The sequence below is a fragment of the Bacillus sp. FSL K6-0268 genome (genome assembly GCF_038005425.1).
GTDB lineage: Bacteria > Bacillota > Bacilli > Bacillales > Bacillaceae_G > Bacillus_A > Bacillus_A thuringiensis_S.
In genome coordinates, this window is sequence record NZ_JBBOTF010000001.1 from 3,360,001 (window position 1) to 3,416,723 (window position 56,723).

A 56,723-nucleotide genomic window follows, 5' to 3' on the forward strand; every position below is an offset into this window, starting at 1 on the left:
TCCTGTTTGCTCCCCACGCTTTCGCGCCTCAGTGTCAGTTACAGACCAGAAAGTCGCCTTCGCCACTGGTGTTCCTCCATATCTCTACGCATTTCACCGCTACACATGGAATTCCACTTTCCTCTTCTGCACTCAAGTCTCCCAGTTTCCAATGACCCTCCACGGTTGAGCCGTGGGCTTTCACATCAGACTTAAGAAACCACCTGCGCGCGCTTTACGCCCAATAATTCCGGATAACGCTTGCCACCTACGTATTACCGCGGCTGCTGGCACGTAGTTAGCCGTGGCTTTCTGGTTAGGTACCGTCAAGGTGCCAGCTTATTCAACTAGCACTTGTTCTTCCCTAACAACAGAGTTTTACGACCCGAAAGCCTTCATCACTCACGCGGCGTTGCTCCGTCAGACTTTCGTCCATTGCGGAAGATTCCCTACTGCTGCCTCCCGTAGGAGTCTGGGCCGTGTCTCAGTCCCAGTGTGGCCGATCACCCTCTCAGGTCGGCTACGCATCGTTGCCTTGGTGAGCCGTTACCTCACCAACTAGCTAATGCGACGCGGGTCCATCCATAAGTGACAGCCGAAGCCGCCTTTCAATTTCGAACCATGCAGTTCAAAATGTTATCCGGTATTAGCCCCGGTTTCCCGGAGTTATCCCAGTCTTATGGGCAGGTTACCCACGTGTTACTCACCCGTCCGCCGCTAACTTCTTGAGAGCAAGCTCTCAATCCATTCGCTCGACTTGCATGTATTAGGCACGCCGCCAGCGTTCATCCTGAGCCAGGATCAAACTCTCCAATAAAGTTAGTTTGTCTAGCATCTAAAAATAAAAATTGACGTTTCACGTTGTTTGTTTCGTTCAGTTTTCAAAGAACTACTTGGTCGCTCATTTGCGACTTCCTTATGTTAACATCTTCGTTTTTCGATGTCAACTAAGTTTTTCAATTTCTTTTTTGTCGTTTTCTGCGTTTCCGCATCAGCGACGTTTATTAATTTACCATATACAAACTATTAACGTCAATACTTTTTAATAAAAAGTTCTTCTTCTTACATAACGAATACATTCCTCTGCGTTAGCAACTCTCCGAAACAAACAAAAAATGATTTTATATCTTTCTTCCATCGCCTTTTTTACAACTTCATGAATACGCTCATCTTCAAAATCAAATAAAAGTTCCTCTAACTCTCTCTTTAATATGTATTCCATCTCTTTTCTCTCTTCTTTTGTCAACATCAGCCCAAGCAAATGATCACCTCAATAATTCCTTACGTAACAATAAACGTTCCGCTCATTTTCACTTATTACAATCCTATCATTCATTATATCCACTACTTACGATATTAATCCTTTGTTCTCTTTTTTATATTTCCAGCATATATGTAACTGAAAAGGATTGGACAAAGGGGCGTAATATTATGTTTTTCTTTTTTATTACGAGTAAAAGAACTTTTAAACACATTAGCTTAATAGTGATACTTTCCTTATTTACAGCATGGCTACTCTTTTTAAAAACATATTCACATGAATCTGCTTTTTCAACTGCTACAGGCCCTAAAGTAATTTACAAAGGAGATACCGCTAAAAAGCAAGTTGCATTTACGTTTGATATTAGTTGGGGAGACAAAAAAGCAATTCCAATCCTTGATACTCTTAAAGAAAGAGAAATTAAGAATGCAACCTTCTTCCTTTCTGCTGCATGGGCCGAAAGACACCCCGATATTGTAGAGCGCATCATGAAAGATGGACACGAAATCGGTAGTATGGGTTACAATTACACATCTTATACTTCTCTAGAGACGAATGAAATAAGACGAGACCTTTTACGAGCACAAGATGTTTTTACAAAACTTGGTGTAAAACAAGTCAAACTGTTACGTCCACCTAGTGGCGAATTTAACAAGGCAACCCTTAAAATTGCAGAATCACTTGGATACACCGTCGTGCATTGGAGTAATAATTCAAACGATTGGAAAAACCCAGGTGTAAACCACATCGTTTCCACCGTCTCTAATAATTTGAAAGGTGGAGATATTGTCTTATTACACGCATCCGATTCTGCCCTTCAAACAAATAGAGCTTTACCGCTGCTCCTGCAAAAATTAAAAAGTGATGGATATGAGCAAATATCCGTATCACAACTTATTTCCAACACAAGTACGAAAAGTGAAGATGTGAAATAGCTTCGTCCCTACTACTCTTCACGTATAAAAAGCTCTACTACCTTTCAAGAAGGTGGTAGAGCTTTTTTAATCACACCATTTCCAGTAATATAACTGCCGGTGTATAAAACCTCTCTCTATTAAGCAGGTTTACTCGTTTTTCCGATTAAACGATGTAATACAAGTAATTGATATGCATTACATAACAATAGCGGTATAACCATTAAATATAACCAATCTGTATCATTAATCCGAAGCGCCGGTACCCATTCAAGAATTGTTACAACAACCATAAAGAACAGAGCTGGCACAAATGCTTTTTTATTTGTTTCTTTACTTTTTACATAAGCAACAATTGCTCCAAACACAAATAAAATTCCAGCAACAAGTATGTTATTCCCCAATGAGACTTCCCCATTTGCAATAAGTACAGACCTTAAATACACAAAATCAAATAATACGAATGCAATAAAGAAGAGCTGGACTGCATTCCATAAAGACGATGAGCGAAACATCCCTAGTCCAAAACGATGGATTGTTAAATATGCAAAGAATCCCATTTGACTTATAACGCTAAAAATAAATCCTACCCCCATCAACCAGAAAGATACCGCTAAAATCTCCTTAACGTCGAAATTTTGAAAAAATTCATTGTACCTGTCCCACTCCAAAACAAAACCAATAATAACTGTGCTAATCCCACCAAGAAACAACGTCGTTAAAAATAGTCGTACCCACTTGCGGCTATTCACAACACATCCCCCATTATCCTTATATTTCTAATTAAATTGTATCAATGACAATTTCAAAAAGCTAGCCATGTTCATGTATAAATTCCTTAAAGATATTTATATTAAAAAGAGAGAACTGTGCTGAAAGGAGTTCCAACTTATGAAACGGATACTATTCATTTTCGTTTCTTCTTTTCTACTTATCGCACTTGTAGCATGCGCACAAGGAAAAGAAACGAAATCCGAACTAGATTACGATCAAACAAAGAAAATGATTGTTGATATTTTAAAAACAGATCAAGGTAAGAAAGCTATTCAAGATGTATTAACTGATGAAAAAATGAAACAAGCACTCATACTAGATGAAACAGTAGTAAAGAAAACGATTGAAGATGCAATGGTATCCGATAAAGGGCAACAATTCTGGGAAAAGCTCTTTAAAGATCCTGAGTTCTCATCGAAGTTCGCTAAAAGTATGGGGAAAGAACAAACCCAATTAATGAAAACCTTATTAAAAGACCCTGAATACCAAGCAGGCGTTATAGAAATCATGAAAAATCCTGAAGTAGAAAAAATGATGTTACAAACAATGAAGAGTAAAGAATACCGTCAATATCTACAACAAGTACTAACAGAAACTGCTGAAAGTCCACTCTTCCAATCCAAGATGATTGATATCATTAGTAAAGGTGTACAAAAGGCTGAAAAAGGTGGATCTGATAAGAAAGAAGCAGGCGGTGACGGTGGTTCTCAAGGCGAGAAGAAGGAAGAACAGTGAAAATAATAACTATAATAACGAGTGGACAATGTATAAATTGTCCACTCGTTATTACTTTATCTTGCTATTAACAGACAAAATGGCCCTCTAGTTAAGCGAAAAGTTTACTAGTAACAAAACCCTTATTGTTGCCAGTAACAGATGAACTCCACTGATTAAAGTTTCACTTTATTTTTGTGTAACAGCTGTTTTATCAATTACCACTTCGGCTATTTTACTATAAATAATGCCGGTTGTATGTGTATCTTCATATACTGAAGGAGCAAAGTCTTCTTTATTCCAATCAGGTTGTTGCAGCGGAATACGACCAAGAACATTTGTTTGTAGTTCGGTAGCCAACTTATCTCCCCCGCCTCTTCCAAATACATATTCTTTCTCACCAGTTACCTTACTTTCAAAATATGCCATGTTCTCAACAACACCGAGAATACTATGTTCAGTGCGTAATGCCATCGCTCCAGCACGCGCTGCTACAAACGCAGCTGTTGGATGAGGCGTCGTTACAATAATCTCTTTGCAAGATGGCAACATTGAGTGCACATCTAACGCAACATCACCTGTTCCTGGTGGTAAATCTAGTACTAAATAATCTAAATCGCCCCATTCCACTTCTGTGAAGAAGTGGTTTAACATTTTCCCAAGCATAGGTCCTCTCCAAATAACTGGTGCATTATCCTCTACAAAGAAGCCCATTGAGATTACCTTTACACCTAAACGTTCCACCGGAATTATCTTGTCACCTCTTACGATGGGACGTTTTTCTATCCCCATCATGTCTGGCACACTAAAACCGTAAATATCCGCATCAATAATACCAACTTTTTTTCCTAAACGAGCTAAAGCAACTGCAAGGTTAACGGAAACGGTTGATTTTCCCACGCCACCTTTTCCACTCGCTACTGCTAAGAATGTCGTTTTTGAATTTGGTGACAATAAAGATTCACTTTGCTCTGCTTCTTGTTCTGGTGCAAACTGAGCTAATTCCTCTTCTGTAAATTCTGCAAAACGAAGTCCAACTGTTGCTGCTCCAAGTTCTTTTACTAACTTTACAATTCCAGACTGCAACTGCATTTGTTCCGCTGTACCAGTTTTTACGATTGCAATTTTGACACTCACATGTTCCTTCTCAGGCTTGACTGTTACCTCTTTAATTGCACTTGTTTCTTTTAATGTTTTATGTAAAAACGGATCTACAATCCCTTCTAACGCTTCAACCACTTGTTCTTTCGTTACCATAATTAACCCAGCCCCCTGTATGAAAAATAACGTAATGTTAATTGAATTCATCTTTGTTTATTCTTCAAATTAATGCGTTTACATTTCCAGTATAACATATTTTCCGAAAACTTCGTTAACGAGAGAAACTCAAAAAAATCCTCCTTATTCTGGAGGATTTCCTTTTTCCGTGAAATAACGCAATATACCACGGTATATTGCAGCTGCTACCTTCTGTTGATATTTCTCCGAATTTAACATATACCTTTCGTTCACATTCGATAAAAAGCCGGCTTCAATTAAAGCACCTGGTGTTTTCGCATACTTCAATAAGTATACGTGAGAGATTGTTTTAGCAGAACGATTCGTATTTTCTAAACTCGTTCTCAATTCAGCCTGTATAAATTTAGCAGCACGTTCATTTTCAATTGAAGAGCGATAGTAGAATGTTTGTGCGCCTTTCGATCCACTACTAGTTAAAGCATTTAAATGAATGCTTGCAAAAAAGTCTATATCTGGTTTATTGATGATTTCTACACGTTTTTTTAAATCCTCCGCTTTACGTCTACTATATGACTTTGTATCTTTGTTAGCTAAATCATAATCTCCCTCACGCGTTAAAATAACTAGTGCACCTTGTTCTTGTAAATAGTCTTGTACCTTTTTTGTAATTTCAAGCGTAATATCCTTTTCTATAATATCCTTTCCACCAACAGCCCCTCCATCTGGTCCACCATGCCCAGCATCTAATACGATTACTTTCCCTGATAAGGGTAAATTCCAAGCTCGCCACGATTTTGTGATTTGAAATTCTTGTTTGACTAAAAAAAACAAAACAACCGCAGCGAGTGCAAAAGAGATAATTCGAATTCTCTTCATACCTTTCCTCCTCCAGCTAGTCCCTCTAATTACTTATATGGGACAAGAGGAAAGTTTATGCTTGTCTTAATGAAGCTTTAATCGATATCTTCTTTCACCTTTTTCATACCCTTCTTGCCACCACAATCCTATAAACTGCTGACAAGATTCAAAAAGTAATTCCTCATCTTTCAACTTTATTTCTCGCATAGTCATACTCGTTAAAAATTGAAATAGCGTTTCAGTTAATTGTTGTTCTTCTTCTAAAGCTCTATATTTCACATCAAAAAACGATTCACCATAATAACCAAATTTACTATATCTCGCTCCTAATAAATAAGATTCTATCCCTAATTCAATACAGTAATCTTCATACTGACGATGAAGCTCTTGCATTTGAAAGGCATCACGAATATTTGAGCGCAATGTTTTTAATGATAATTCTCGCAGCATCTTCCGCTCGTATTTTAACTGCTTTTCTTTTTGTTTTTCTTGTAAGCTGACAATGACATTCATAGTACTTATAAACCTCCCTAATACGTATAGTCTAAACTTCTAAAGAAGAAGCATACGCGAGGCCGTAGCACTAAAATATTCCAAGCTAAAAAAATTGTAAAAGAGGAATGAAACACAAAAAAACCCCAACCAAAATGGTTGGGGTTTGTAGTTCGCAAAAATTAACGTTTTGAGAACTGAGGTGCACGACGTGCGCCTTTAAGACCGTATTTTTTACGCTCTTTCATACGTGCGTCACGAGTTAATAGACCTGCACGTTTTAGTGTTAGACGGTATTCTGGATCAGCTTTTAATAAAGCGCGAGAAATACCGTGACGAATAGCACCAGCTTGACCAGTGTATCCACCACCATTTACGTTTACAAGTACATCGTAGTTACCTAAAGTTTCTGTTGCAACTAGAGGTTGTTTCACTACTTCACGTAATGCAGCAAATGGGATATAGTTTTCAAAATCACGACCGTTAATGATAACGCGTCCTTCGCCTGGAACTAGGCGTACGCGCGCTACTGAACTCTTACGACGTCCAGTGCCATAGTATTGAACCTGTGCCAAAGTAAGCCCTCCTTTAATTAATTATCCGCGAAGTTCGTAAACTTCTGGTTTTTGTGCTTGGTGTGGATGCTCTGCTCCAGCATACACGTTAAGTTTCTTAGAAACTTGACGGCCTAAGCGTCCTTTTGGAAGCATGCCTTTAATTGCAAGCTCTAACATTTGTACAGGGTAGTTTGTACGCATTTCAAGAGCTGTTCTTTGCTTAAGTCCACCTGGGTGGTTAGTGTGACGGTAGTAAATTTTATCGTTTAATTTATTACCTGTTAAATGAATTTTCTCAGCGTTAATAATAATTACATGATCACCCGTGTCAACGTGTGGTGTAAATGTAGGTTTGTTTTTACCACGTAAAATGGATGCTACTTCAGTAGATAGGCGACCTAAAGTTTGACCTTCAGCATCAACCACATACCATTTACGCTCAACTTCGTTAGCTTTTGCCATAAAAGTCGTACGCATGTGTTTCCCTCCTCGTTATCTTTTCCATAGAAAAAATCTATTGTTTATCTTAAACACGATTTCCTTCCGGGGCTAATCGTGGTTTTAGAAACAATACCATATGTTATGATATACTTTTGAGTTTCTAATGTCAAGCAAATGTTACACCAGGATTAGTTGTTATAGTTTACCTCCCATAGGTAAAGCCCATGACCTGGAGCCATCTTTCCAGCAAACTGACGATTTTGTTTCGCTAAAATCTCTGGAATGCTATCAGGATCAAGCTTTCCTTGCCCTACGTTAAGTAACGTACCAACAATAATTCTGACCATATTATATAAAAATCCATTACCTACAAAACGAAAAATTAATTCATCATCTTGCTCAATTAACTCGATTTCATAAATTGTTCGCACTTTATCTTTTTTGTCAGTTTTTGCCGAGCAAAAAGAAGTGAAATCATGCGTTCCAATAAAATAAGGAATTGCTTTTCTTATAGAATTGATTTCGAGCGGATATGGATATTGATATACGTAATTTCTACGGAATACATCCGCAGTCTTTGATAATAATACACGATAACGATATTCTTTTTTCTCAACACCGTAACGTGCATGAAATTCTTCTGTTTTTTTCTCTACTCGCCTAATAACAATATCATCTGGCAACATTGTATTTAAAGCGTTATTCCATTGCCACTCCTCAAGAGACAAAGGAGTATCAAAGTGTATTACTTGCCCTTTTGCATGAACCGTAGAATCTGTTCTACCAGACGCCTGAACACGAACAAGTTCTCCCTTATGCAATTTCTGTAATGCTTTTTCTATCTCCTGTTGAACAGTACGATGCTTCGGCTGAATTTGATAACCACAAAAATGCATACCATCATATGCAACCGTACATTTTATTCTATCCATTTCTCTATTCTCCATTACGATCGCACCCATGCCAAAATACAAGCTAAACAAAATAAGCTTACAATCGTTACTGTATCGCTTGTTTTCCAGCGTAGTTGCCTAAATTTAGTACGTCCTTCACCACTTTGATATCCACGAGCTTCCATCGCAATAGCTAAGTCCTCTGCACGCTTAAAAGCACTGATAAACAGAGGAACGAGCAGTGAGATAATAGCTTTCATTCTATCTTTTATCGGTCCACCAGCGAAATCAATACCACGTGATGCTTGTGCTTTCATTATTTTACTCGTTTCATCCATTAATGTCGGGATAAAACGAAGAGAAATTGACATCATTAATGCGATTTCATGAACAGGAACCTTTATACGCTTCAATGGCTTTAATAACGTCTCCAAACCATCTGTAATTTCAATAGGTGTCGTCGTTAACGTTAATAATGTCGTCATTAAAATAATAACGAAGAACCGTACAGAAATGTATATCCCTTGCTCTAATCCTTTTTCATGTATCGAAAACCAACCAAGCTGGAGTAGTACATCCCCCTCTTTATTTGTAAAAATATGCAGGAAAAATGTAAAAAGAAAAATCCATAAAATTGGTTTTAAGCCCGAAAGTACATAACGAATCGGCACTTTTGCAAAAAATAAAGCAATGAGTGCATATAAAAATAAAAATCCATATGAAATCGCATTATTTGCTAAGAAAACAACAAATACATATAAAAAGACAATCAGCAGCTTCGTACGTGGATCAAGTTGATGAATAAGTGAATTCCCCGGGATATATCTCCCAATAATCAACTGCTGCATGATTCATGACCACCTTTTCGTAACACCTGCACAACTTCATGAGTAAGATCCTCTAAAGATAAGGTAGCCTTTGGAATTGAAATACCAAACTTCTCTTCAATTGCACGTTTATACTTTAATGACATAGGAAGATCCACACCAATTTTCTCTAGTTCATCAGCATGTGAAAATACTTCCTCTGCACTTCCTTGCAAAAAGACCGTTCCTTTATGCATAACTACAATTTGTTCCGCATACTGAGCAGCATCTTCCATATTATGCGTTACAAGGATAACTGTAAGCCCTTTCTCCTTATGCAACTTATAAAACATCTGCATAAGTTCGTTCTGCCCTTTTGGATCTAGACCTGCTGTAGGTTCATCTAATACAAGCACTTCAGGTTCCATTGCCAGTACACCCGCTATAGCAACACGTCTCATTTGTCCACCACTTAATTCGAACGGAGAACGTGTTAACAGTTCCGGTTCTAGCCCTACAAGTTCTATTGCCTCTCTAGCCTTTTGCTTCGCTTCGTCTCCAGATACCCCGAAATTAGTAGGTCCGAAGCAAATATCTTTCTCCACAGTTTCTTCAAACAACTGATGTTCCGGGAATTGAAAGACAACCCCTACTTTTTTACGTAGTGGCTTTAGCTTTTTTTCTTTCTTTCCTGCCGAAATCAAATGTTCACCAATTTGAACTGTACCATTTGTCGGCTGCAATAAACCATTTAAATGTTGAATCATCGTCGACTTACCTGAACCAGTATGACCGATAATGGCATAATAGCCCCCACTTGGAAACGACACGTCTACATCATAAAGTGCGCGTCTTTCAAATGGAGTTTTATATTGATAACGATGTTCTACTTTTTGGAATGTAATCTCCAAAGTTCGTTCACCAAGCTTTCCATTGTAAGATGCGTATTTTGCAAAAGAATTTCATTTCTTTTTAATAATTCTGCTATTTTCACCGAAAACGGTACATCTAAGCCAATTTCTTGGAGCATATGAGAGGACTTGAAAATTTTCTCTGGAGTCCCTTCCTCTAATATTTCTCCCTTATTTAAAATAATGACACGATCTGACTGCGCCGCTTCTTCTAAATCGTGCGTAATTGATAACACGGTAATACCTTTTTGATTAACAAGTTGTCTAACCGTTTCTACTACTTCACGTCTTCCTTGAGGATCTAACATTGACGTTGCTTCATCTAATATTAAAATAGATGGCTGAAGTGCTAAAACGCCCGCTATTGCCACTCGCTGTTTTTGCCCACCAGATAAGGAATGAGGCTCATCATTAAGAAAATCTTCCATACGGACAAGTCGTAAGGCCTGTTCTAATCTTTCAATCATTTGTTCTCTTGGCATTCCGATATTCTCTAAACCAAATACAACATCATCTTGCACTGTTGTTCCAACAAATTGATTATCTGGATTTTGAAATACCATTCCAATTTGTTTTCGAACATCCCATACCGTTTCCTCTGATAAAACCATTGAATCATTTACTGTAATAGTCCCTGCTTCCGGCAAAAACAAACCATTCAATAATTTTGCAAGTGTAGACTTTCCTGAACCGTTTTGTCCAATAATAGATACCCATTCTCCCTCATATAAGGAAAATGAAACATCTTTTAATGCATACGTGGCTGCCCCAGGATATTGAAATGATATATTTCCTATCCGAAGTTTCTCTTTTTTCAATAGAAGGCACCCTTTCCTTCGCCAAGCTCGCCTATTTTTATATTTAAAAAAAAGGGCCATGACCAGTTTCTTGAAAAGAACTGTCCTGCCCTTTTAATTATCATTATACTAACTCGATAATTACCATTGGTGCTGCGTCTCCGCGACGTGGACCAATTTTTGCAATACGAGTGTATCCGCCTTGGCGCTCAGCATAGCGTGGAGCTACATCAGCGAATAATTTTTGAAGTGCATCTTGACCAGTCTCAGCGTTAGCTACTTCATTGCGAATGAAAGCTGCTGCTTGACGACGAGCATGAAGATCTCCGCGTTTACCTAAAGTGATCATTTTTTCCACTACAGAACGAAGTTCTTTTGCACGAGTTTCTGTCGTTTGGATGCGCTCGTTGATAATTAAATCAGTAGCTAAGTCACGTAACATAGCTTTACGTTGCGCACTTGTACGGCCTAATTTTCTGTATGCCATTCGTAGTTCCCTCCTTTGTTCATGGGTTTAAATCCTCAGTCGTCTTTACGTAAACCTAAACCTAATTCCTCAAGTTTATGTTTAACTTCTTCTAAGGATTTACGTCCTAAGTTACGAACTTTCATCATATCTTCTTCTGTTTTGTTCGCAAGCTCTTGTACAGTATTAATTCCTGCACGTTTTAGGCAATTATAAGAACGAACAGAAAGGTCTAGTTCTTCGATAGTCATCTCAAGAACTTTCTCTTTTTGATCTTCTTCCTTCTCGACCATAATCTCAGCATTTTGTGCTTCATCAGTTAAACCAACAAAGATATTTAAATGCTCAGTTAAGATTTTGGCACCTAAAGAGATAGCTTCTTTTGGCCCGATGCTTCCATCCGTCCATACATCAAGCGTAAGCTTATCATAATTAGCCACTTGTCCGACACGTGTCTTTTCCACTTGGTAAGTCACACGTGATACTGGAGTATAAATAGAATCAATAGGAATTACTCCTATTGGTTGATCTTCGCTTTTATTTGCATCAGCTGGCGTATACCCACGGCCACGCTTTGCAGTTAAACGCACGCGGAAATGCGCATCTTTTGCTAACGTTGCAATGTGTAAATCTGGATTTAAGATTTCTACATCACTATCGTGAGTAATATCAGCAGCTGTGACAATACCTTCGCCCTGCACATCAATTTCCAACGTCTTCTCTTCTTCAGAGTAGATTTTAAGAGCTAACTTTTTCAAGTTTAAGATGATCGTCGTAACGTCTTCTACTACGCCCTCAACTGTTGAAAATTCATGTAATACGCCATCGATTTGGATAGCAGTAACAGCGGCACCAGGGAGTGAGGATAAAAGAATACGACGTAAGGAGTTACCCAAAGTAGTACCATATCCACGCTCAAGCGGTTCAATTACGAATTTACCATATTTAGCATCTTCGTTAAGTTCAACCGTTTCGATTTTCGGCTTTTCGATTTCAATCATTAACTAAACCCTCCTTCAAAACGTCGAAACCCCGGTTAAACAAAGGTATAACCCCTGTCTAACCGAAAGTCCCCCTTAGGCAGTTCCCGATTGTGCACAACAAGCGATGTTTCTGTACGAAATTTCTCGATAATGCATCATATCCATTATAGACAAAAGGGAAAATTCTATACAGAAAAATTACACACGACGACGTTTTGGCGGACGACATCCATTATGAGGAACTGGAGTAACATCTCTAATTGCTGTTACTTCTAGACCTGCAGCTTGAAGAGCACGAATTGCAGCTTCACGACCAGCACCAGGACCTTTAACAGTAACCTCTAAAGTTTTTAAACCGTGCTCCATTGCAACTTTAGCAGCAGCTTCAGCAGCCATTTGCGCAGCGAATGGAGTAGATTTACGAGATCCACGGAAACCAAGTGCACCAGCACTAGACCAAGAAAGTGCGTTACCGTGAGTATCTGTAAGTGTTACGATTGTGTTGTTGAAAGTAGAACGAATATGAGCTATACCAGCTTCGATATTCTTTTTCACACGTTTTTTACGAGTGTTTGTTTTACGTGCCATTGTTAGTTCAACCTCCTTTACTTATTATTTCTTTTTATTTGCTACTGTACGACGTGGACCTTTACGTGTACGAGCATTGTTTTTAGAATTTTGACCACGAACTGGTAAACCACGACGGTGACGAAGACCACGGTAAGAACCGATCTCCATTAGACGTTTAATGTTAAGAGATACTTCACGACGAAGGTCTCCCTCAACTTTAATACGATCGATAACATCACGGATACGTCCTAATTCGTCTTCCGTTAAATCACGAACTCGTGTTTCTGAAGAAATACCAGCTTCAGTAAGAATTTTTTCAGCAGTTGTGCGACCAATGCCGAATACGTAAGTTAAAGAAATAACAACGCGTTTGTCTCGAGGAATATCTACACCTGCGATACGTGCCATTCTGAATGCACCTCCTTCTGATTAACCTTGTTTTTGTTTATGTTTAGGGTTTTCACAAATAACCATTACTTTTCCACGTCTACGAATAACTTTACATTTTTCGCAGATTGGTTTAACTGACGGTCTTACTTTCATGTCTCGAACCTCCTTAAAGATTACGGAGTGCTATATTATTTAAAACGGTACGTAATACGACCACGATTTAAATCGTACGGAGATAATTCTACCGTAACTTTGTCTCCTGGTAAAATACGAATGAAGTTCATACGGATTTTACCAGAAACGTGAGCCAATACGACATGCCCATTCTCTAATTCTACTTTGAACATAGCATTTGGCAACGTTTCAAGAACGGTACCTTCGACTTCAATTACATCATCTTTAGCCATTCAATAGTTCTCCCTTCTTCAAATCAGTAACATTTTACACTGCTCTGAAATCCCGGAGAGCCAGCTACTTATAAAGTGGTAAGGATTTCGTATCCTGCTTCTGTAAGAGCAATCGTGTGCTCAAAATGGGCACACCATTTACCATCTACCGTTACCACTGTCCAGTCATCAGATAGTGTTTTTACATATCGTCTTCCTTGATTCACCATCGGCTCAACACAGATGACCATTCCCGGCTTTAATCTAGGGCCTCTATTTGGTGGACCATAGTGCGGGATTTGAGGGTCCTCATGTAAGTCTTGCCCGATTCCGTGACCAACATACTCCCTAACGATCGAGAATCCATTCTCTTCAGCATGGGTTTGAACCGCATGTGAGATATTTGATAATCTCTCGCCTGGTTTTACTTGTTCTAGACCAAGATACAACGATTTTTCTGTGACATCAAGTAGCTTTTGAACAGATTCAGAAATGTTTCCAACTGGATACGTCCATGCAGAATCTCCATGGTACCCATTGTATTTCGCACCAATATCGATACTGATGATATCGCCCTCTTTGAGCTTGCGCTTTCCTGGAATTCCGTGTACAAGCTCTTCATTTACAGAAGCACATATGCTCCCCGGAAATCCGTTGTATCCTTTAAAAGATGGCGTAGCACCATATTTTTGAATCGTCTTTTCCGCTATTTGATCGAGCTCTTTCGTTGTAATTCCTGGAGTAATGTGCTGTTTCAACTCTTGATGAGTTAAAGCAACGATTCTGCCAGCTTCTCGCATGATTTCTATCTCGCGAGGAGTTTTGCAGATGATCATTACGCTAAGCCTCCGATGAGAACATCGATATCAGCAAATACTTTATTGATATCTTGCTCACCATTAATGCTTTTTAAGTAACCAAGCTCGTCGTAGAAATCAAGCAAAGGTTTTGTTTGCTTAATATTTACATCTAAACGATTTGCTACAGTTTCTTCATTGTCATCAGAACGTTGGTATAATTCGCCACCACATTTATCGCACACATCAGCTTTTGCTGGTGGATTGAATTCTAAGTGGTAAGTCGCACCGCACTCTTTACAAATGCGACGGCCTGTAAGGCGTTTTAATAACAACCCTGAATCCACATTAATGTTTAAAACATAGTCGATTTTTTTGCCAAGATCTTTCATAATCTCTTCAAGAGCTGATGCTTGTGCAACAGTTCGTGGGAAACCGTCTAGTAAGAAACCTCTTACGCAGTCTTCTTGACTTAAACGTTCACGAACAATTCCGATTGTAACTTCATCTGGAACAAGTGCACCTTTATCAATAAAAGATTTTGCTTGTAGACCCATTTCAGTTTCAGCCTTCATAGCTGCACGGAACATATCTCCTGTTGAAATGTGAGGGATGTTATACTTGGCTACAATCTGTTCGGCTTGTGTACCTTTACCAGCACCAGGAAGCCCCATTAAAATTAAGTTCATCCTTGTTCCCCCTCAGTACATGAGCATGTAGGGAAGATAGTTCTTCCCACTTACTCACTGCTTGATAAACCCTTTGTAATGGCGTTTTACCAGTTGGCTTTCTAGCTGCTTCATTGTTTCTAAAGCAACGCCGACAACGATTAACATACTCGTTCCACCAATCTGTGCAGATGGAGGAAGATTTCCCAATTTCGTAAAAATAACTGGTAAGATTGCAATCGCTGCTAGGAAAATTGATCCTACAAAGGTCAAACGATACAAGATTTTTGTTAGATATTGTTCTGTATTCTTACCCGGACGAATACCTGGAACATATCCACCTTGCTTGTTTAGATTCTCTGACATTTGCTCTGGATTAACCTGAACAAATGCATAGAAATATGTGAAGGCTACAATGAGCGCAACATATATGATCATTCCCACTGGGTGAGAATAGTTAAAGTTTGCAATAATCCACTGCGATACATCATGTTTCGGGAAGAACTGTGCAATAGTTGGAGGCGTAATTAAGAATGAAACAGCAAAAATGACTGGAATAACACCCGCACTATTTACCTTAAGCGGTAAATGTGTGTTTTGTGCTCCAGCATGATTCCCATTCCCTCCTGTTACACGCTTCGCGTATTGAATTGGGATCTTTCTAACAGCTTGTTGAATGAAAATAACACCAACAATAACTGCTAGCACAGCTAGTAAAATCAATGCAACTTTAACGATACTCATGAACAATTGATCTCCGATATTTTGAAACTGTTGTTGATACACTTGAGATATAACACTTGGGATCGCTGCAGCAATACCGCCAAAGATAAGGATGGAAATACCATTACCTACACCTTTAGCTGTAATCTGTTCGCCTAACCACATTAAAAATGCAGTACCAGCAGTCAGTACCGTAGCAATGTATAAATAAGTGCTCCAACCAGGATTCAAAATTAATTGCCCACCTACCATACCGTTAAAACCGATTGACATACCAAACCCCTGAATAAACGCAAGAACAATTGTAAAGTAACGCGTGAATTGCGTTAGTTTACGACGGCCCATTTCACCTTGCTTCGACCATTCCGAAAATTTAGGAACAACATCCATCTGCAATAATTGCACGATGATGGATGCTGTAATATACGGCATGATTCCCATCGCGAAGATGGAGAAGTTTTTCAAGGCGCCACCGCCAAATGTATTTAGGATGCCTAAAGCATTTAATTGGTCTTGTGCTTTCAGTACGTCTCCATTTGTAAATGGCACTGGGATAAACGTGCCAATCCTGAATACGATTAACATCGCTAAAGTGAATAATATTTTACGTCTTATCTCAGCAACGCGCATAAAGTTGGAGATTGTACGAAACATTAGATCACCTCAACTGATCCGCCAGCTGCTTCAATTGCTTCTTTAGCACTTGAAGAGAACTTGTGCGCTTTAACAGTTAGTTTTTTCTCTACTGCTCCGCTTGCAAGAATTTTAACACCGTCGTTTAACTTGCTGATAACGCCAGTTTCCAGCAATAATTCAGGTGTTACTTCTGTACCATCTTCAAAACGATTTAACGTTGATAAGTTTACAATAGTAAACTCTTTACGGTTAATGTTTGTGAAGCCGCGTTTTGGTAAACGACGGAATAATGGAGTTTGACCACCTTCGAAGCCAAGACGAACACCGCCACCAGAACGTGCGTTTTGTCCTTTATGACCTTTACCAGCAGTTTTACCGTTACCAGAACCGATACCACGACCGACACGGTTACGTACTTTACGAGAACCTTCTGCAGGTTTTAATTCATGAAGTTTCATTCCCAGGCACCTCCTTATATTAATGAGTTATCCTTAAGCTTCTTTTACAGTTAAAAGGTGAGAAACTTTGTTGATCATACCAAGAATAGCAGGAGTTTCTTCCTTAACTACAGTTGAATTCAACTTTTTAAGACCTAAAGCTTCTACCGTCGCACGTTGATCTTGTGGACGACCAATTACACTACGAGTGAGGGTAATTTCTAACTTTTTCGCCATTTGTTTTCCCTCCTTAACCTAGTAGCTCTTCTACAGATTTACCGCGTAATTTTGCAACATCTTCAGCGCGCTTAAGTTCGCTTAATCCGTTCACAGTAGCGCGAATCATGTTGATTGGTGTGTTAGAACCAAGAGATTTCGAAAGAATATCTTGTACACCAGCTAATTCAAGAACCGCACGAACAGGTCCACCAGCAATAACACCAGTACCCTCAGCAGCAGGTTTTAAGAATACTTCACCAGCTCCAAAGTGACCGTTGATTGTGTGTGGAATTGTTGTACCAACTAATGGTACAGCGATTAAATTTTTCTTAGCGTCTTCGATAGCTTTGCGAATTGCGTCTGGTACCTCTTGTGCTTTACCAGTACCGAATCCAACATGACCGTTTTTATCGCCAACTACAACTAGTGCAGCAAAGCGGAAACGACGACCACCCTTAACAACTTTCGCGACACGATTTATCGTAACTACACGTTCTTCAAGTTCTAATTTACTTGGGTCAATGCGATGCATCAATTTTCCCTCCTTTGACCATTAAAATTGTAATCCAGCCTCACGAGCAGCTTCAGCTAGAGCTTTAACACGGCCATGGTATAAGTAACCACCGCGATCGAATACTACTTCTTTAACGCCTTTCTCTACAGCACGCTTAGCAACTGATTCTCCAACTTTCGTAGCAGCTTCAGTATTGCTAGTACCGTTAAGAGCAAGGTCTTTATCAAGAGTAGATGCACTTACTAACGTTACACCATTCACATCATCAATAACTTGAGCGTAAATATGTTGGTTAGAACGGAACACGTTTAAACGTGGACGCTCTGCAGTACCAGTAAGTTTAGCACGTACACGTGCATGTCTTTTCTTACGAGTCGCATTTTTATCAGCTTTAGTGATCATTTTCTTGTCACTCCTTTCTCTCACCTAACGGGTTTACTTAGCAGTTTTACCTTCTTTACGACGAACAACTTCGCCTTCGTAACGAATACCTTTACCTTTGTAAGGCTCAGGAGCACGTACAGCACGGATGTTAGCAGCAAATTCGCCAACACGTTGCTTGTCGATACCTTTAATTACGATTTTAGTTGGTGCAGGTACTTCAACTTCAAGACCTGCTTCCGGAGTCATTTCTACTGGATGAGAATAACCTACGCTTAAAACAAGTTTATCTCCTTGTTTTTGAGCACGGTAACCAACACCGACTAATTCAAGTCCGCGTGCGAAACCTGCAGTTACACCTTCAACCATGTTTCCGATTAAAGCACGAGTTGTACCGTGTAATGCACGGTGTTCCTTCTGTTCAGATGGACGCTCAACTGTTAGTGTATTTTCTTCAATTTTGATAGACATATCAGCATTGAATTTACGAGTTAATTCACCTTTAGGGCCTTTTACTGTTACAGTATTGTCTTCTGCAATTGTAATAGTAACACCTGCAGGGATTTCAAGAATCTTTTTACCAATACGAGACATGTGGTCACACCTCCGTTCGTTTTAAATATATATTACCAAACGTATGCTACTACTTCTCCACCAGTTTGTAATTGACGAGCGTCTTTGTCTGTCATTACTCCCTTAGATGTAGAAACAAGAGCGATACCTAATCCGTTAAGTACACGTGGTACTTCGTCAGCTTTAGCGTAAACGCGTAAGCCAGGTTTACTGATACGTTTTAATCCAGTGATTACACGTTCATTGTTTGCACCATATTTCAGGAAAATACGAAGGATACCTTGTTTGTTATCCTCGATGTATTCTACATCACGAATGAAACCTTCACGTTTTAAAAGTTCAGCGATCTCTTTTTTGATTTTAGAAGCAGGAACCTCTAATTTCTCATGACGTACCATGTTCGCATTACGGATGCGAGTAAGCATGTCTGCAATTGGATCTGTCATCACCATGTGTTTTACCTCCTTCCCATTTGTGGGTTTTACCAACTAGCTTTTTTAACACCAGGAATTTGACCTTTATATGCAAGTTCACGGAAACAAATACGGCAAAGTTTAAATTTGCGGTATACAGAATGCGGACGACCGCAGCGTTCGCAACGTGTATACTCTTGTACTTTAAACTTAGGAGTACGCTTTTGTTTCGCTATCATAGATTTTTTAGCCACGTTTTCGCCTCCTCTACTTAGCGTTGGCTTCCATTATTTTTGGAATGGCATACCGAATTGTGTTAAAAGTTCACGAGCTTCTTCATCAGTTTTCGCTGTAGTAACGATTACGATGTCCATACCGCGTACTTTGCTTACTTTATCATAATCAATCTCAGGGAAGATAAGTTGCTCTTTAACACCTAATGTGTAGTTCCCACGACCATCGAATGATTTCTTAGAAACACCACGGAAATCACGTACACGTGGTAAAGAAACCGATACTAATTTGTCGAAGAACTCATACATTTGCTCGCCGCGTAAAGTTACTTTCGCACCGATTGGCATACCTTCACGAAGACGGAAACCAGCGATTGATTTTTTAGCACGAGTTACAACAGGTTTTTGACCTGCGATTTGTGTTAATTCTTCTACTGCATTGTCTAAAGCTTTTGAGTTAGATACCGCGTCACCAACACCAGTGTTGATTACGATCTTTTCGATTTTCGGTACTTCCATCACAGATTTATAGTTAAACTTGCTCACTAGAGCAGGAGTAATTTCCTTTTGGAACTTCTCTTTAAGGCGATTCAATGAAGTGACCTCCTTTCTTAAGAAAATTATTTATCTAATAATTCACCAGATTTTTTTGCAATACGAACTTTTTTACCATCTTCTACTTTGAAGCCTACGCGAGTAGGTTCACCTGTTTTCGGATCTAAAATCATAACGTTAGAAACGTGAATAGGTGCTTCTTTAGTAATAATTCCACCTTGTGGATTTAATTGAGATGGCTTAGAGTGTTTTTTAACGATGTTAACACCCTCAACGATAACACGGTTTTGCTTTGGGAAAGCCACAAGGATAACGCCTTGTTTTCCTTTGTCTTTACCAGTGATTACCTGTACTTTATCACCTTTTTTTACATGCATCTTAATTCTGCACCTCCTTAGCAAGGCAATACCTTAAATTATAGAACTTCTGGAGCTAAAGAAACGATCTTCATGAAGTTGCTATCACGTAATTCACGAGCTACTGGTCCGAAGATACGAGTACCACGTGGGCTCTTATCGTCTTTAATGATAACCGCTGCGTTTTCATCAAATTTGATGTAAGAACCGTCCGTACGACGAGCTCCGCTCTTCGTACGTACTACTACTGCTTTAACAACGTCACCTTTTTTAACAACGCCACCTGGTGTTGCTTGTTTTACCGTAGCAACGATAATGTCACCAATGTTAGCATATTTACGACCAGAGCCGCCTAATACTTTAATTGTTAAAAGTTCACGTGCACCAGAGTTGTCAGCAACTTTCAAACGAGATTCTTGTTGGATCATGTTATGAAACCTCCCTTCGGACTAAAAATTCCGATTCGTCTATTTAGATAATAACCGCTTCTTCAACGATTTCAACTAAACGGAAACGCTTAGTAGCAGAAAGCGGGCGAGTTTCCATGATTTTAACGATATCGCCAAGTTTCGCTTGGTTTTGCTCATCATGGGCTTTGTACTTCTTAGAATACTTAACACGTTTTCCGTACAAGGAATGAGTTTTGTAAGTTTCAACTAAAACTGTAATCGTTTTGTCCATTTTGTCAGACACTACACGACCAGTATAAACTTTGCGTTGGTTACGTTCGCTCACTATGCAAACCTCCCCTCAATTTATCGATTAATTCCGATCTCTCTTTCACGAACTACAGTTTTCATACGAGCAATTGCTTTACGCACTTCACGAATGCGAGTTGGATTCTCTAATTGTCCTGTAGCAAGTTGGAAGCGAAGATTAAACAACTCTTCCTTTAAAGCTTTAACTTTTGTTTCGATTTCGGCAGTGGTTAATTCACGAATATCATTAGTTTTCATTAGATTCACCACCATTTTCTTCACGTTTTACGAATTTACATTTCACAGGTAACTTGTGAGCTGCAAGACGTAATGCTTCGCGTGCTACCTCTTCAGATACACCCGCGATTTCGAACATAATTTTCCCAGGTTTTACTACTGCTACCCAGCCTTCTGGTGCCCCTTTACCGGAACCCATACGTACTTCTAGAGGTTTTGCAGTGTAAGGTTTAGAAGGGAAAATTTTAATCCATACTTTACCGCCACGTTTCATGTAACGAGTCATTGCACGACGAGCAGCTTCGATTTGACGGTTTGTAATCCATGAAGCAGCTTGTGCTTGTAAACCGAATTCACCGAAAGCAATTTCAGTTCCACCTTTAGCACGACCACGCATTTTACCACGATGCTCTCTACGATATTTTACGCGTTTTGGCATTAACATATTATTTTCCTCCTTCCTCAGAAGCTTTCTTTTTTGTAGGAAGGACTTCTCCACGGTAGATCCATACTTTTACGCCTAATTTACCGTATGTTGTATCAGCTTCAACTGCTGCATAGTCAATATCAGCGCGAAGTGTATGAAGTGGAACAGTTCCTTCACTGTAAGATTCTGCACGAGCGATATCAGCTCCGCCAAGACGACCAGAAACCTGTGTTTTAATACCTTTAGCACCTGCACGCATAGCACGTTGAATAACTTGCTTTTGTGCACGACGGAATGATACACGGTTTTCTAATTGACGAGCGATGTTTTCGCCTACTAATTTAGCGTTAAGATCAGCTCTCTTAACTTCTAAAATGTTGATGTGTACACGCTTGCCTGTTAATTGGTTAAGAGCTTTACGAAGTGCTTCAACTTCAGTACCACCTTTACCAATTACCATACCAGGTTTTGCAGTGTGAATTGTAACATTTACACGATTTGCTGCACGTTCGATTTCTACTTTAGCAACAGCAGAATCTTTTAAGCGTACATTAATGTACTCACGGATTTTGATGTCTTCATGTAATAATGTAGCGTAATCTTTCTCAGCGAACCAACGAGATTCCCAGTCACGGATAACACCGACACGAAGACCAATTGGATTAACCTTTTGACCCATCGATTATCCCTCCTTCTTTTCTGATACCACAACTGTGATGTGGCTTGTGCGTTTGTTAATTTGGCTTGCACGACCCATTGCACGTGGACGGAAACGTTTCAACGTTGGACCTTCGTCAACGAAGACTTTTTCAACAACTAGGTTGTTAATATCCATCTCATAATTGTGCTCTGCATTTGCGATTGCAGATTTTAAAACTTTTTCTACAACTGGAGAAGCAGTTTTTGGTGTGTGGTTAAGGATAGCAATCGCTTCACCCACTTGCTTACCTCGGATTAAGTCTACTACTAAACGAACTTTACGAGGAGCAATACGAACTGTTCTCGCTACTGCTTTAGCTTGCATTGAAGTGCCTCCTCTCATTATCTTCTAGTTTTCTTATCGTCAGCAAGGTGACCTTTATACGTACGAGTTGGTGCGAATTCACCTAACTTATGGCCAACCATATCCTCAGTGATGTACACAGGTACGTGTTTACGACCATCATATACAGCGATTGTGTGTCCGATGAACTGAGGGAAGATTGTTGAACGGCGAGACCAAGTTTTAACAACTTGTTTTTGCTCAGATGCAACTAATTTTTCCATTTTGCTCATTAAGTGATCATCGACAAATGGTCCTTTTTTTAAGCTACGAGCCATTTTGGTGCCTCCCTTCGTGATTGGCGTACGGTTCTAGAAATGAACCGTACTACAATCCCATTATTTTTTACGACGACGAACGATAAATTTGTCAGACGCTTTGTTTTTCTTACGAGTCTTGAATCCAAGAGTTGGTTTACCCCATGGAGACATTGGAGACTTACGTCCGATTGGAGAACGACCTTCACCACCACCGTGTGGGTGATCAACCGGGTTCATTACAGAACCACGAACTGTTGGGCGTTTACCTAACCAGCGAGAGCGACCTGCTTTACCGATTTTGATAAGTTCATGTTGTTCGTTACCTACTTGACCGATTGAAGCGCGACAAGCAGATAATACAAGACGTACTTCACCAGAAGTTAAACGTACAAGTACGTATTTACCTTCTTTACCAAGTACCTGAGCAGATGTACCAGCAGAACGAACTAATTGTCCGCCACGACCAGGCTTAAGCTCGATGTTATGAACAACAGTACCTACTGGAATGTTGATTAATGGTAATGCGTTACCGATTTTGATGTCAGCTTCTGGGCCAGACATAACTTCCATACCTACTTCTAATGATTTAGGAGCAAGAATGTAACGTTTTTCACCGTCAACGTAGTTAATTAATGCGATATTCGCAGAGCGGTTTGGATCGTATTCGATCGTAGCAACGCGTCCTGGAATTCCATCTTTGTTACGCTTAAAGTCGATGATACGGTATTGACGCTTATGTCCGCCACCTTGATGACGTACAGTAATTTTACCTTGGTTATTACGACCAGCCTTCTTGCTTAAAGGAGCAAGTAAAGACTTTTCGGGTCTGTCAGTCGTGATTTCAGCGAAATCATTCGTAGTCATATTACGACGACCGTTAGTAGTTGGATTATACTTTTTAATTCCCATCTCAATTTCCCTCCTTCTTTAGTAAGAATTAAACGCCTTGGAAGATTTCGATTTCTTTGCTGTCAGCAGTTAGCTTAACGATTGCTTTACGACGACGGCTAGTAAAACCAGCGTGACGACCAACGCGTTTTGCTTTCGGCTTGTAGTTCATGATGTTCACTTTTTCTACTTTAACACCAAAGATCGCTTCAAGAGCATCTTTAACTTCTGTTTTATTAGATTTAACGTCCACATCGAACGTGTATTTTTTTTCAGCCATCATTTCCATAGAACGTTCAGTGATAACTGGGCGCTTAATGATATCACGAGGATCTCTCATTATGCAAGCACCTCCTCTACTTTTTCCACTGCCGCTTTTGTCATGATTAGCTTATCATGATGAAGCACGTCTAAAACGTTTACGCCATCAGCAGTGATTACTGTTACTCCAGGGATATTGCGAGCAGATAACTCTACAGATTCGTTTGCATCAGCAGTTACGATAAGAGCTTTCTTCTCAACAGTTAATCCTTTAAGTACTGCTAGCATGTCTTTTGTTTTTGGTGCATTTAATACTAGGTCTTCAAGAACTACAATGTTGTTCTCAACTACTTTAGTAGCTAATGCAGATTTAATTGCTAAACGACGAACCTTCTTAGGAAGTTTGTACGCATAGCTTCTTGGTGTAGGTCCGAATACCGTACCACCACCACGCCATTGAGGAGAACGGATAGACCCTTGACGAGCACGTCCAGTTCCTTTTTGACGCCATGGTTTACGACCACCACCGCGAACTTCAGAACGAGTTTTTACTTTGTGTGTACCTTGACGTAAAGATGCACGTTGCATCATTACAGCTTCGAAAAGTACAGCTTCATTTGGTTCGATACCGAAAATAGCTTCAGCTAATTCGATTTCACCAACCTGTGAACCAGTTTGGTTATATACAGTAACTTTTGGCATTGGAATTCCTCCTTCCTATTGTGAATTATTTGCTAACCTTCACAGCGCCTTGAACAACTACAAGAGATTTCTTAGCACCTGGAACGTTACCTTTTACTAGTAATAAGTTGCGCTCAGTGTCAACTTGAACGATTTCTAAGTTTTGGATAGTAACTTGGTCTCCACCCATACGTCCAGCAAGTTTTTTGCCTTTGAATACACGGTTCGGAGCAACTGGGCCCATTGAACCTGGACGACGGTGATAGCGAGAACCATGAGACATAGGTCCGCGAGATTGTCCGTGGCGTTTGATAACACCTTGGAAACCTTTACCTTTAGAAATTCCTGTTACGTCAACGATTTCACCTGCAGCGAAAACTTCAACTTTTACCTCTTGACCAACCTCTAATCCGTCCACGTCTGCATCGCGGATTTCGCGAATGAAGCGCTTAGGAGTTGTAGATGCTTTAGCAGTGTGGCCTTGTTCAGGTTTGTTAGTTAACTTTTCACGTTTATCTTCAAATCCTAACTGGATTGCATTGTAGCCATCAGTTTCAGTTGTTTTCTTTTGAAGAACAACGTTTGGATTAGCAGCGATAACTGTTACTGGGATTAACTCACCGTTCTCAGCAAATACTTGAGTCATACCGATCTTTCTTCCTAAGATTCCTTTGGTCATGAGTTACACCTCCTACATTTTTAAGTTATATAATTTATAGTTTAATTTCGATATCTACACCAGACGGTAAGTCTAAACGCATTAATGAATCTACTGTTTGTGGAGTAGGACTCACGATATCGATTAAACGTTTGTGTGTGCGCATTTCGAATTGCTCACGAGAATCTTTGTACTTATGAACAGCACGAAGAATTGTGTAAATAGTCTTCTCAGTTGGTAATGGGATCGGACCAGAAACTGTTGCCCCAGAACGCTTAGCTGTTTCTACAATTTTCTCAGCTGATTGATCAAGAATACGGTGATCATAAGCTTTTAAACGGATACGAATTTTTTCTTTTGCCATTATTTTCCCTCCTTCGTTCGCCTATTTCTAAAATAGACCTTCTCCATGGAAATTTCCCCACACCATGCCATGGCAAAGCGGCCGGGTGTGTCAGCAACCTTCCACTTCATCGCAGTCAAAGACCAACATTGTCTATTATACAATGTTATTAGTCTAGATGCAAGCATCTTTTTGTTTGCATCTGCTTTTCTCTACTTTTGCTATTATACATGGCACTTTAAAGAATTTCAAGTTTTCATCTACTAGAATTCATTTTACAGTTTTTGGGTTTCGTTTTAATGTTTTTATATACTATAGAAGAAACTCGTCAAAACATAAAGATATCATCCAATTCATTATATAAACACAAACAAAACCCCCCAAGGGGAAATCCCTTGGGGGGTTTTTATATCAGTTAAGATTACTCAACGATAGTAGCAACTACACCGTAACCTACTGTACGTCCACCTTCACGAATAGAGAATTTAGTTCCCTCTTCGATAGCGATTGGAGCGATAAGTTCGATAGTCATTTCGATGTTGTCACCAGGCATTACCATTTCAGTACCTTCTGGTAATTGGATGATACCAGTTACGTCAGTTGTACGGAAGTAGAACTGAGGACGGTAGTTAGCGAAGAATGGAGTGTGACGTCCACCTTCTTCTTTAGATAATACGAAAACTTCAGCTTTGAATTTAGCGTGTGCTTTTACAGAGCCAGTTTTAGCAAGAACTTGTCCACGTTGGATGTCTTCACGAGCAACCCCACGAAGAAGAGCACCGATGTTGTCTCCAGCTTGAGCTTGGTCAAGAAGTTTACGGAACATTTCTACACCAGTTACAGTTGTAGAAGCATTCTCTTCAGCAAGACCGATGATTTCTACTACGTCACCAACTTTAACGATTCCGCGCTCTACACGACCAGTTGCAACTGTACCACGACCTGTGATAGAGAATACATCCTCGATAGGCATTAAGAATGGTTTGTCAGTTTCACGTTCTGGAGTTGGGATGTAAGCATCAACTTCAGTCATTAATTCAATGATTTTTGCTTCCCAATCAGCTTCTCCTTGAAGAGCTTTAAGAGCAGAACCTTTGATTACAGGAATGTCGTCGCCTGGGAATCCGTATTCAGATAATAGGTCACGAACTTCCATTTCTACTAATTCTAATAATTCTTCGTCGTCAACCATGTCGCATTTGTTTAAGAATACAACGATGTAAGGAACACCTACTTGACGAGAAAGAAGGATGTGCTCACGTGTTTGAGGCATTGGGCCATCAGCAGCAGATACTACTAAGATACCGCCGTCCATTTGAGCAGCACCAGTGATCATGTTTTTAACATAGTCAGCGTGACCTGGGCAGTCAACGTGTGCATAGTGACGAGTTTCAGTTTCGTACTCAACGTGTGCAGTTGAGATTGTGATTCCGCGCTCTCTTTCTTCTGGAGCAGCGTCGATTTGATCGTATCCGCGTGCTTCAGCACCACCAGCTTTTGCAAGAACTGTAGTGATCGCAGCAGTTAATGTAGTTTTACCATGGTCAACGTGGCCGATTGTACCGATGTTAACATGGGGTTTAGAACGTTCGAATTTAGCTTTAGCCATTCTAAATTCCTCCTTAGTTTATATAGGTTATTTTATATTTAGACTAGAAAGCGAAACTTACGTCCCACTTTCTAAGCTTACATAAGTAGTTATACTCGAACAATTGATAAAAATCAATTATTCGCCTTTATTTTTTTTAATAATTTCTTCTGAAACAGACTTCGGTACTTCTTCATAATGATCAAATGTCATTGAGAATGTTCCGCGTCCTTGAGTGTTAGAACGTAATGCTGTCGCATAACCGAACATTTCAGAAAGCGGAACCATAGCGCGAACAACTTGTGCGTTACCGCGAGCTTCCATACCTTCTACACGTCCACGACGAGATGTTACGTCACCCATGATGTCTCCCATGTATTCTTCAGGGATTACAACTTCAACTTTCATCATTGGCTCAAGAATTACTGGGTTACATTTAGAAACCGCAGCTTTAAGTGCCATAGATGCAGCGATTTTGAACGCCATCTCAGATGAATCGACATCATGGTAAGAACCGTCAACTAATGCTGCTTTAATGTCAACTAGTGGGTAACCAGCTAGTACACCATTTTTAAGTGAGTCTTCAAGACCCGCTCCAACAGCTGGGATGTATTCACGTGGAACTACACCGCCGACGATTTTGTTTTCGAATTCAAATCCTTTACCTTCTTCGTTAGGTGCAAACTCAATCCAAACGTGACCGAATTGTCCACGTCCACCAGATTGACGAGCAAACTTACCTTCAACTTTCGCAGCAGCGCGGAAAGTTTCACGGTATGCTACCTGAGGAGCACCAACGTTTGCTTCGACTTTGAATTCACGGCGCATACGGTCAACGATGATATCAAGGTGAAGTTCACCCATACCAGCGATGATAGTTTGGCCAGTTTCTTGGTCAGTGTGAGCACGGAATGTTGGATCTTCTTCAGAAAGCTTAGATAATGCTGTACCCATTTTATCTTGGTCAGCTTTAGATTTTGGTTCGATAGCTACAGAGATAACTGGCTCTGGGAATTCCATAGACTCAAGGATAACAAGACTCTTCTCGTCACAAAGAGTATCACCAGTAGTAGTATCTTTTAAACCTACAGCAGCAGCGATATCACCAGCGTAAACTGTTGAAATCTCTTCACGGCTGTTAGCGTGCATTTGTAGGATACGTCCTACACGCTCACGCTTACCTTTAGTTGAGTTTTTCACGTATGATCCAGAGTTTAACACACCAGAGTACACACGGAAGAACGTTAACTTACCAACATAAGGGTCAGTCATGATTTTGAATGCTAGAGCTGCGAATGGTTCTTCATCGCTAGACTTACGTTCTACTTCTTCATCTGTATCCGGAAGAGTACCTTTAATAGCAGGTACATCTAATGGAGATGGTAGGTAGTCGATAACTGCGTCTAACAGGATTTGAACACCTTTGTTTTTGAATGCAGAACCACAGATTACTGGGAAGAATTCTACAGAAGTTGTAGCCTTACGGATACCAGCTTTAAGCTCTTCTACAGTGATTTCTTCACCTTCTAGGTACTTCATCATCATTTCTTCATCAAGCTCAGCTACCGCTTCAATAAGCTTTCCACGGTATTCTTCAGCTAGTTCTTTGTGCTCTTCAGGAATTTCGACACGCTCGATGTCTGTTCCTAAATCGTTACCGTACATGTAAGCACACTCTTCAACAAGATCAATGATACCATTGAACTCATCTTCAGCACCGATTGGTAACTGAATTGGATGTGCGTTTGCTTGTAAACGATCGTGGATTGTTCCTACAGAGTATAAGAAATCTGCACCGATCTTATCCATTTTGTTAACGAATACGATACGAGGTACACCGTAAGTAGTAGCCTGACGCCAAACAGTTTCTGTTTGTGGTTCTACACCAGATTGTGCATCAAGTACTGCTACCGCACCATCAAGTACGCGTAAAGAACGTTCTACTTCTACTGTGAAGTCTACGTGTCCTGGAGTATCAATGATGTTTACACGGTGACCTTTCCATTGAGCTGTAGTTGCAGCAGAAGTAATTGTGATACCACGCTCTTGCTCTTGCTCCATCCAGTCCATCTGAGATGCACCTTCATGAGTTTCACCGATTTTATGAATACGTCCTGTGTAATACAGAATACGCTCAGTTGCTGTTGTTTTACCAGCATCGATGTGAGCCATGATACCAATATTACGAGTGTTTTCTAAAGAGAACTCTCTTGTCATTTGGTGTCTTGCTCCTTCCATATATGGATTGGATTTTTTATTTTAAGTAGCAAAAAAGCCACTTTATATTGTTACATATGCCAGTGTCCAGTACCCTCATTATGTAAAACGAGCGCCCAACGAAAGGGAGAGGCATTCTCCCTCTCCACACTTCCATAAGCGACAAATAAAGCGGTTTATGCTTACATTTATTTTACGTTGAATCCTACCAACGGTAATGAGCAAATGCTTTGTTAGCTTCTGCCATTTTATGAGTGTCTTCACGTTTCTTAACAGATGCACCAGCGTTGTTAGCTGCATCTAAGATTTCGTAAGCTAGACGCTCTTCCATAGTTTTTTCACCACGAAGACGAGCATAGTTTACTAACCAGCGAAGACCTAAAGTTGTACGGCGTTCTGGACGAACCTCAACTGGAACTTGGTAGTTAGCACCACCAACACGACGAGCGCGTACTTCAAGAACAGGCATGATGTTCTTAAGAGCTTGCTCGAATACTTCCATTGGTTCTTTATCTGAACGTTCACGAACGATATCGAAAGCGTTATAAAGAATTGTTTGAGATTTACCTTTTTTACCGTCAACCATCATTTTGTTGATAAGGCGTGTTACTAGCTTAGAATTGTACATTGGATCTGGTAACACGTCACGTTTCGCAACAGGTCCTTTACGAGGCATATTGAGTTCCTCCTTTCATTATAAGTTTATTATTTTTTAGCAGGTTTTGGTCGCTTAGTACCATATTTAGAACGTCCTTGCATACGTTTGTCAACACCAGCTGTATCAAGCGCTCCACGAACGATGTGGTAACGTACCCCTGGTAAATCCTTTACTCGACCACCGCGAATTAATACTACGCTATGCTCTTGTAAGTTATGACCGATACCTGGGATGTAAGCTGTAACTTCAATCCCGTTTGTTAAACGTACACGAGCGTATTTACGTAACGCTGAGTTAGGTTTCTTTGGAGTCATTGTACCAACACGAGTACATACACCACGTTTTTGAGGTGCAGAGATATCAGTTGATTTTTTCTTTAAAGAGTTAAAACCTTTGTTTAACGCAGGTGATTTAGATTTCCATACTTTATCAGTACGACCATTTCTCACTAATTGGTTAATAGTAGGCATTTGATTATCCTCCCTTCGCATGTTTGTATGACCACATATCCAGGTGGTTCATTATTAGTTGAAAACAAAGTTTTTGCAAGGAAGAGCAAATGCTCTCTCCTCACAAAAACAGTTTTAACTTATTATTCCTATTGCTGAAGCTCCCACTTGAATCCCCGAAACTTTTCCAAGCTTACGAACTGATTCAACTTTTGTTATGGGTATGTTATGTTGCAAAGCAGTGCGAATGATAACATGGGTTAACCGCACATCAGCATCTTCTGCAATAACAACTTCTTTAACTATACCATTTTTGATTGCTTCCAATGTTCGTTTATGACCAACGACTACATTTTCAGCATTTGACACTTTTTGATAAGACATATAAATATCCTCCAAAGCATCGTTCAGGAGCAACCTTGATTATAGTAACATTTTGACTCATACAATGTCAACTAGGATTAGCTGTTTTTATACAAAATTTACGACGGAAAATTTTACTGTTCCACATAAACTTCATCGTTTTCTACATTCATGTTATCTTGTGTTGTTTTTACAAGATCCACTTTACGATAACGATTCATACCTGTTCCAGCAGGAACAAGCTTACCGATAATAACATTCTCTTTCAATCCTAGAAGCTCATCGCGTTTACCTTTAATTGCTGCATCCGTTAAAACACGAGTTGTTTCTTGGAACGAAGCTGCAGATAAGAACGAATCTGTTTCAAGTGAAGCTTTTGTAATACCAAGTAGAACAGGTCTAGCTGTCGCTGGTTGTTTACCTTTCAGTAACACCTTCGCATTCGCATCAGTAAACTGATGGATATCTAGTAATGTTCCTGGTAATACATCTGTTTCACCTGCATCACTTACACGAACTTTACGTAGCATTTGGCGTACCATTACTTCTACGTGTTTGTCACCAATTTCTACCCCTTGCATACGGTATACTTTTTGAACTTCACGTAATAAGTATTCTTGCACTGCTGTAATGTCCGTTACTTTTAGTAATTCTTTCGGATCAATAGAACCTTCTGTTAACTCTTTACCGTGGCTAATTGGCTGTCCTGGAGTTACTTTCAGACGAGCACCGTAAGGAATAGCATACGTACGAGCTTCAACTTCACCCTGTACAACTACTTCTTGGCGATCTTTAACATCGTTGATCGCTGCGATAACACCGTCGATTTCACTGATAACTGCCTGACCTTTCGGATTACGAGCTTCGAAGATCTCTTGGATACGAGGTAAACCTTGAGTGATATCATCTCCGGCAACCCCACCTGTATGGAATGTACGCATCGTTAACTGTGTACCTGGCTCACCGATAGATTGAGCTGCGATAATACCTACCGCTTCTCCTACTTCTACGTCTGTACCAGTTGCTAAGTTACGACCGTAACACTTCTTACATACACCGTGGCGAGTGTTACACGTGAACGCTGAACGAATGTTTACAGTTTCAACACCCGAATTTTCAACGATATGAGCGATATCTTCAGTAATTAATTGGTTTTCACTAACTAATACTTCACCTGTTTCAGGATGTTTTACAGTTTTTCTTGCAAAACGTCCAACAAGACGATCATATAATGACTCAATTACTTCATTACCCTCTTTAATCGCACCAATTAATAGACCACGATCTGTTCCACAATCATCTTCACGGACAATTACATCTTGTGCAACGTCTACAAGACGACGCGTTAAGTAACCAGAATCGGCAGTTTTAAGTGCTGTATCGGCAAGACCTTTACGCGCACCATGCGTAGAGATGAAGTACTCAAGTACTGTTAAACCTTCACGGAAACTTGATTTAATTGGAAGTTCGATAATACGACCAGATGGATTGGCCATCAGACCACGCATACCAGCAAGCTGAGTAAAGTTCGATGCGTTACCACGGGCACCGGAATCACTCATCATGAAGATTGGGTTGCGTTTATTCAAGGATTTCATCAGTTTTCCTTGGATAACATCTTTTGCATTACTCCAAATAGAGATAACGCGATCGTAACGTTCTTCTTCCGTGATTAAACCGCGACGGAATTGTTTAATTACATTATCTACTTTTGCTTGTGCTTCATGGAGAATTTCATCTTTTTCACCTAATACAAGAATGTCAGATACCCCAACTGTAATACCAGCCTTTGTAGAGTACTTAAATCCTAAGTTTTTCATACGGTCAAGCATGCGAGATGTTTCCGTAATTTGGAAACGTTTGAATACTTCCGCAATGATGTTACCAAGGATCTTCTTGCTAAATGGTGCCACTTCTTCGCGACTAGCAATAATTTCTTTAATGTTCGCACCTTTTTCAACGAAATATTCCGCTGGTGTTTCTTTTTCAAGGTTTGAGTTTGTCGGTTCATTAATATAAGGGAACGACTCTGGTAAGATTTCGTTAAATATTAATTTACCAACTGTTGTTAATAGAAGCTTACCCTTTTGCTCTTCAGTAAACGTTACGTTATTTACTGAACTTGCAGCAACTGCAACACGTGTGTGCAGATGTACATATCCATTTTGGTATGCAAGTATTGCTTCGTTTGCATCTTTGAAGACCATACCTTCACCGATTGCGCCTTCACGCTCAAGTGTTAAGTAGTAGTTACCTAATACCATATCCTGAGATGGAGTAACAACTGGTTTTCCGTCTTTTGGATTCAAGATGTTTTGTGCCGCTAACATAAGAATACGAGCTTCTGCTTGTGCCTCTGATGATAACGGAACGTGAACCGCCATTTGGTCACCGTCAAAGTCCGCGTTGTATGCAGTACATACAAGTGGATGAAGACGAATTGCGCGACCTTCTACTAATGTAGGTTCAAACGCCTGGATACCAAGACGGTGAAGTGTTGGTGCGCGGTTTAGAAGTACTGGATGCTCTTTAATCACAGATTCTAAAACGTCCCAAACTTCAGGGTGTACACGCTCAATTTTACGTTTCGCACTCTTAATATTGTGTGCTAAGCCTTTTCCAACTAACTCTTTCATAACGAAAGGTTTGAACAGTTCAAGCGCCATTTCTTTCGGTAATCCACACTGGTACATCTTTAAGTTCGGTCCTACAACGATTACAGAACGGCCAGAGTAGTCAACACGTTTACCTAATAAGTTTTGACGGAAACGTCCTTGTTTACCTTTAAGCATGTGAGATAGTGATTTTAATGGGCGGTTACCTGGTCCAGTAACCGGACGGCCACGACGGCCATTATCGATTAATGCGTCTACAGCTTCTTGTAACATACGTTTTTCGTTTTGAACGATGATGCTTGGAGCACCTAGGTCCAATAGACGTTTTAAACGGTTGTTACGGTTAATTACACGACGATATAAGTCGTTTAAGTCAGAAGTAGCAAAACGTCCACCATCTAACTGTACCATTGGGCGTAGTTCTGGTGGGATTACTGGTAGAACATCTAAGATCATCCAAGATGGTTCATTTCCAGAGTTGCGGAATGCTTCTAATACTTCTAGACGTTTAATAGCACGAGTACGGCGTTGTCCTTGTGCTGTTTTTAATTCTTCTTTTAAGAAGTCTACTTCTTTATCTAAATCGATGTCTTGTAGTAGCTTTTTAATCGCTTCTGCACCCATAGCAGCTTGGAATGTGCTACCATATCGATCACGATATGCACGGTATTCTTTTTCAGAAAGTAATTGCTTCTTATCAAGTGGTGTATCTCCACTTTCTGTTACAACATAAGAAGCGAAATAAATTACTTCTTCAAGCGCGCGAGGGGACATGTCTAAGACAAGTCCCATGCGGCTCGGGATACCTTTGAAATACCAAATATGAGATACAGGAGCAGCTAATTCAATATGACCCATACGTTCACGACGTACTTTTGCACGCGTTACTTCAACGCCACATCGATCACAAACTACACCTTTATAACGTACACGTTTGTATTTTCCGCAATGACATTCCCAGTCCTTTTGTGGTCCGAAAATACGCTCACAGAACAAGCCATCTTTTTCAGGCTTTAACGTACGATAGTTAATAGTTTCTGGTTTCTTAACTTCACCGTATGACCAAGAACGAATCTTGTCAGGTGAAGCAAGTCCAATCTTCATATATTCAAAGTTATTTACATCTATCAAGGGGCCTACCTCCCTTTTAGTCTACAGGTTATCCCAATTATTCCTTAGTTGTCTCAACTTCAACATTCAATTTATCTGCTGATTGATGATCATCATCATCTTCTGTATCACGCATTTCAATTTCTGTATCGTCGCTAGACATCATTTTAACGTCCATACCTAAACTTTGCAGCTCTTTAATCAATACTTTGAATGATTCAGGAACGCCTGGTTCTGGAACATTTTCGCCTTTAACAATTGCTTCATAAGTCTTAACACGTCCAACAACATCATCAGACTTCACTGTTAAGATTTCTTGAAGAGTATAAGCAGCACCGTAAGCTTCAAGTGCCCAAACCTCCATCTCACCGAAACGCTGTCCACCGAACTGAGCTTTACCTCCAAGAGGTTGCTGCGTTACAAGTGAGTATGGTCCAGTAGAACGAGCATGAAGTTTATCGTCAACCATGTGCGCAAGTTTGATCATATACATGACACCAACAGATACGCGGTTATCGAATGGTTCACCAGTACGTCCGTCATACAGGATTGTTTTCGCGTCATTTGCCATACCAGCTTCTTCAATTGTGCCCCAAACATCTTCCTCACGAGCACCATCGAATACTGGTGTTGCAATGTGAATGCCCAGGTATCTTGCTGCCATACCAAGATGAAGCTCTAATACCTGACCGATATTCATACGAGATGGTACCCCTAATGGGTTTAACATAATATCGATTGGCGTACCGTCTGGTAAGTAAGGCATATCTTCTTCTGGTAAAATACGAGAAATAACACCTTTGTTACCGTGACGTCCGGCCATCTTGTCACCTTCAGAAATTTTACGTTTTTGAACGATATATGCACGTACAAGTTGATTCACACCTGGTGGCAATTCATCGCCATCTTCACGGTTGAATACTTTTACGTCTAAGATAATACCGCCACCACCGTGTGGTACACGTAGTGATGTATCACGTACTTCACGCGCTTTTTCTCCAAAGATAGCATGTAATAGACGTTCTTCAGCTGTTAATTCTGTTACACCTTTAGGTGTTACTTTACCAACAAGTAAATCTCCATCTTTTACTTCAGCACCAACGCGAATAATACCGCGCTCGTCAAGGTTACGTAATGCGTCTTCCCCAACGTTTGGAATGTCACGTGTAATTTCTTCTGGTCCAAGCTTCGTATCACGAGCTTCTGATTCATATTCTTCAATATGAATAGAAGTGTACACATCATCTTTTACAAGGCGCTCACTCATGATAATCGCATCCTCGTAGTTATAACCGTCCCAAGTCATGAAGCCAACAAGCACGTTACGTCCAAGTGCTAGTTCACCTAATTCCATAGAAGGACCATCCGCAAGGATTTCACCTTTTACAACTTCATTTCCAACACTTACGATTGGACGTTGGTTGTAACAAGTTCCTTGGTTAGAACGAATGAATTTTTGCATTTTGTAGCGATCTAAGTCGCCTTTTACTGTTTGACCGTCAACTTCTACATAGCGACGTACCCAAACTTCACGTGCTTCTACGCGCTCAACAACACCAGGATGTTTACAGATTACTGCAGCACCCGAGTCTTTTGCTGATACGTACTCCATACCTGTACCTACAATCGGAGATTCCGGATTCATTAACGGAACCGCCTGACGTTGCATGTTCGCTCCCATAAGTGCGCGGTTAGAGTCATCGTTTTCTAAGAACGGAATACAAGCTGTCGCTGCCGACACTACTTGTTTTGGAGATACATCCATGTAGTCGATGCGTTCTCTATTTGTGACAATATTTTCGCCACGGAAACGAGCTACGATATCTTCACTTAGGAATTCACCTTCATCAGATAATTTCATATTCGCTTGGGCTACAACATAGTTATCTTCTTCATCTGCTGTTAAATAATCAACATGCCCTGTTACAAGACCAGTTTCTGGGTCAACACGACGGTATGGTGTTTCAATGAAACCAAACTCATTTACTTTCGCGAACGAAGATAATGAGTTAATCAAACCAATGTTTGGTCCCTCTGGTGTTTCAATCGGACACATACGACCATAGTGGGAGTAATGAACGTCACGTACTTCAAAGCCTGCGCGCTCACGCGTTAAACCACCAGGTCCTAATGCAGATAGTCTTCGTTTGTGAGTTAACTCTGCTAATGGATTTGTTTGGTCCATGAACTGAGATAACTGAGAACTTCCGAAGAACTCTTTAATAGATGCAATAACAGGACGAATATTAATTAGTGCCTGTGGTGTAATTGCATTTGTATCTTGGATCGACATTCTCTCACGAACAACACGTTCCATACGAGAAAGGCCGATACGGAATTGGTTTTGTAATAGTTCTCCAACAGAACGCAGACGACGGTTTCCTAAATGGTCAATATCATCTGTATCTCCTACTTTGTATAGTAGGTTGAAGAAGTAACTGATAGAAGCAAGGATATCACCTGGTGTGATGTGTTTCACATCACGAGTAATGTTTGCATTACCAATTACATTAATTACGCGTTCGCCTTCCGACTCAGGAGCATAAATCTTAATAGATTGCAGCTCAACATCGCCTTCTACCACTCCACCCATTGGTTTCGCTGTTTTGAATCCAATGTTTTTCTCTAAGTAAGGTAAAATGCGATCAAGTGTACGACGATCTAAGATTGTTCCTTCTGCCGCTAAAATTTCACCAGTTTCTGGATCCACTAATGTTTCAGCTAAACGTTGATTAAACAATCTGTTTTTAATGTGTAACTTCTTGTTGATCTTATAGCGACCTACATTTGCTAAATCGTAGCGCTTTGGATCGAAGAAACGAGACACAAGTAAGCTCTTAGCATTTTCTACTGTTGGTGGTTCACCAGGACGTAGACGCTCATAAATTTCAAGCAATGCTTTTTCTGTGCTATCTGTGTTGTCTTTTTCTAATGTGTTGCTTAAGTATTCGTTATCACCTAAAAGCTCGGTGATTTCTTGATCAGAGCCAAACCCTAATGCGCGTAACAAAACAGTTACAGGAAGTTTACGCGTACGGTCAATACGCACATATACAACATCCTTAGCATCTGTCTCATACTCTAACCAAGCTCCGCGGTTTGGAATTACAGTAGCAGTAAAACCACGTTTTCCGTTTTTATCCACTTTGCCACTATAGTATACGCTTGGAGAGCGAACTAACTGGGAAACGATAACACGTTCTGCACCGTTAATTACGAATGTTCCAGTCTCTGTCATGAGTGGGAAATCTCCCATGAACACATCTTGTTCTTTTACTTCACCAGTTTCCTTGTTGATTAGACGCACTTTTACACGAAGTGGTGCTGCATACGTCACATCACGCTCTTTGCATTCGTCTACAGAGTATTTAGGTTCACCTAAGCTGTAGTCGATAAATTCAAGCGATAGATTTCCCGTAAAGTCTTCAATCGGAGAAATGTCTTGGAACATTTCTCGCAAACCCTCATCAAGAAACCACTGATAAGAAGAGGTTTGAATTTCGATAAGATTTGGTAACTCTAATACTTCACTAATACGGGCATAACTTCTTCGTTGGCGGTGGCGTCCGTATTGAACTAGTTGACCTGTCAACTGCTTCACCCCTCAAATCATGAGTATTATAAATGCACAAAAAAATTTGTGCAAAATCACAAATAAATACAACTACTGCTATTAGCGTAGTCTTTTTCTCTTAAAGATAAATACGTTGAGTCTTTCTACCTGCTCAAAAAAGAAAAATGGCTTCTATAAGAAAACCATCATTCTGTTTCATAATCTGCTGATTTTACTATCTTTTCCAAGAGAAACAAAAATATACATCTTTCTCAACGCAGAAAATCATATATTGGCATTGTATAATGTTAACATAGCCAAAAATAACCGTCAACGTTTTTTTGATTTTATGATATAATATCCTTTTTTCTTTTCTACAACCTCAACTTCAGAAAATACTTCCTCTAGTTTTTTCAGCGCAGATGGTGCACCTTGCTTCTTTTGAATAACAATCCAAAGTTCTCCACCTGGAACTAAATACTCCACAGCTTTTTCTAAAATTTCATGTACGACATCTTTACCCGCACGAATCGGAGGGTTAGATAGAATAGCAGCATACTTGCCATCTACATTTTCATAGACGCTACTTTGAAAAATACGTATATTCTCGATTTTGTTATTAGCGGCGTTTTCTTTCGCAAGTCCAAGCGCCCTTTCATTCACATCCACCATGTGAACTTCACGACCTTGAAACTCTTTCGCTAGCGACAAACCAATAGGACCGTATCCGCAACCTACATCTAATATATTACCTTTAATATCTGGCATTTGAAAAGCTTCAATTAAAAGACGGGAACCAAAGTCCACTTCGTTTTTCGAGAACACCCCATGGTCGGATAAGAAAGTAAATTGAGATCCACGAAGTGCAAATTCCCATCGCTTACGATCACTTTTACTAGAAGGGTCGTTAGAAAAATAATGGTCTGCCATATGGCCACCTCTCTTCTTTACAGTTAAAAAAAAAGCTCGCATGAGAGCGAGCTTTTTTTAAAGCATCAAAAGTTAATTACTTAACTTCTACAGCAGCGCCAACTTCTTCAAGTTTAGCTTTGATTTCTTCAGCTTCTTCTTTAGCAGCAGCTTCTTTGATTACTTTTGGAGTGTTGTCAACTAATTCTTTAGCTTCTTTTAAGCCAAGACCAGTGATTTCACGAACAACTTTGATAACTTTGATTTTTTGTGCACCAGCGCTAGTTAGTTCCACATCAAATTCAGTTTTCTCAGCAGCAGCTTCTCCAGCGCCACCAGCAACAGCTACAGGAGCAGCAGCAGTTACGCCGAATTCTTCCTCGATAGCTTTTACTAAGTCGTTAAGTTCTAATACAGTCATAGATTTAACTGCTTCAATGATTTGTTCTTTAGTCATTGTAAATATCCTCCCTTAAATAGGTTTGTATTGTTTTATCGATAATACGTAATTATCTTTTAAAAAATTAAGCGCCTTGCTCTTCCTTTTGTTCTGCAACTGCTTTAGTAGCAAGTGCAAGGTTACGGATTGGAGCTTGAAGAACGCTAAGAAGCATAGAAAGTAAGCCTTCACGTGATGGAAGAGTAGCGATTGCTTTAACCTCATCAAGTGTTACAAGTTTACCTTCGATTACGCCCGCTTTAATTTCTAAAGCTTCATGATTTTTAGCGAAGTCGTTTAATACTTTCGCAGGAGCAACTACATCCTCGTTACTGAACGCGATTGCGTTTGGTCCTGTTAAGAATTCGTTTAACTCAGCCATTTCAGCAGATTCTGCAGCACGACGAGTTAGAGAGTTTTTGTAAACTTTGAACTCAACGCCAGCTTCACGTAATTGCTTACGTAATTCTGTTGCTTCAGAAACTGTTAAACCACGGTAGTCAACAACGATCGTAGATTTACTAGCACGAAGTTTGTCCGCGATTTCAGTTACAACTTGTTGTTTAGTTTCGATTACTTTGCTCATGTTATTACACCTCCTGTAGATTATATAGAAGATGTACCGAAAGTGCACTAAAAACCTCCATGCCCAACTTGTAGACATGGAGGCATATAGTCACAGAAAAAAATTCCGTTTCGTATATTAACACCTAGGTAGGAAATTAAGTCTATTGACACCTACTGTCTACGGTACACTATTTAAATTCACAACATAAATGATTATATTAAATCTTCTTTATGAAGTCAACTTCCAATTTTTACGCTAATGTAGAAACGTCTACACGTACGCCAGGTCCCATTGTAGAAGCAACTGTTACGTTCTTCATGTAAGTACCTTTTGCAGCAGATGGCTTAACTTTTAATAAAGTATCAGCGATTGTTTTGAAGTTTTCTACTAATTTAGCATCTTCGAAAGATACTTTACCGATTGGAACGTGGATGTTACCAGCTTTATCAACGCGGTATTCAACTTTACCAGCTTTGATTTCGTTAACAGCTTTAGTTACATCGAAAGTAACTGTTCCAGTTTTAGGGTTTGGCATTAAACCTTTAGGTCCTAATACGCGACCAAGTTTACCAACTTCACCCATCATGTCAGGAGTTGCTACTACTACATCGAAATCGAACCAACCTTGTTGGATTTTACCGATGTAATCAGTATCGCCTACGAAGTCAGCTCCAGCAGCTTCAGCTTCTTTAGCTTTTTCACCTTTAGCGAACACTAATACACGTTGTACTTTACCAGTACCGTGCGGAAGAACAACTGCACCACGGATTTGTTGGTCAGCTTTCTTAGGGTCAACACCTAAACGGAATGCAGCTTCTACAGTTGCATCAAATTTAGCTGTGTTTGTTTTCTTTACTAATTCTACTGCTTCTGTTGCAGAGTAAGCAGCTGCACGGTCAACAAGCTTTGCAGCTTCTACGTACTTTTTACCTCTTTTAGCCATTTTTATTTCCTCCTCGAATGTGGTTTTAGCGGAATAACCTCCCACGTTTACGCCTGTTTTCAGGTATAACCTGAGGATGAGCGCCATCCATTTATTTAAAAACGATAATCATTTACGATAATAAAGGTTGCGAATTGGAATTCCAGACCCGCAACCTTTTTTTAAAAACAAATCGAATTAGTCTTCGATAACGATGCCCATACTGCGTGCAGTACCTTCAACCATACGCATTGCAGCTTCTACGCTAGCAGCGTTTAGGTCAGGCATTTTAGTTTCAGCGATTTCGCGTACTTTATCACGCTTAACAGTTGCCACTTTATTACGATTTGGTTCACCAGAACCAGACTCAATACCAGCTACTTTCTTAAGAAGAACAGCAGCAGGAGGAGTTTTAGTAATGAAAGTGAATGAACGGTCCTCAAATACCGTAATTTCAACAGGGATGATAAGACCAGCTTGATCTGCTGTACGAGCGTTAAACTCTTTACAGAAGCCCATGATGTTAACACCTGCTTGTCCTAATGCTGGACCAACTGGTGGAGCTGGGTTAGCTTTACCTGCAGGAATTTGAAGCTTTACCATTTTAATTACCTTTTTAGCCACGAGACACACCTCCTTAAGTCCGTGATGTGGTCAATTGGACAGTGATTTGCCCTCCCACGTCATATTTTATCTGTAAGGATAAAATCTTTCAAAAAACGCCTCCGATAATGAAGACGTACTGACTTAAAAGATATTATCACTTTTTACAATTCATTTCAAGTTTCATTTTATAATTTTTCAATTTGATGGAAGTCAAGTTCAACTGGAGTCTCGCGACCAAACATGTCCACAAGTACACTAACCTTTTTCTTCTCCACATCAATTTCTTCAATAGCACCTGTATAATCTGCGAATGGCCCCTCATTTACACGTACTGTCTCATGAAGTTCAAAGTCGAAATCAACCACTTCGTTGTCCATTCCCATATGTTTCATAATGGTAACAACTTCCTCTTCTAATAGAGGCGATGGCTTAGATCCAGAACCAGAAGAACCAACGAACCCAGTTACACCCGGCGTGTTACGTACAACATACCAAGAATCATCAGTCATGATTAATTCTACTAATACATAACCTGGGAACACTTTTCTTTTCATTAATTTTTCTTTTCCGTTTTTCATTTCTACTTCTACTTCTTCCGGGACAACAACACGGAAAATTTTATCTTGCATACCCATTGATTCTACACGCTTCTCTAGGTTTGCTTTTACTTTATTTTCATATCCAGAATAAGTATGGACAACATACCAACTTTTTTCCATTCATTTAGGACGAGCGTCCTTCCCTCCCTGACGTACATTTTTTTGCGCAAATGAAAAAACCCGTTCACCGGGCTTTTACACAGTTCTTATAAATAACATTATATCATGGATAAGTGCTTCTTATTCAAGAATTAACCAAGAATTAACCGAATTAAAGAAGAAATGCCCATATCAACTACTGCGAAGAAAATCGCAAAGAACACAACTGTAGCAACAACAGTCGCTGTTGAGCGGAGTAATTCATCTTTTTTAGGCCAACTTACTTTTTTCATTTCGCGACCTACATCGCCGAAAAAGTTCGTTAAACGCATCTGCGGGACCTCCAGTGTATTATTTCAATTATTTATTTTGTTTCCTTGTGAACTGTATGCTGATTGCATGTTTTACAAAACTTTTTTATTTCAAGTCGCTCTATTGAGCTCGTATCTTTCATAGTAGAGTAGTTTCGATTTTTACACTCTTCACATGAGAGTACAACTTTTTTCCTCATTAGTTACACCAACCTTGTAACATTATGTCCCTAAAAATGTATCATACAATAAAAGACAATGTCAATGACATGCATTTTGTACGCTCTACAAAAGAAAACAGGTGATTTATTTTACACCTGTTGTACTTGTTATTTGTTATGAATTTAAAGTTGTACTTTCTCGCATTTCCATATATCGTTCCAATTTCCTCTTCACCCGCTGTAAAGCGTTATCAATAGATTTCACATGTCTGTTTAACTGTTCTGAAATCTCTTGATAAGAACGCCCATCTAGATATAAAGAAAGTACTTTTCTTTCTAAATCGCTTAATAATTCTGATATTTTTGATTCTATGTCTGTATATTCTTCTTGGCTAATAATCATCTCTTCAGGATCAGTTACCTTCGCTTCAGAAATAACATCCAATAATGTTCGATCAGATTCCTCATCGTAAATCGGCTTATCTAAAGACACATATGAATTTAAGGGAATATGTTTTTGTCTTGTTGCCGTTTTAATAGCGGTAATAATTTGTCGAGTGATACACAGTTCAGCAAATGCTTTGAATGAAGACAGCTTGTCCTCTTTATAATCACGAATTGCTTTAAACAACCCTATCATACCTTCTTGAACAATGTCTTCTCGATCGGCACCCACTAAAAAGTAAGATCTTGATTTCGCGCGAACAAAGTTCTTATACTTGTGAATTAAATATTCTAGAGCGTCAGTATTACCTTTTCGAACTAACTCAACGATTGCCTCATCCTCTAAATCACGAAATGTAACGTCGCCTACACTTACGAAGCCTGCTTCCACCTTGATCCCTCCGACCGCTATTTATTTAGCAATATTATACAGTAAAAAGACAAAGAGCGTCAATGCTTCAACGCTCTCCTCTTCTTAATTTTTCTAATTTTTCTGTAATATCTTTACTAAATATCTTTCGCATGGCGGGTTGCTGTTCTTTCGTGTCTTTTGTACGCCTTCTTACTTGTTGCTCCATTGCCTGTACTTCCAACTCTAATTCACGCGCAGATTTCCGAAGGGCACCTTGCGCAAATATAACCCATTGTTCCGTGTAATCAGAAGTCGCAACATATATTCGTGTATTTATATTTCTAAGCTCTATCGCAAGTTGCTCTATCTTTTCATCTGCAGTTTGATTCTTTCGTGTGAATATTACTTCCACACGAGATTGTTTCATCTTTTTTTCAATACCATGTACTGTATAGGCATCAAAGACTATCATCACTTTTGTGCCTGTATAACCTTGATAATCCGCCATCTTATCAATAAGTGCATCTCTTGATGATTGTAAATCTACATCCCGCAGTTTCTTCAAATCTCCCCAAGCTCCGATAATGTTGTAACCGTCAACGATTAAAATATCGTTCATCTTTTATTTACCAATTTCGTGACGTTTACGATATACCTCATACATTAACAAACTTGCGGCTACGGAAGCATTTAAGGATGTAACTTTACCAACCATCGGTAGAGTGATTAGGAAATCACACTTTTCACCAATAATACGGCTCATACCTTTTCCTTCACTACCAATTACTAACCCAATCGGCATTTTACCATCTAAATTACGATAATCCGTTTTTCCTTTGGCATCTGTACCAGCAATCCAAAGTCCACGTTCTTTTAATTCATCAATTGTACGGGATAAGTTCGTTACGCGTGCAACAGGAATGTATTCAATTGCTCCTGTTGATGCTTTCGCAACTGACGCTGTAAGCCCCACAGCCCTTCTCTTTGGAATAATAATCCCATGAGCTCCTGTCGCATCAGCAGTACGCATAATAGAACCTAAGTTATGCGGATCTTCAATCTCATCTAAAATTAAGAAGAATGGATCTTCATTACGTTTTTCTGCCACTTTGAATAAATCTTCTAACTCCGCATACTGATATGCAGCTACTTGAGCGATTACACCTTGATGATTACCCTCAACTAATTGATCTAACTTTTTCTTTGGTGCATGTTGTAAAATAACCTTATTTTCTTTCGCTAACGCTAGTACAATCTGCACTTGTCCTTTGGCAGCACCTTCTGCGATCCAAATTTTATTAATATCTCTCCCTGATCGTAACGCTTCAATTACAGGGTTACGTCCGATAATATATTCACTACTCATGATGATGTGCCCCCTTCCTTTTCTTCTAAAACTGCAATTGCCTTATATACAATTTCGTCTAATCTTTCACGGTTATTTAATAAATGATGATAACCAATTAGCGCTTCAAAGGCTGTACTATGTCGATATGTTTGTACATCCGTATTTTTCGGAACCGTACCTGAATTTGCATTACGTCCTCTTCTTAATACCGCCTCTTCTTCCTCTGTCAAAAACGACGTCTCTAATAAATGATAGACAACTTTCGCCTGTGCTTTTGCTGAAACAAAGCTCGTCCCTAAGCGATGTAATTGATTAGGGCGAACCTTTCCTTTTTGAAGGAGGTGATAGCGGATATATTGTTCATATACCGCATCACCCATATACGCTAACGCCAAGCTGTTTAATTGCTTTGCATCAATCATCCTTATCCTCTTTTCCATCTTGTACCTTGAGCGGTATCTTCTAAAATAATATTACGTCCTTTTAAATCGTCACGAATTTGATCAGACAATGCGAAATCGCGATTTTTACGAGCCTCAATGCGCTTTTGGATAAGTTCTTCAATTTCTTCATCCAGCAATTCTTCTTGCGTTAATTCTAATCCTAAAATATCAAATAACGTTTCCAATTGTTTTACGTATGCTTCGATCACAACTTTAGATGTATGCTCTTCAAGTAAATATTGATTTGCATGATTGGCTACATTGTATAATTCGGTAATTGCATTCGCAGTGTTAAAGTCATCATTCATTGCCTCTTCAAATGCAGTCTGGAATTTCTCTATTTCAACTAACCATTTCTCATTATGGTCTGTTAAATCCGTACTGCTTTCCATACGATGCTTTAAGTTTCCATAAGCTGTTTTAATTCTTTCCAGCCCATTATTCGTACTTTGTAATAACTCTTCACTAAAGTTAATCGGATGACGATAGTGTACTGATAACATAAAGAATCTAATTAACTGTGGGTCGTATTGCTTAATAATATCGTGAACTAAAATAAAGTTACCAAGCGATTTAGACATCTTCTCATTGTTAATATTAATATATCCATTATGCATCCAGTAACGTGCAAACGTTTTTCCAGTCAATGCTTCCGACTGCGCAATTTCATTTTCATGATGCGGGAACGCCAAGTCTTGACCACCAGCATGAATGTCAATTGTATCCCCTAAGTACTTACGTGCCATTGCTGAGCATTCAATATGCCACCCTGGACGCCCTTGCCCCCAAGGGCTTTCCCAGAAGATTTCTCCTTCTTTCGCAGCTTTCCATAAAGCAAAATCAAGAGGGTCTTGTTTCTTTTCCCCTACCTCAATACGAGCACCGTGACGTAAATCTGCGATTGGTTGATGTGATAATTTACCGTAACCTTCGAATTCCTTCGTTTTAAAGTACACATCACCCTCTGATTCGTATGCATACCCTTTATTCACAAGTTCTTGAATAAATTCAATAATGATATCCATATTTTCTGTTACACGAGGATGGACTGTTGCGTGTTTGCAACCTAGCGCTGTTACATCTTCAAAGTACGCTTCAACAAAACGATTAGCAATTGTCGGTACATCTTCACCTAATTCATTTGCCGCTTTAATTAATTTATCATCTACGTCCGTAAAGTTCGATACGTATTGCACATCGTACCCTTTATATTCTAGATAGCGACGTACTGTATCGAATACCATAGGAGGTCTTGCATTGCCAATATGAATGTAGTTATAGACTGTAGGTCCGCATACATACATCTTTACCTTATTTTCTTCTAATGGAACAAACTCTTCTTTTTGACGTGTTAACGTATTATAAATGTGAATAGTCATTTTTATCCTTCCTTTCTACCTTTACTTCCAGTTGTTTCTTCAATTTATCAAGTTCTACTTCCATAGCCTTTAATTTATCAAAAATTGGATCCGGAAGGTCAGAGTGATTTAATTCTTGACCAATCTTTACTCCATTTTGAATAACGACTCGGCCAGGTATACCTACAACTGTAGAATGTGCAGGAACTTCTTTTAATACGACAGACCCTGCCCCGATTTTAGAATTCTCTCCCACAGTAATAGAACCAAGGACTTTAGCACCCGTCGCAATTAATACATTATCCTGAATTGTTGGATGCCTCTTGCCTTTTTCTTTTCCTGTACCACCTAATGTAACCCCTTGATAAATTGTTACATTATCACCAATTTCACAAGTTTCTCCAATTACAACTCCCATTCCATGGTCTATGAAAAAGCGTCGACCAATAGTTGCTCCTGGATGAATCTCAATGCCAGTAAAAAAACGACTAACTTGTGAAACAAAACGTGCAAGAAAGAAAAAATCCCTTTTATAAAAAGCATGTGCAATTCGATGAGCCCAAACTGCATGTAATCCAGAGTAAGTTAAAATGACTTCGAAATAACCTCTTGCCGCTGGATCCTGTTCAAAAACGACTTCAATATCTTCCCGAAGCCTCTTAAACATCGATGTTCCCTCCCCTTTATGGGCTGCTTTTTCGAGTGAACTAACTCCCTACTTATCTCCCTAAATCTTTATACACGTAGATAAAATTTATACTCATACCCAGTTTTACGGTATAAAAAAAGACGCCTCTGTCATATTGACAGAGACGCCTTTTAAGCGCGGTTCCACTCTGTTTAGGCTAAAAAAGCCTCAAACTCATCTCTGATAACGGTGTACACCGCTTCTGCTTACTTTAACGCCTTAAGATGTTTCACAAAACATTTTGCTGTTCAGCAGAAGACTCGAAGGGGCATTTCAAAAACCCGCTTATAAACCACTTCCAGCCTAAAGGTGGTTCTCTCTGTAAAAAGCCTGATTTTCTACTTCTCCTTCTCGTCGCTTTTCCTTATTAGGTTTTAAGTATACTTATTATATTTCTAAACCTAGAAAATGTTAACCAATTACTTTTTGAAGACGATTTAAAACTTTTTCTTTTCCAAGAAGTGCAATAGCATTAGGAAGCTCTGGGCCATGTGTTTGACCAGTAGTTGCAACACGGATTGGCATAAATAAGTTTTTACCTTTATGACCTGTTTCCTTTTGAACTGCTTTAATAGCCGCCTTAATTGCTGCTGGTTCCATCGCCTCTAGTGCTTCTACTTGACCAGCAAATGCACGAAGTACTTCTGGTACTTGTTCACCTTTTAATACTTCTTGTCCTTCTTCTTCATGATCAACATGATCTTTGAAGAACATTTCAGAAAGCTCTACAATTTCAGCTCCAAAACTCATTTGTTCATGATATAACGCAATTACATCACGAATCCAAGCTTGCTCTTGTTCACTTAAAGTTTCACCTATACGTCCAGCTTTCACTAGATGCGGTAAGCTTAATTCTACCACCGTATCTAAATCTTGCTTTTTCATATATTGGTTGTTCATCCATTTTAATTTTTGAGAATCAAATAATGCAGGTGATTTTGATAAACGAGCTGCATCGAACATTTTGATAAACTCTTCTTGAGAGAAGATTTCTTCTTCTCCTACCGGCGACCAACCTAGTAGTGCAATAAAGTTAAAGATTGCTTCTGGAAGATATCCAAGCTCTTTATATTGCTCAATAAATTGAATAATAGATTCATCACGCTTACTTAATTTTTTACGGCTTTCATTTACAATTAAAGTCATATGGCCAAATTGCGGGATATCCCAACCGAAAGCTTCATAAATCATCATTTGTTTTGGCGTATTTGAAATATGGTCATCACCACGAAGTACATGTGTAATTTCCATTAAGTGATCATCTACTGCTACCGCAAAGTTATAAGTTGGAATTCCATCTTTTTTCACGATAACGAAATCACCGAAATCATTTGAATGGAATGCTACTTCATCTTTTACGATATCTTTAAATGTGTAATCACGATCAGCTGGTACACGGAAACGAATACTTGGAATACGTCCCTCAGCTTCAAATTCTTTCATTTGTTCTTCAGTTAAATCACGGTGGTTACCTGCATAACGAGGTGTTTCACCACGAGAAATTTGTCCTTCACGCTCTGCTTCTAGCTCTTCTTCTGTCATATAACATTTGTAAGCTAAACCACGCTCTAATAAATCTAGATATAATTTTTTATAAATATCTAAACGCTCTGTTTGACGATATGGTCCAAATTCACCGCCAACATCAACACCTTCATCCCAGTCCATACCGAGCCATTTCAAGTATTTTAATTGGCTTTCTTCTCCACCAGCCACGTTACGTTTTACATCAGTATCTTCAATACGAATAATAAACTTGCCATCTAAATGACGAGCAAATAAATAATTAAATAATGCCGTACGCGCATTTCCGATATGTAAGTGTCCTGTTGGACTTGGCGCATAGCGCACTCTCACTTGCTTTTCCATAATTGGTACACCTTCCATTCTTAATGTCTACACATTCTATAATTGTACAACAAAAAAATGTGATTATCCATCTTACGAATTAAAAACCATTATTTTTTCTGTAATAATACCACTGCTTGAGAAGCAATTCCTTCTTCTCTACCTGTAAATCCTAATTTCTCTGTTGTTGTTGCCTTTACATTAATGTTATCTATAGACGTTTCTAACAGTTCACTAATACGTTTACGCATACTTTCAATATGCGGTGCCATTTTTGGCTTTTGAGCAATAATTGTACAATCTAAGTTCCCTAACTCGTAACCTTGTTCACGCACAAATTCCCAAACTTTTTGTAACAATACAGCTGAATCTGCATCTTTAAAAGCTGGGTCTGTATCAGGAAAATGCTTTCCAATATCTCCTGCTGCAATGGCACCTAAACATGCATCAGCAATCGTATGTAACAATACATCTGCATCTGAATGACCGATTAATCCTTTCTCGTGTGGAATTGTAATTCCGCCAATAATTAACGGTCTACCTTCCGCAAATTCATGCACATCAAAACCTTGTCCAATTCGAAACATTCTTTACATCCTCCTTGAGCTAAACCACTGAGCTTTATGACTCTATATTATATTGATATCCCTACAAAGAAAAGCCCGGCCATTGCCGAGCTTTCCTTTGTTATACACCATCACGGCTATTTTTTCTGAACATGAAGGAAACTTTCAGCAATTAGTAAATCCTCTGGAGTCGTCACTTTAATATTATAGTAACTCCCCTCTACTACACCTACTTGCTTACCAATACGTTCCACGAGACTTGCATCATCTGTACCAAGAAAACAACTCTGTTTTGCACTTCTATGAGCTTCTAACAAAAGAGAAACAGAGAACCCTTGCGGTGTTTGTACAGCCTTAAGCTGAGATCGTTCTACCGTTTCGACAACAACACCTTGCTCTACTTTCTTAACTGTATCCTTTACTGGCACTGCACAAATGGAAGCTCCATATTTTTCTGCTGCTGTTAATACGTCTTGAATCACTTTATTCGTTACGAATGGGCGCGCTCCGTCATGTACAAGAACGTATTCAACATCACTCGCATGCTGAATCGCGTTATATACACTATCTTGTCTTTCGGCTCCACCCTGAATAAATTGTACCTGTTTTTCAATCGGATACTTCTGCATTAATTCCTCAAAATACGGGCGTTCCTCTTCGTTAATTGCCATAACAATACTTTTGCACTCTTTATCTCTTTCAAAAGCACGTAATGTATGAACGATAATCGGTACTTCGTTTATAAGTAAGAACAACTTATTTTTGCCAGCACCCATCCGCTTTCCTTGGCCGGCTGCCGGAATAATTAATGTATACATATTAATAATCCTCTACCTATAATGCTTTTTCTAATAATTTACGTTTTGCGAAAATCATACGACCAGCCGATGTTTGTAATACGCTAGTAACCAGTACATTAAGTTGCGAACCTACATACTCTCTACCATCTTCTACTACAATCATCGTACCATCATCTAAGTACGCAACACCTTGGTTTTGCTCTTTACCATCTTTCACAACATAAACATTTAATTCTTCGCCAGGGAGTACAACTGGTTTAATTGCATTAGCTAAATCATTAATGTTTAACACCGTTACTCCTTGTAATTCAGAAACTTTATTTAAGTTGAAATCATTCGTTACTACAGTTCCACCGGTGATTTTTGCTAACTTTACAAGTTTGCTATCCACCTCTTGGATATCCTCGAAATCGCCTTCATAAATTTCTACCGGAATCGGCATCTCTTTTTGAATACGATTTAAAATGTCTAGTCCTCTGCGACCACGATTACGCTTTAAAGCATCGGAAGAATCGGCAATATGCTGAAGCTCTTCTAATACGAATTGTGGAATCACAATTGTTCCTTCCAAAAACTTCGTTTGGCAAATATCAGCAATACGTCCATCGATAATTACACTCGTATCGAGAATTTTCCAATGAGTCGTAGATTTTTCTGCTTCTACCTCTTCGTTCTCGCTATTATTTTTCTTCTTACCTCCGCGTTGGGGTAATGTAAATAATCCTAGCAATTCATTCCTCTTTTTAAATCCTACTTGGAATCCTAAATATCCAAGTAAAAGAGTGAAGAACACTTGCAACACCGTACTAATAACCGGAATTGTAAATTCACGAATCGGTATTAAAATTAAATATGCAACAATAAGACCAGAGATCAATCCTAATGTACCAAATAAAACATCTGCTACAGGCGCCTTTACAAGAGCCTCTTCAATATGCTTAATAAGTTGAACAATATAATCTACAAGCCAAAATGTTGTTAAAAATAAAATAATTGCACCAATAATCGCACGAACATACGATCCTTCCAATAAAGGAACAGCACCGATGTCTAATACATTAATAACTTTTGGGATTAAGTAAATCCCTAACGCTCCCCCGATTACTAGAAAGAAGAGCTGTACGATCCGTTTTAACATCCAACCACCTCCTACTCATTATTAACCATTGTTTCGCTAATCAAAACGCCGAATGCAAAAGCGGACGTGTTTTTTTTTATAAATAGTTTTATTTACCAATATATCATATCATATACCAAAAATGTTCTAGTGTCGTTATATTATGGAATCAATGTAATATTCTTAATTGTGTCTACTCATATAGAGATGCTCTTGAATTCTTTTTAGGCCTTCTCGTATTTTCTTCGCCCTTACTTCCCCAATTCCTTCCACATCATCCAATTCATGAATCGTCGCGCGACAAACTCCTTGCAACGTTTTGAATCGATTAATTAAATTTTCAATGATAAGTGGCGGAACACGAGAGATTTTGCTTGTAATTCGATATCCCCTTGGCGTCACACTTTCTTCTAAACTAGTTTGCCCTGGATAGCCAAGTAATTTAACTAAATCACTATCCTCTAAAAGTTGTGTATTTGCAAGGTCCTGTAACTTTTTCAAAATTTGATGATGGTCTTGTGTTTTCTCCTGGTGATAATCTTTAATTAACAATGCTGCCTCTGCTTCTAAATCAGCTAGCAATTCTGTAAGCTGTAAACGAATTAACCTACCTTCTGTTCCGAGCTCATGAATATAGCTCAATATTTCATTTTTAATACGCAGTACCATTTCAACACTATGTAAAACGTGAACTACCTCAGACATTGTAACGACCTCTTCAAATTCTAGAATGCCCAAATTCGTAATACCATCATTCCATACAGCCTTATATTTTTCTAACGTTTGAATAGCTTGATTTGCTTTTGTTAAAATAACCCCTATATCTTTTAGTGTATAACGTAAGTTCCCTTGATATAGCGTAATTACGTTACGTCTTTGTGAAATGGCCACAACAAGGCTGCCCGTCTGCTTCGCTACACGTTCTGCTGTTCGGTGACGCATACCTGTTTCAATAGAATCAATAGATGCCTCTGGAACTAACTGTGCATTCGCTATTAAAATTTTACTTCCCGTTTCATTTAAAATAAGTGCCCCGTCCATTTTTGCTAATTCATATAAACTAGCAGGAGAGAATGCACAATTAATGTGAAAACCACCATCCACAATACTTTTAATCTGCTCATTATATCCAAGAACAATTAGCCCCCCTGTTTGTGCGCGAAGTACATTATCTATCCCTTCACGCAGTGGTGTTCCTGGGGCCACGAGCTGTAAAATATTAATCATACTTTTGACACGTTGCTTATTTTCTTCCATAGCCTAGCCTCCTAATGTCAAACGAAGCGCTTCTCCTAAATTAGAAACACCTACAACCTCAATCCCATCCGGAATTGTCCATCCTCCTAAGTTTTTTCTAGGAATAATAACACGTTGAAATCCTAATTTAGCCGCTTCTTGTACACGTTGTTCGATTCTTGATACTCTTCTTATTTCTCCAGTTAATCCTACTTCTCCTATTACTGCATCAGTTGGTGCCGTAGATTTATCCCTAAAACTTGAGGCTATACTTAAAGCCACTGCTAAATCAATTGCCGGTTCGTCTAATTTCAAACCACCAGCTACTTTTAAATATGCATCTTGATTTTGCAATAGTAAACCTGTTCTTTTTTCTAATACTGCCATAATAAGCGAAACACGGTTATGATCAATTCCCGTCGCCATTCTTCGAGGATTTCCAAAACTAGTAGGGGAGATTAATGCTTGTATTTCTACTAAAACCGGTCTTGTTCCTTCCATTGAAGCAACTACTGTTGATCCTGCAACACCAACCGGCCTTTCCTCAAGGAAGATTTCAGAAGGATTTAAAACTTCCGCAAGACCAAGCTCTTTCATTTCAAAGATACCCATTTCATTCGTGGAACCAAAACGGTTCTTCACAGCCCGTAAAATACGATACGTATGGTGTCGATCTCCTTCAAAGTAAAGAACTGCATCGACCATATGTTCTAACATACGAGGTCCTGCAATTGCTCCTTCTTTTGTCACATGCCCGACAATGAAAATAGGGATTCCTTTTGTTTTTGCAAGTTTCATTAATTCCGCTGTACATTCACGTACTTGTGCCACACTTCCTGGTGCTGACGTCACTTCAGGTAAATGTATCGTTTGAATAGAATCAATAACAACAAAAGCTGGATTCATCTCTTCAATATGTGCTGCAATACGCTGCAGGTCTGTCTCTGCTACAACAAATAGATTGCTACCCTTTACATGCAAACGATCTGCACGAAGTTTAATCTGCTTTGCCGACTCCTCACCCGATATGTATAATACATCATATGAAGAATCTGCTAATTGTGATGAAATCTGTAATAGTAATGTTGATTTTCCAATCCCAGGGTCTCCACCAATAAGCACTAAGGACCCATCTACAATTCCACCACCAAGCACACGATTAAACTCTTGAAATTCCGTTTCAATACGTGCCTCAGACTTTGTTTCTACTTCGGTAAGACGTCTTGGTTTTGTTACTTCCGTTTGAATTGCATTCGCGTAATTAAGGCGCCTAGATGATACAACTGGCTCCATTTCTTCAACAAGTGTATTCCATTGACCACATCCAGGACATTTACCCATATATTTTGGTGACTGATAACCACATTCTTGACATATAAATTTCGTTTTCTTTTTAGCCATACCTTTTTATAGTTCACTTCACTTTCGTCTATAAACGTTTATCCTTCTCGTACAAGAAAGAGGGCTATCGCGTAGCCCTCTTTGTTTGTCTATACTTATTTTACCTTTTCCGCACTATGAATGACAAATGATTCTCCTTCTACATCAAAGATAACTTTTTGTCCTTTCTCAATAGCACCTTTTAAAAGTTCTTCTGATAGTCTATCTTCTACATGTTTCTGAATTGCTCTGCGAAGTGGACGAGCGCCATACTCACGATCAAATCCTTTATCTGCAATAGCTGAAATTGCCCCTTCCGTTAAGTGCAATTCGATTTCTTGTTCTTTTAAGCGATTTACTAACTGATTTACCATAAGAGTTACAATCTCTTGAATATGTTTTTTCTCAAGCATATGGAATACGATAATTTCATCAATACGGTTTAAGAATTCTGGACGAAATGCCTTTTTCAACTCATCCATTACTTTACCTTTCATATCCGAATAATCACGGCTTTCATCTTGGACATTAAATCCAAGATGTTTGTTACGTTTTAACGCCTCGGCACCAACGTTAGACGTCATAATAACAATTGTATTACGGAAATCAACTGTACGTCCTTTAGAATCTGTTAAACGACCATCTTCTAATACTTGTAGTAGAATATTAAATACATCCGGATGAGCTTTCTCTACCTCATCTAATAATACAACTGAATATGGCTTGCGACGAACTTTCTCTGTTAATTGTCCACCTTCTTCATATCCAACATATCCTGGAGGAGAACCAACTAAACGGGAAGTAGAATGCTTCTCCATATACTCTGACATATCGATGCGAATCATTGCATCTTCATCACCGAACATAGATTCTGCTAGTGCTCTTGCAAGTTCTGTTTTACCTACACCTGTTGGTCCTAAGAAAATAAATGAACCAATCGGGCGCTTCGGATCTTTTAATCCTGCTCTTGCACGACGAACAGCTTTTGCTACTGCTACTACTGCTTCATCTTGACCAATCAAACGATCATGAAGAATGGATTCTAAATTTAATAATTTATCAGTCTCTGTTTGTGCAAGTTTAGAAACTGGGATACGCGTCCATGTAGAAACGACATTTGCAATATCTTCTACCGTAACCTCTGAATTTTCTTTTCCTTGTTGCTCTTTCCATTGACGTTTTGTATCTTCTAACTTCTCACGTAAGCGTTGCTCCATATCACGTAAGGATGCAGCCTTTTCAAATTCTTGACTTTGTACAGCTGCATCTTTTTCTTTTCGAATCTCCTCAAGCTTCACTTCAAGCTCTTTTAAGTTTGGTGGTGTTGTATAAGAACGTAAGCGAACTTTTGAAGCAGCTTCATCAATTAAATCAATTGCTTTATCCGGTAAAAAGCGATCTGTAATATAACGATCTGAAAGTTTTACAGCTGCATCAATAGCGTCATCTGTAATAGATACACGGTGATGCGCCTCATAACGATCACGTAAACCTTTCAAGATTTGAATCGATTCTTCTAAACTTGGCTCATCAACATGAATTGGTTGAAAACGTCTTTCTAAAGCCGCGTCTTTTTCAATATATTTACGATACTCATCTAAAGTTGTTGCCCCAATACATTGTAGCTCTCCTCGTGCTAAAGATGGTTTTAAAATATTCGATGCATCGATTGCACCTTCTGCTCCACCTGCACCAATTAATGTATGAAGCTCATCAATAAATAGAATAATATTGCCTGCTTGGCGAATTTCATCCATCACTTTCTTTAAACGATCTTCAAATTCACCGCGATATTTTGTTCCAGCTACCACTGTACCCATATCTAGTGTCATAACACGCTTATCTCTTAAAGTTTCAGGAACTTCATTATTTACAATTTGCTGTGCTAATCCTTCTGCAATTGCCGTTTTACCTACACCAGGCTCACCAATTAATACTGGGTTATTTTTCGTTCTACGGCTTAATACCTCAATTACACGTTGAATTTCTTTACCGCGTCCAATAACAGGGTCTAAGCGATTTTCACGTGCAACAACTGTTAAGTCCCTTGCTAAACTGTCCAGTGTCGGTGTATTTGCATTTGTTGCTGAACCACCTTGATGACCTGAACTAGCTTCATTACTTCCAAGAAGTTGTAACACTTGTTGTCTTGCTTTATTTAGACTTACACCTAAATTATTTAAAACACGTGCGGCTACACCTTCACCTTCACGGATTAAACCGAGTAAAATGTGTTCTGTTCCAACGTAAGAATGGCCTAGCTTACGCGCTTCATCCATAGATAATTCAATAACCTTTTTAGCACGAGGTGTATAATGTACAGTTTGAGAAGCTTCTGTTCCTCGCCCAATTAACGCTTCTACTTCTTTTTGAACTTTCTCTGGACTTAATCCAAGAGCAATTAATGCTTTTGCTGCAATTCCTTCACCTTCGCGTACAAGCCCAAGTAAAATATGTTCTGTTCCAATATTATTATGCCCAATACGAATTGCTTCCTCTTGAGATAAAGCTAACACTTTCTGTGCTCTTTCTGTAAATCTTCCAA

General features: G+C 39.2%; 71 protein-coding genes, 1 rRNA gene and 2 other annotated features (2 of these 74 only partly in view). Of the genes, 2 read left to right on the forward strand and 70 right to left on the reverse strand.

Features of this window, described 5'->3' with window-relative positions:
- Positions 1–796 (reverse strand): 16S ribosomal RNA (locus tag MHI28_RS17245) (it extends 756 nt beyond the left edge of the window).
- Between the two features lie 225 nt (positions 797–1,021).
- Positions 1,022–1,240 (reverse strand): hypothetical protein, encoded by a 219-nt coding sequence (locus tag MHI28_RS17250; RefSeq protein WP_000901146.1) that lies wholly within the window; start codon positions 1,238–1,240, stop codon positions 1,022–1,024.
- 170 nt (positions 1,241–1,410) lie between these two features.
- On the opposite strand from MHI28_RS17250, the gene pdaB reads away from it, so the two are divergent.
- Entirely contained in the window at positions 1,411–2,175 is a 765-nt protein-coding gene (gene pdaB / locus MHI28_RS17255) for a polysaccharide deacetylase family sporulation protein PdaB (protein ID WP_000464716.1), read from the forward strand.
- Positions 2,176–2,294: 119 nt separating this feature from the next.
- On the opposite strand, the gene kbaA is transcribed toward pdaB, so the two are convergent.
- The gene (gene kbaA / locus MHI28_RS17260; protein WP_001088533.1) at positions 2,295–2,906 is read right to left on the reverse strand and encodes a KinB signaling pathway activation protein KbaA; all 612 of its coding nucleotides are present in this window, start codon (positions 2,904–2,906) and stop codon (positions 2,295–2,297) included.
- Between the two features lie 139 nt (positions 2,907–3,045).
- On the opposite strand from kbaA, the gene gerD reads away from it, so the two are divergent.
- Positions 3,046–3,663, forward strand: coding sequence for a spore germination lipoprotein GerD (gerD, locus tag MHI28_RS17265; protein ID WP_000821601.1), 618 nt, complete (start codon positions 3,046–3,048; stop codon positions 3,661–3,663).
- A 168-nt stretch (positions 3,664–3,831) separates the two neighbouring features.
- On the opposite strand, the gene MHI28_RS17270 is transcribed toward gerD, so the two are convergent.
- The 67 genes from MHI28_RS17270 to clpC all read right to left on the reverse strand — a co-directional run.
- A complete protein-coding gene (locus MHI28_RS17270) occupies positions 3,832–4,899 on the reverse strand; it encodes an Mrp/NBP35 family ATP-binding protein (RefSeq protein ID WP_000256626.1) in 1,068 nt (355 codons plus the stop codon).
- Positions 4,900–5,043: 144 nt separating this feature from the next.
- Entirely contained in the window at positions 5,044–5,757 is a 714-nt protein-coding gene (gene cwlD / locus MHI28_RS17275; RefSeq protein ID WP_000822437.1) for an N-acetylmuramoyl-L-alanine amidase CwlD, read from the reverse strand.
- A gap of 66 nt (positions 5,758–5,823) precedes the next feature.
- Complete coding sequence (locus MHI28_RS17280) at positions 5,824–6,252, reverse strand: DUF2521 family protein (RefSeq protein WP_001101005.1); 429 nt, start codon at positions 6,250–6,252, stop codon at positions 5,824–5,826.
- Between the two features lie 161 nt (positions 6,253–6,413).
- Entirely contained in the window at positions 6,414–6,806 is a 393-nt protein-coding gene (rpsI, locus tag MHI28_RS17285) for a 30S ribosomal protein S9 (RefSeq protein WP_000079986.1), read from the reverse strand.
- Positions 6,807–6,827: 21 nt separating this feature from the next.
- A complete protein-coding gene (gene rplM / locus MHI28_RS17290) occupies positions 6,828–7,265 on the reverse strand; it encodes a 50S ribosomal protein L13 (protein ID WP_001260795.1) in 438 nt (145 codons plus the stop codon).
- Positions 7,266–7,417: 152 nt separating this feature from the next.
- Positions 7,418–8,161: a tRNA pseudouridine(38-40) synthase TruA gene (truA, locus tag MHI28_RS17295; protein ID WP_002084072.1), complete on the reverse strand. Its 744-nt coding sequence runs from the start codon at positions 8,159–8,161 to the stop codon at positions 7,418–7,420.
- Between the two features lie 14 nt (positions 8,162–8,175).
- Complete coding sequence (locus MHI28_RS17300) at positions 8,176–8,970, reverse strand: energy-coupling factor transporter transmembrane component T family protein (RefSeq protein ID WP_001186530.1); 795 nt, start codon at positions 8,968–8,970, stop codon at positions 8,176–8,178.
- Complete coding sequence (locus MHI28_RS17305) at positions 8,958–9,839, reverse strand: energy-coupling factor ABC transporter ATP-binding protein (RefSeq protein WP_000406529.1); 882 nt, start codon at positions 9,837–9,839, stop codon at positions 8,958–8,960. The genes MHI28_RS17300 and MHI28_RS17305 overlap by 13 nt, the downstream gene beginning before the upstream one ends.
- Positions 9,815–10,657, reverse strand: a complete 843-nt coding sequence (locus MHI28_RS17310; protein ID WP_000711763.1) for an energy-coupling factor ABC transporter ATP-binding protein — start codon at positions 10,655–10,657, stop codon at positions 9,815–9,817. The genes MHI28_RS17305 and MHI28_RS17310 overlap by 25 nt, the downstream gene beginning before the upstream one ends.
- 103 nt (positions 10,658–10,760) lie before the next feature.
- Positions 10,761–11,123 (reverse strand): 50S ribosomal protein L17, encoded by a 363-nt coding sequence (gene rplQ, locus MHI28_RS17315; protein WP_000331490.1) that lies wholly within the window; start codon positions 11,121–11,123, stop codon positions 10,761–10,763.
- A 35-nt stretch (positions 11,124–11,158) separates the two neighbouring features.
- Positions 11,159–12,103 (reverse strand): DNA-directed RNA polymerase subunit alpha, encoded by a 945-nt coding sequence (locus tag MHI28_RS17320; RefSeq protein ID WP_000569643.1) that lies wholly within the window; start codon positions 12,101–12,103, stop codon positions 11,159–11,161.
- A gap of 180 nt (positions 12,104–12,283) precedes the next feature.
- Positions 12,284–12,673, reverse strand: coding sequence for a 30S ribosomal protein S11 (gene rpsK, locus MHI28_RS17325; protein WP_000101797.1), 390 nt, complete (start codon positions 12,671–12,673; stop codon positions 12,284–12,286).
- A 24-nt stretch (positions 12,674–12,697) separates the two neighbouring features.
- Complete coding sequence (gene rpsM / locus MHI28_RS17330; RefSeq protein WP_000090792.1) at positions 12,698–13,063, reverse strand: 30S ribosomal protein S13; 366 nt, start codon at positions 13,061–13,063, stop codon at positions 12,698–12,700.
- Between the two features lie 21 nt (positions 13,064–13,084).
- Positions 13,085–13,198, reverse strand: coding sequence for a 50S ribosomal protein L36 (gene rpmJ / locus MHI28_RS17335; protein WP_000868344.1), 114 nt, complete (start codon positions 13,196–13,198; stop codon positions 13,085–13,087).
- 35 nt (positions 13,199–13,233) lie between these two features.
- Positions 13,234–13,452, reverse strand: a complete 219-nt coding sequence (gene infA / locus MHI28_RS17340; protein ID WP_001029884.1) for a translation initiation factor IF-1 — start codon at positions 13,450–13,452, stop codon at positions 13,234–13,236.
- Between the two features lie 68 nt (positions 13,453–13,520).
- Entirely contained in the window at positions 13,521–14,267 is a 747-nt protein-coding gene (gene map / locus MHI28_RS17345) for a type I methionyl aminopeptidase (protein ID WP_000582539.1), read from the reverse strand.
- Positions 14,267–14,917, reverse strand: a complete 651-nt coding sequence (locus tag MHI28_RS17350; RefSeq protein ID WP_001048995.1) for an adenylate kinase — start codon at positions 14,915–14,917, stop codon at positions 14,267–14,269. Before MHI28_RS17350 ends, map begins: the two co-directional genes overlap by 1 nt.
- A 54-nt stretch (positions 14,918–14,971) precedes the next feature.
- Entirely contained in the window at positions 14,972–16,273 is a 1,302-nt protein-coding gene (gene secY, locus MHI28_RS17355) for a preprotein translocase subunit SecY (RefSeq protein WP_000490118.1), read from the reverse strand.
- Entirely contained in the window at positions 16,273–16,713 is a 441-nt protein-coding gene (rplO, locus tag MHI28_RS17360) for a 50S ribosomal protein L15 (RefSeq protein ID WP_000766083.1), read from the reverse strand. The genes secY and rplO overlap by 1 nt, the downstream gene beginning before the upstream one ends.
- Before the next feature lie 33 nt (positions 16,714–16,746).
- Positions 16,747–16,929 carry a 50S ribosomal protein L30 gene (gene rpmD, locus MHI28_RS17365; RefSeq protein WP_001085233.1) on the reverse strand — a complete coding sequence of 61 codons (183 nt, stop codon included), beginning with the start codon at positions 16,927–16,929 and terminating at the stop codon, positions 16,747–16,749.
- A gap of 13 nt (positions 16,930–16,942) precedes the next feature.
- Positions 16,943–17,443, reverse strand: a complete 501-nt coding sequence (gene rpsE, locus MHI28_RS17370; protein ID WP_000554646.1) for a 30S ribosomal protein S5 — start codon at positions 17,441–17,443, stop codon at positions 16,943–16,945.
- A 21-nt stretch (positions 17,444–17,464) separates the two neighbouring features.
- On the reverse strand, positions 17,465–17,827 hold the full coding sequence (gene rplR, locus MHI28_RS17375; protein ID WP_000628818.1) for a 50S ribosomal protein L18: 363 nt from the start codon (positions 17,825–17,827) through the stop codon (positions 17,465–17,467).
- A 33-nt stretch (positions 17,828–17,860) separates the two neighbouring features.
- Positions 17,861–18,400 (reverse strand): 50S ribosomal protein L6, encoded by a 540-nt coding sequence (rplF, locus tag MHI28_RS17380; protein ID WP_000086551.1) that lies wholly within the window; start codon positions 18,398–18,400, stop codon positions 17,861–17,863.
- 32 nt (positions 18,401–18,432) lie between these two features.
- Positions 18,433–18,831 carry a 30S ribosomal protein S8 gene (gene rpsH / locus MHI28_RS17385; RefSeq protein ID WP_000245511.1) on the reverse strand — a complete coding sequence of 133 codons (399 nt, stop codon included), beginning with the start codon at positions 18,829–18,831 and terminating at the stop codon, positions 18,433–18,435.
- A 29-nt stretch (positions 18,832–18,860) separates the two neighbouring features.
- The gene (gene rpsN / locus MHI28_RS17390; RefSeq protein WP_001085700.1) at positions 18,861–19,046 is read right to left on the reverse strand and encodes a 30S ribosomal protein S14; all 186 of its coding nucleotides are present in this window, start codon (positions 19,044–19,046) and stop codon (positions 18,861–18,863) included.
- A gap of 33 nt (positions 19,047–19,079) precedes the next feature.
- Positions 19,080–19,619, reverse strand: coding sequence for a 50S ribosomal protein L5 (gene rplE, locus MHI28_RS17395; protein ID WP_001080829.1), 540 nt, complete (start codon positions 19,617–19,619; stop codon positions 19,080–19,082).
- A gap of 26 nt (positions 19,620–19,645) precedes the next feature.
- Positions 19,646–19,957: a 50S ribosomal protein L24 gene (gene rplX, locus MHI28_RS17400; protein WP_000558200.1), complete on the reverse strand. Its 312-nt coding sequence runs from the start codon at positions 19,955–19,957 to the stop codon at positions 19,646–19,648.
- A 38-nt stretch (positions 19,958–19,995) separates the two neighbouring features.
- Positions 19,996–20,364: a 50S ribosomal protein L14 gene (rplN, locus tag MHI28_RS17405; RefSeq protein ID WP_061129083.1), complete on the reverse strand. Its 369-nt coding sequence runs from the start codon at positions 20,362–20,364 to the stop codon at positions 19,996–19,998.
- 43 nt (positions 20,365–20,407) lie between these two features.
- Complete coding sequence (gene rpsQ, locus MHI28_RS17410; RefSeq protein WP_000004106.1) at positions 20,408–20,671, reverse strand: 30S ribosomal protein S17; 264 nt, start codon at positions 20,669–20,671, stop codon at positions 20,408–20,410.
- A gap of 20 nt (positions 20,672–20,691) precedes the next feature.
- Positions 20,692–20,892 carry a 50S ribosomal protein L29 gene (rpmC, locus tag MHI28_RS17415; RefSeq protein WP_000855718.1) on the reverse strand — a complete coding sequence of 67 codons (201 nt, stop codon included), beginning with the start codon at positions 20,890–20,892 and terminating at the stop codon, positions 20,692–20,694.
- Positions 20,882–21,316 (reverse strand): 50S ribosomal protein L16, encoded by a 435-nt coding sequence (rplP, locus tag MHI28_RS17420; protein WP_000928969.1) that lies wholly within the window; start codon positions 21,314–21,316, stop codon positions 20,882–20,884. Before rplP ends, rpmC begins: the two co-directional genes overlap by 11 nt.
- 1 nt (position 21,317) lies before the next feature.
- On the reverse strand, positions 21,318–21,977 hold the full coding sequence (gene rpsC / locus MHI28_RS17425) for a 30S ribosomal protein S3 (protein ID WP_000529956.1): 660 nt from the start codon (positions 21,975–21,977) through the stop codon (positions 21,318–21,320).
- 3 nt (positions 21,978–21,980) lie between these two features.
- Positions 21,981–22,322: a 50S ribosomal protein L22 gene (gene rplV / locus MHI28_RS17430; protein WP_001148024.1), complete on the reverse strand. Its 342-nt coding sequence runs from the start codon at positions 22,320–22,322 to the stop codon at positions 21,981–21,983.
- 17 nt (positions 22,323–22,339) lie between these two features.
- Positions 22,340–22,618, reverse strand: coding sequence for a 30S ribosomal protein S19 (rpsS, locus tag MHI28_RS17435; RefSeq protein WP_000124454.1), 279 nt, complete (start codon positions 22,616–22,618; stop codon positions 22,340–22,342).
- A gap of 60 nt (positions 22,619–22,678) precedes the next feature.
- Complete coding sequence (gene rplB / locus MHI28_RS17440) at positions 22,679–23,509, reverse strand: 50S ribosomal protein L2 (RefSeq protein ID WP_000511583.1); 831 nt, start codon at positions 23,507–23,509, stop codon at positions 22,679–22,681.
- A gap of 28 nt (positions 23,510–23,537) precedes the next feature.
- The gene (gene rplW, locus MHI28_RS17445; RefSeq protein ID WP_001205558.1) at positions 23,538–23,828 is read right to left on the reverse strand and encodes a 50S ribosomal protein L23; all 291 of its coding nucleotides are present in this window, start codon (positions 23,826–23,828) and stop codon (positions 23,538–23,540) included.
- Positions 23,828–24,451 (reverse strand): 50S ribosomal protein L4, encoded by a 624-nt coding sequence (rplD, locus tag MHI28_RS17450; protein WP_001127258.1) that lies wholly within the window; start codon positions 24,449–24,451, stop codon positions 23,828–23,830. Before rplD ends, rplW begins: the two co-directional genes overlap by 1 nt.
- 25 nt (positions 24,452–24,476) lie before the next feature.
- Positions 24,477–25,109 (reverse strand): 50S ribosomal protein L3, encoded by a 633-nt coding sequence (gene rplC, locus MHI28_RS17455; protein ID WP_000160209.1) that lies wholly within the window; start codon positions 25,107–25,109, stop codon positions 24,477–24,479.
- A 34-nt stretch (positions 25,110–25,143) separates the two neighbouring features.
- Positions 25,144–25,452, reverse strand: a complete 309-nt coding sequence (gene rpsJ, locus MHI28_RS17460) for a 30S ribosomal protein S10 (RefSeq protein ID WP_001040595.1) — start codon at positions 25,450–25,452, stop codon at positions 25,144–25,146.
- Between the two features lie 400 nt (positions 25,453–25,852).
- Positions 25,853–27,040, reverse strand: a complete 1,188-nt coding sequence (tuf, locus tag MHI28_RS17465; RefSeq protein WP_001029617.1) for an elongation factor Tu — start codon at positions 27,038–27,040, stop codon at positions 25,853–25,855.
- 117 nt (positions 27,041–27,157) lie between these two features.
- Positions 27,158–29,236 carry an elongation factor G gene (gene fusA, locus MHI28_RS17470; protein ID WP_000196384.1) on the reverse strand — a complete coding sequence of 693 codons (2,079 nt, stop codon included), beginning with the start codon at positions 29,234–29,236 and terminating at the stop codon, positions 27,158–27,160.
- 205 nt (positions 29,237–29,441) lie between these two features.
- Entirely contained in the window at positions 29,442–29,912 is a 471-nt protein-coding gene (gene rpsG, locus MHI28_RS17475) for a 30S ribosomal protein S7 (RefSeq protein WP_001137492.1), read from the reverse strand.
- 29 nt (positions 29,913–29,941) lie between these two features.
- A complete protein-coding gene (gene rpsL / locus MHI28_RS17480) occupies positions 29,942–30,364 on the reverse strand; it encodes a 30S ribosomal protein S12 (RefSeq protein WP_001142341.1) in 423 nt (140 codons plus the stop codon).
- 114 nt (positions 30,365–30,478) lie between these two features.
- Positions 30,479–30,727, reverse strand: coding sequence for a 50S ribosomal protein L7ae-like protein (locus tag MHI28_RS17485; RefSeq protein ID WP_000121833.1), 249 nt, complete (start codon positions 30,725–30,727; stop codon positions 30,479–30,481).
- A gap of 113 nt (positions 30,728–30,840) precedes the next feature.
- Positions 30,841–34,452, reverse strand: a complete 3,612-nt coding sequence (gene rpoC, locus MHI28_RS17490; RefSeq protein ID WP_000567944.1) for a DNA-directed RNA polymerase subunit beta' — start codon at positions 34,450–34,452, stop codon at positions 30,841–30,843.
- A 37-nt stretch (positions 34,453–34,489) separates the two neighbouring features.
- Positions 34,490–38,023, reverse strand: a complete 3,534-nt coding sequence (rpoB, locus tag MHI28_RS17495) for a DNA-directed RNA polymerase subunit beta (RefSeq protein WP_000147553.1) — start codon at positions 38,021–38,023, stop codon at positions 34,490–34,492.
- A gap of 291 nt (positions 38,024–38,314) precedes the next feature.
- Complete coding sequence (locus MHI28_RS17500; protein ID WP_000763259.1) at positions 38,315–38,914, reverse strand: class I SAM-dependent methyltransferase; 600 nt, start codon at positions 38,912–38,914, stop codon at positions 38,315–38,317.
- A gap of 76 nt (positions 38,915–38,990) precedes the next feature.
- Positions 38,991–39,350, reverse strand: a complete 360-nt coding sequence (gene rplL, locus MHI28_RS17505) for a 50S ribosomal protein L7/L12 (RefSeq protein ID WP_000159736.1) — start codon at positions 39,348–39,350, stop codon at positions 38,991–38,993.
- A 67-nt stretch (positions 39,351–39,417) separates the two neighbouring features.
- Entirely contained in the window at positions 39,418–39,918 is a 501-nt protein-coding gene (gene rplJ, locus MHI28_RS17510) for a 50S ribosomal protein L10 (protein WP_000048717.1), read from the reverse strand.
- 39 nt (positions 39,919–39,957) lie between these two features.
- Positions 39,958–40,101 (reverse strand) — a sequence feature (ribosomal protein L10 leader region).
- Positions 40,102–40,150: 49 nt separating this feature from the next.
- Positions 40,151–40,843, reverse strand: coding sequence for a 50S ribosomal protein L1 (gene rplA / locus MHI28_RS17515; protein ID WP_002084079.1), 693 nt, complete (start codon positions 40,841–40,843; stop codon positions 40,151–40,153).
- Between the two features lie 177 nt (positions 40,844–41,020).
- Complete coding sequence (gene rplK, locus MHI28_RS17520; protein WP_001085872.1) at positions 41,021–41,446, reverse strand: 50S ribosomal protein L11; 426 nt, start codon at positions 41,444–41,446, stop codon at positions 41,021–41,023.
- A 167-nt stretch (positions 41,447–41,613) separates the two neighbouring features.
- Positions 41,614–42,147 (reverse strand): transcription termination/antitermination protein NusG, encoded by a 534-nt coding sequence (nusG, locus tag MHI28_RS17525; RefSeq protein WP_000415794.1) that lies wholly within the window; start codon positions 42,145–42,147, stop codon positions 41,614–41,616.
- Positions 42,148–42,278: 131 nt separating this feature from the next.
- On the reverse strand, positions 42,279–42,458 hold the full coding sequence (gene secE / locus MHI28_RS17530) for a preprotein translocase subunit SecE (protein ID WP_001241323.1): 180 nt from the start codon (positions 42,456–42,458) through the stop codon (positions 42,279–42,281).
- Between the two features lie 32 nt (positions 42,459–42,490).
- On the reverse strand, positions 42,491–42,637 hold the full coding sequence (gene rpmG, locus MHI28_RS17535) for a 50S ribosomal protein L33 (RefSeq protein WP_014481927.1): 147 nt from the start codon (positions 42,635–42,637) through the stop codon (positions 42,491–42,493).
- Positions 42,638–42,773: 136 nt separating this feature from the next.
- Positions 42,774–43,433: an RNA polymerase sporulation sigma factor SigH gene (locus tag MHI28_RS17540; RefSeq protein ID WP_000387198.1), complete on the reverse strand. Its 660-nt coding sequence runs from the start codon at positions 43,431–43,433 to the stop codon at positions 42,774–42,776.
- Positions 43,434–43,500: 67 nt separating this feature from the next.
- Entirely contained in the window at positions 43,501–44,013 is a 513-nt protein-coding gene (locus MHI28_RS17545; RefSeq protein WP_000997887.1) for an NYN domain-containing protein, read from the reverse strand.
- 3 nt (positions 44,014–44,016) lie between these two features.
- Positions 44,017–44,760 carry a 23S rRNA (guanosine(2251)-2'-O)-methyltransferase RlmB gene (gene rlmB, locus MHI28_RS17550; RefSeq protein WP_000093762.1) on the reverse strand — a complete coding sequence of 248 codons (744 nt, stop codon included), beginning with the start codon at positions 44,758–44,760 and terminating at the stop codon, positions 44,017–44,019.
- Positions 44,757–45,164, reverse strand: a complete 408-nt coding sequence (locus MHI28_RS17555; RefSeq protein WP_000564265.1) for a Mini-ribonuclease 3 — start codon at positions 45,162–45,164, stop codon at positions 44,757–44,759. The genes rlmB and MHI28_RS17555 overlap by 4 nt, the downstream gene beginning before the upstream one ends.
- 2 nt (positions 45,165–45,166) lie before the next feature.
- On the reverse strand, positions 45,167–46,564 hold the full coding sequence (cysS, locus tag MHI28_RS17560; RefSeq protein ID WP_000152284.1) for a cysteine--tRNA ligase: 1,398 nt from the start codon (positions 46,562–46,564) through the stop codon (positions 45,167–45,169).
- Complete coding sequence (gene cysE / locus MHI28_RS17565; protein WP_000476495.1) at positions 46,545–47,210, reverse strand: serine O-acetyltransferase; 666 nt, start codon at positions 47,208–47,210, stop codon at positions 46,545–46,547. Before cysE ends, cysS begins: the two co-directional genes overlap by 20 nt.
- Positions 47,211–47,348: 138 nt before the next feature.
- Positions 47,349–47,595, reverse strand: a binding site (T-box leader).
- A 47-nt stretch (positions 47,596–47,642) separates the two neighbouring features.
- Complete coding sequence (gene gltX / locus MHI28_RS17570; RefSeq protein ID WP_000415149.1) at positions 47,643–49,100, reverse strand: glutamate--tRNA ligase; 1,458 nt, start codon at positions 49,098–49,100, stop codon at positions 47,643–47,645.
- An 89-nt stretch (positions 49,101–49,189) separates the two neighbouring features.
- On the reverse strand, positions 49,190–49,666 hold the full coding sequence (gene ispF, locus MHI28_RS17575) for a 2-C-methyl-D-erythritol 2,4-cyclodiphosphate synthase (RefSeq protein WP_000488386.1): 477 nt from the start codon (positions 49,664–49,666) through the stop codon (positions 49,190–49,192).
- 116 nt (positions 49,667–49,782) lie between these two features.
- Entirely contained in the window at positions 49,783–50,463 is a 681-nt protein-coding gene (gene ispD, locus MHI28_RS17580; RefSeq protein ID WP_000288312.1) for a 2-C-methyl-D-erythritol 4-phosphate cytidylyltransferase, read from the reverse strand.
- A 16-nt stretch (positions 50,464–50,479) separates the two neighbouring features.
- Complete coding sequence (locus MHI28_RS17585) at positions 50,480–51,583, reverse strand: PIN/TRAM domain-containing protein (protein WP_000919681.1); 1,104 nt, start codon at positions 51,581–51,583, stop codon at positions 50,480–50,482.
- A 162-nt stretch (positions 51,584–51,745) separates the two neighbouring features.
- Positions 51,746–52,819, reverse strand: a complete 1,074-nt coding sequence (gene disA, locus MHI28_RS17590; RefSeq protein ID WP_000392164.1) for a DNA integrity scanning diadenylate cyclase DisA — start codon at positions 52,817–52,819, stop codon at positions 51,746–51,748.
- A gap of 3 nt (positions 52,820–52,822) precedes the next feature.
- Complete coding sequence (gene radA / locus MHI28_RS17595; RefSeq protein WP_001085199.1) at positions 52,823–54,199, reverse strand: DNA repair protein RadA; 1,377 nt, start codon at positions 54,197–54,199, stop codon at positions 52,823–52,825.
- 95 nt (positions 54,200–54,294) lie between these two features.
- Positions 54,295–56,723 carry the 3' portion of an ATP-dependent protease ATP-binding subunit ClpC gene (clpC, locus tag MHI28_RS17600; protein ID WP_000971173.1) on the reverse strand. It continues 7 nt past the right edge of the window, so 2,429 of the gene's 2,436 nt are visible here — the last part of the coding sequence; its start codon lies off the right edge, out of view; the stop codon is at positions 54,295–54,297.

Excerpts from the sequence above, each read along its gene's own strand:
- MHI28_RS17585 (WP_000919681.1), bottom strand. The coding sequence starts at position 51,583 with ATGTTAAAACGGATCGTACAGCTCTTCTTTCTAGTAATCGGGGGAGCG.
- rplD (WP_001127258.1), bottom strand. The coding sequence starts at position 24,451 with ATGCCAAAAGTTACTGTATATAACCAAACTGGTTCACAGGTTGGTGAA.
- rlmB (WP_000093762.1), bottom strand. The coding sequence starts at position 44,760 with ATGAGTAGTGAATATATTATCGGACGTAACCCTGTAATTGAAGCGTTA.
- rpsC (WP_000529956.1), bottom strand. The coding sequence starts at position 21,977 with ATGGGTCAAAAGGTTAATCCAATTGGTCTTCGTGTCGGTGTTATCCGT.
- tuf (WP_001029617.1), bottom strand. The coding sequence starts at position 27,040 with ATGGCTAAAGCTAAATTCGAACGTTCTAAACCCCATGTTAACATCGGT.
- rplQ (WP_000331490.1), bottom strand. The coding sequence starts at position 11,123 with ATGGCATACAGAAAATTAGGCCGTACAAGTGCGCAACGTAAAGCTATG.
- rplC (WP_000160209.1), bottom strand. The coding sequence starts at position 25,109 with ATGACCAAAGGAATCTTAGGAAGAAAGATCGGTATGACTCAAGTATTT.
- gerD (WP_000821601.1), top strand. The coding sequence starts at position 3,046 with ATGAAACGGATACTATTCATTTTCGTTTCTTCTTTTCTACTTATCGCA.
- rpmC (WP_000855718.1), bottom strand. The coding sequence starts at position 20,892 with ATGAAAACTAATGATATTCGTGAATTAACCACTGCCGAAATCGAAACA.
- MHI28_RS17270 (WP_000256626.1), bottom strand. The coding sequence starts at position 4,899 with ATGGTAACGAAAGAACAAGTGGTTGAAGCGTTAGAAGGGATTGTAGAT.
- rpsM (WP_000090792.1), bottom strand. The coding sequence starts at position 13,063 with ATGGCACGTATCGCAGGTGTAGATATTCCTCGAGACAAACGCGTTGTT.
- rpsG (WP_001137492.1), bottom strand. The coding sequence starts at position 29,912 with ATGCCTCGTAAAGGACCTGTTGCGAAACGTGACGTGTTACCAGATCCA.
- MHI28_RS17320 (WP_000569643.1), bottom strand. The coding sequence starts at position 12,103 with ATGATTGAAATCGAAAAGCCGAAAATCGAAACGGTTGAACTTAACGAA.
- rpmJ (WP_000868344.1), bottom strand. The coding sequence starts at position 13,198 with ATGAAAGTAAGACCGTCAGTTAAACCAATCTGCGAAAAATGTAAAGTT.
- rplP (WP_000928969.1), bottom strand. The coding sequence starts at position 21,316 with ATGTTAATGCCAAAACGCGTAAAATATCGTAGAGAGCATCGTGGTAAA.
- infA (WP_001029884.1), bottom strand. The coding sequence starts at position 13,452 with ATGGCTAAAGATGATGTAATTGAAGTCGAAGGTACCGTTCTTGAAACG.
- rplA (WP_002084079.1), bottom strand. The coding sequence starts at position 40,843 with ATGGCTAAAAGAGGTAAAAAGTACGTAGAAGCTGCAAAGCTTGTTGAC.
- MHI28_RS17500 (WP_000763259.1), bottom strand. The coding sequence starts at position 38,914 with ATGGCAGACCATTATTTTTCTAACGACCCTTCTAGTAAAAGTGATCGT.
- MHI28_RS17300 (WP_001186530.1), bottom strand. The coding sequence starts at position 8,970 with ATGCAGCAGTTGATTATTGGGAGATATATCCCGGGGAATTCACTTATT.
- MHI28_RS17280 (WP_001101005.1), bottom strand. The coding sequence starts at position 6,252 with ATGAATGTCATTGTCAGCTTACAAGAAAAACAAAAAGAAAAGCAGTTA.
- ispF (WP_000488386.1), bottom strand. The coding sequence starts at position 49,666 with ATGTTTCGAATTGGACAAGGTTTTGATGTGCATGAATTTGCGGAAGGT.
- cysS (WP_000152284.1), bottom strand. The coding sequence starts at position 46,564 with ATGACTATTCACATTTATAATACGTTAACACGTCAAAAAGAAGAGTTT.
- MHI28_RS17485 (WP_000121833.1), bottom strand. The coding sequence starts at position 30,727 with ATGTCTTATCAAAAAGTGTCAAATGCTGAAAATGTAGTCGTTGGTCAT.
- rpmD (WP_001085233.1), bottom strand. The coding sequence starts at position 16,929 with ATGGCGAAAAAGTTAGAAATTACCCTCACTCGTAGTGTAATTGGTCGT.
- rpsS (WP_000124454.1), bottom strand. The coding sequence starts at position 22,618 with ATGGCTCGTAGCTTAAAAAAAGGACCATTTGTCGATGATCACTTAATG.
- radA (WP_001085199.1), bottom strand. The coding sequence starts at position 54,199 with ATGGCTAAAAAGAAAACGAAATTTATATGTCAAGAATGTGGTTATCAG.
- rpmG (WP_014481927.1), bottom strand. The coding sequence starts at position 42,637 with ATGAGGAAAAAAGTTGTACTCTCATGTGAAGAGTGTAAAAATCGAAAC.
- MHI28_RS17545 (WP_000997887.1), bottom strand. The coding sequence starts at position 44,013 with ATGAACGATATTTTAATCGTTGACGGTTACAACATTATCGGAGCTTGG.
- pdaB (WP_000464716.1), top strand. The coding sequence starts at position 1,411 with ATGTTTTTCTTTTTTATTACGAGTAAAAGAACTTTTAAACACATTAGC.
- gltX (WP_000415149.1), bottom strand. The coding sequence starts at position 49,100 with ATGGAAAAGCAAGTGAGAGTGCGCTATGCGCCAAGTCCAACAGGACAC.
- rpsL (WP_001142341.1), bottom strand. The coding sequence starts at position 30,364 with ATGCCTACTATTAACCAATTAGTGAGAAATGGTCGTACTGATAAAGTA.
- rplF (WP_000086551.1), bottom strand. The coding sequence starts at position 18,400 with ATGTCTCGTATTGGTAAAAAGATTCTTGAAATCCCTGCAGGTGTTACT.
- rplV (WP_001148024.1), bottom strand. The coding sequence starts at position 22,322 with ATGCAAGCTAAAGCAGTAGCGAGAACAGTTCGTATTGCTCCTCGTAAA.
- ispD (WP_000288312.1), bottom strand. The coding sequence starts at position 50,463 with ATGTATACATTAATTATTCCGGCAGCCGGCCAAGGAAAGCGGATGGGT.
- rplM (WP_001260795.1), bottom strand. The coding sequence starts at position 7,265 with ATGCGTACGACTTTTATGGCAAAAGCTAACGAAGTTGAGCGTAAATGG.
- map (WP_000582539.1), bottom strand. The coding sequence starts at position 14,267 with ATGATCATCTGCAAAACTCCTCGCGAGATAGAAATCATGCGAGAAGCT.
- MHI28_RS17350 (WP_001048995.1), bottom strand. The coding sequence starts at position 14,917 with ATGAACTTAATTTTAATGGGGCTTCCTGGTGCTGGTAAAGGTACACAA.
- rplR (WP_000628818.1), bottom strand. The coding sequence starts at position 17,827 with ATGATCACTAAAGCTGATAAAAATGCGACTCGTAAGAAAAGACATGCA.
- disA (WP_000392164.1), bottom strand. The coding sequence starts at position 52,819 with ATGGAAGAAAATAAGCAACGTGTCAAAAGTATGATTAATATTTTACAG.
- rplX (WP_000558200.1), bottom strand. The coding sequence starts at position 19,957 with ATGCATGTAAAAAAAGGTGATAAAGTACAGGTAATCACTGGTAAAGAC.
- MHI28_RS17555 (WP_000564265.1), bottom strand. The coding sequence starts at position 45,164 with ATGATTGATGCAAAGCAATTAAACAGCTTGGCGTTAGCGTATATGGGT.
- secY (WP_000490118.1), bottom strand. The coding sequence starts at position 16,273 with ATGTTTCGTACAATCTCCAACTTTATGCGCGTTGCTGAGATAAGACGT.
- rplB (WP_000511583.1), bottom strand. The coding sequence starts at position 23,509 with ATGGGAATTAAAAAGTATAATCCAACTACTAACGGTCGTCGTAATATG.
- rpsE (WP_000554646.1), bottom strand. The coding sequence starts at position 17,443 with ATGCATCGCATTGACCCAAGTAAATTAGAACTTGAAGAACGTGTAGTT.
- rpsJ (WP_001040595.1), bottom strand. The coding sequence starts at position 25,452 with ATGGCAAAAGAAAAAATTCGTATCCGTTTAAAAGCTTATGATCACCGT.
- rplW (WP_001205558.1), bottom strand. The coding sequence starts at position 23,828 with ATGAGAGATCCTCGTGATATCATTAAGCGCCCAGTTATCACTGAACGT.
- rpsH (WP_000245511.1), bottom strand. The coding sequence starts at position 18,831 with ATGGTGATGACAGATCCAATTGCAGACATGCTTACTCGCATCCGTAAT.
- rplN (WP_061129083.1), bottom strand. The coding sequence starts at position 20,364 with ATGATCCAACAAGAATCTCGTTTGAAAGTTGCTGACAACTCTGGTGCA.
- rplO (WP_000766083.1), bottom strand. The coding sequence starts at position 16,713 with ATGAAACTTCATGAATTAAAACCTGCAGAAGGTTCTCGTAAAGTACGT.
- fusA (WP_000196384.1), bottom strand. The coding sequence starts at position 29,236 with ATGACAAGAGAGTTCTCTTTAGAAAACACTCGTAATATTGGTATCATG.
- rpsK (WP_000101797.1), bottom strand. The coding sequence starts at position 12,673 with ATGGCACGTAAAACAAACACTCGTAAAAAACGTGTGAAAAAGAATATC.
- truA (WP_002084072.1), bottom strand. The coding sequence starts at position 8,161 with ATGGATAGAATAAAATGTACGGTTGCATATGATGGTATGCATTTTTGT.
- cysE (WP_000476495.1), bottom strand. The coding sequence starts at position 47,210 with ATGTTTAAGAGGCTTCGGGAAGATATTGAAGTCGTTTTTGAACAGGAT.
- cwlD (WP_000822437.1), bottom strand. The coding sequence starts at position 5,757 with ATGAAGAGAATTCGAATTATCTCTTTTGCACTCGCTGCGGTTGTTTTG.
- secE (WP_001241323.1), bottom strand. The coding sequence starts at position 42,458 with ATGCGTTTAACGAACTTTTTCGGCGATGTAGGTCGCGAAATGAAAAAA.
- rplJ (WP_000048717.1), bottom strand. The coding sequence starts at position 39,918 with ATGAGCAAAGTAATCGAAACTAAACAACAAGTTGTAACTGAAATCGCG.
- nusG (WP_000415794.1), bottom strand. The coding sequence starts at position 42,147 with ATGGAAAAAAGTTGGTATGTTGTCCATACTTATTCTGGATATGAAAAT.
- rplL (WP_000159736.1), bottom strand. The coding sequence starts at position 39,350 with ATGACTAAAGAACAAATCATTGAAGCAGTTAAATCTATGACTGTATTA.